The sequence below is a fragment of the Marinobacter sp. EN3 genome, assembly GCF_000475315.1.
Taxonomy (GTDB): domain Bacteria; phylum Pseudomonadota; class Gammaproteobacteria; order Pseudomonadales; family Oleiphilaceae; genus Marinobacter; species Marinobacter nauticus.
The window spans coordinates 173015-230685 of record NZ_AXCC01000063.1 but is presented as its reverse complement, the minus strand read 5'-3'; the positions used below and the strand labels follow the sequence as shown (position 1 = coordinate 230685).

Here is a 57671-nt window from a genome sequence, read left to right as displayed (position 1 = left end):
TCCAGCCGTTCAGCCGGGCGTTCTCACTCTTGATCGCTGGCGGACCGTCCTCCACACGGATATCAGCCACATCCGCCAGCGCAATCCGCTGGCCAGAGGCGGTCACAATCGGTAATTGCTCCAGCTTTTCCGGGGAATCCCGGTAATCCTCGGGGTAACGAAGATTCACGGGGTAACGCTCCAACCCTTCGATAGTCCGGGAAACATTGATACCGCCAATTGCCGATGCCACCACCTGCTGTACGTCGGCAATGTTCAGTCCGTAGCGCGCGGCGCGCTCGCGATCGATATCGACCTTGATGTAGCGGCCCCCGGCGACCCGCTCGGAGTAAACCGACGCTGTGCCAGGTATGTCCACCATGATTTCCTCAAGGCGTTTGCCAATACCCTGAATGGTAGCCAGGTCCGGCCCCGCCACCTTGATGCCGACCGGCGTCTTGATTCCCGTTGCCAGCATGTCGATGCGGGTGATGATCGGCATCACCCAGGCATTGGTCAGGCCGGGGAACCGAATCAGGTTGTTAAGTTCCTGCTTCAGTTTTTCCGTGGTCATGCCTTCCCGCCATTCATCCCTTGGCTTGAGCTGGATAAAGGTCTCGATCATCGTCAACGGCGCCGGATCGGTTGCGGTATCGGCCCGGCCCACTTTACCGAAGACAGTTTCAACCTCGGGTACCGTGGCAATCAGCTTGTCCGTCTGCTGCAGCAGCTCCCGCGCCTTACCGATCGAGATGCCCGGATAGGTGGTGGGCATGTACATCAGATCGCCTTCGTCCAGCGGCGGAATGAATTCACTGCCGATTCTGGTGGCAGGCCAGACACCAACAACCAGAGCCAGAACTGCCGCCAGCACAGTTGTTTTCGGGAAGCGAAGTACCAGCTTCAGAACCGGCATATAGGCACTGACCAGCAAACGGTTCACCGGATTCTTGTGCTCCGGCAGCACTTTGCCCCGGATGAAATATCCCATGAGCACCGGCACCAGGGTCACCGCCAGAGCGGCACTGGCTGCCATGGCATAGGTCTTGGTAAAGGCCAGGGGCGCAAACATCCGGCCTTCCTGTGCTTCCAGTGCGAAAACGGGCACAAAACTGACGGTAATGATCAGCAGGGAGAAAAACAGGGCAGGCCCGACCTCGGAAGCGGATCGGGTTACCACTTCCCACCGGTTTTCCGGCGTTAACGGCGTCCGCTCCATGTGTTTGTGCATGTTCTCGATCATAACAATGGCACCATCGATCATCGCCCCGATCGCAATGGCAATACCGCCCAGTGACATGATGTTGGCATTGATGCCCTGCCAGTGCATGACAATAAAGGCCGCCAGGATGCCCACCGGCAGGCTGAGAATCGCGACCAGCGAAGACCGCACGTGGAACAGGAAGACAATGCACACCAGACCCACCACCAGGAACTCTTCCAGCAGCTTGAAACCCAGGTTATTGACGGCCCGTTCGATCAGACCGGAGCGATCATAGACCGTTACCACCTCAACCCCCTCGGGCAGGCTGGATTTGAGCTCCTTTAGTTTGTCCTTGACGCCATTGATGGTCGCCTGGGCGTTCTCACCGAAGCGCATGACCACCACTCCGCCAACGGTCTCGCCCTCACCGTTCAGCTCAGCAACGCCGCGGCGCATCTGGGGGCCAACCTCAACAGTCGCCACGTCTTTCAGCAAAAGGGGCGTGCCATTGTCGTCCAGCCCCAGAGGGATCGAGAGCAGATCATCACGGGACTGGATGTAGCCTGAGGTGCGCACCATGTATTCCGCTTCAGCCATCTCGATCACGGACGCACCCACTTCCTGATTACCCCGTTTTATGGCGTTCTGGATATGGGCCAGCGGGACCCCCAGGGCGCGGAGTTTTTCCGGGCTGACCTTGACCTGATACTGTTTCACCATGCCGCCCAGGGCGGCCACCTCAGACACACCGGGCACCGTTTGCAGCTCGTATTTGAGGAACCAGTCCTGCAGACTGCGTAGTTCGCTCAGGTCGTGATTTCCGGTGCGATCCACCAGGGCATAGAGATACACCCAGCCCACGCCAGTGGCATCGGGCCCAAGCTGGGGACGAGCCGAGTCCGGCAGGCTGGGCGCCACCTGGGAGAGATACTCCAGCACCCGCGAGCGCGCCCAGTACATGTCGGTGTCTTCATCGAAGATCACGTAGACGTAGGAATCCCCGAAGAACGAGTATCCCCTGACCGTTTTCGCACCTGGTACCGAGAGCATGGCAGTGGTCATCGGGTAGGTCACCTGATCTTCCACCACCTGCGGGGCCTGCCCCGGAAAGCCGGTTTTGATAATAACCTGGACATCCGACAGATCCGGTAAGGCATCCACCGGCGTTTGTTTCAGGGAATACAGGCCGAGCCCCGTAATCAGCAACGTGGCCAGCAACACCAGGAAGCGGTTACCAACCGACCAGCGAATAATGGCTGCAATCATCACTCGCCTCCGCCATGATTCATGGTGCTGTGATCCATGGTGTCTTGCTCCACGCCATCCTGATTCATCGAGCTGTGGTTCATCGCGCCATGATTCATAGCACCGTGATCCATGCCTTCGTGATTCATGCCGCCGTTATCTCGGGTCTGAGGTGCCGACATACGCCGGAAATCAGAGCTTTTGCTGGATTCTGAATCGATCAGGAACTGGGCCGATGTGACGACAGTATCACCAGGCATCAGGCCATCGAGTATTTCCGCATACTTTTCCCCCACGCGCCCAACGCTGACGTTTACCGACTTGAAAGCTCCCTCCTCCAGGGCCAGAACAAGGCGATCACTCTGGCCGGTGCGGATAACCGACTCCCGGGGCACCAGAAACTGCCGTTTACCACGTTCGCCCTGAACCTCCAGCCGGGCAAACATGCCCGGCATCAGTGCACCATCCTCGTTATCGAACCGCATCCGGACCCGGGCCGTCCGGGTTTTGGGGTTCACTTCCGGATAAAGGTAATCCACACGGCCACGCCACTCACGGCCGGGCATATAATCCAGGGTCATCTGCACCCGGTTGCCTGGCTCCACAGCCGAAAGCTGGCTTTCGAACACTTCACCAATCACCCAGACTTCATCGAGCGCGGCGATCGACAAAACCCGGTCTCCGGGCTTGATGAACATACCCTCGCGCACATTCAGGTTTTCGATCACACCCGAGCCGGGCGCGTAGACGGTCATGGTTCTCTGAATGTCACGGCTCTGACGCAACCGCTTGATCAGACTGGCCGGCACATTCAGCGCCGCCAGCCGCTCTGTAGCAGCCTCCACCAGTTTCTGGTTGCCCCGGTTCATCGCCAACAGCAGCTCTTCTTGGGCATTTACCAGGGTGGGTGAATACAACGTGTACAGCGGCTTTCCCTGTTCAACAGGCTCGCCCTCGGCTTTGACAAACAGCGTTTCAATCCAGCCATCAACCCGGGGATGAACGTGAACCATCTGGTCTTCATCGTAGGCCACATAGCCCACAGTGGTGATGCTGTTGGGCAGTCGCCCCTGAATCACCGGCTCCGTGCGAACCCCCAGATTATTGACAACCGTCGGTGAGATACGAACCGCGCCCGCAGCATCGTCTGCCTGTCCTCCGCCCTCATACACCGGAATCAGATCCATACCCATGGGTGATTTTCCGGGTTTGTCACTTTTGAAATTGGGGTCCATGGGAGCGACCCAGTACAGCGGCTTTTTTGAATCGGAGCTGGTCTGTTCTGCAGAAGATAGCGCGTGGGTGTCCGTTGCAAACCAGTAGGTGGCCACCGCACCGGCGAGACCGCCGAGCAACACAAAGCCCAGAGGGCGAACCAAGTTAGCCATGATGATCAGTCCTGATAACGGGTCATTGAAAAGGTAGGGATCTCGGAAGATTCAGCCGTCAGGTAGCGGAAGTTCGCCATATTCCCGGCCCGCTCGGCTTTCATCTGAATCAGTTCCACCTGGGCATTGAGCTCGGCAATTCGCGCGCGCACTGCCTCGGCGAAGTCGCCGTCGTCGTTGTTGTAGGCCGTCAGTGCCGCACTTGCCTGCGCTTCCATTTGTGGCAGAAGGGTCTTTTCATACAGCGCTATGCGCTCATCCAGGCGCTGAATTCTGACAACGGCAGCCCTGGCTTTGGCGCGAAGCCCACGGAGCTGCAGGATACGCTCGGTTTTCGCCGCCTCCAGTCGAGCCACAGACGCGTTGAGTTTTCGGTCCTGACGGTTGCCGGTGAAAAGGGGCAGATCAAAGCCAATTCCCACCGAAAACAGGTCGGCCCGGTCCTCGCCGTTCGGAGCCCGGTCCCGATATCCGTATTGGGCCGATATCGACCATTCCGGTTTGTAGGACTGGCGGGCCAGATCAACGTCAACATTCTGGGCTTCAATCAACTGATCGGTGGCGCGCACGGCAGGATGTCGGGGCAGTGAATCAGTCGCGATTTCAGCCCAGGCAGAAGGGAGTTCTGCCAGCAGTTCGCGGGGGACATGGTCGGTGACGGCCAGCTGTGCCTGATTCAGGCCAATCCACTCGGCCAACGCTTCCCGATTCGATGCCTGTTGCACCTGCAGTGCTGTCAGCCGATCCTCAAGCCTCGTCAGCTCCAGCGAAGCCCGGATAACATCCTGCTGCCTGGACCCCATGGAGGCAGAGGTGTAGCCCGCCTCAGCAACATCTTCCAATTGCTCAAACAAGCCTCTGTTGCTTTCAATCAACCGGATACTCTGCTCGGAGCGCCAGACCTCCAGCCAGAGCTGCGTTACCGTCTGTTCAACCTGTGCCCGACGATTCGCGCGCCGGAACGGCTGAACTGCGGCCATTTCCGCCTTCTTCGCGCTTGCCAGCTGGCGACTGTTCCCGCGCGGAATTCGCTGGGTAACACCGATGGTGGCCTGGGTCATTGCCTCCTGCCCGGTGTCGAAGGTATCCGTGGGCAGATTGGCGGCCCCGATGGTCATTCTCGGATCCGGGAGGGCGCCATCGGCAATCGACTCCTCCAGAAGGGCATCCTGAATCTGGACACTCTGACGAAGCCAGGGATCCTCCTCAGTAGCAACATCAATGGCGTCAGATAACTCAAGCCTGGGCTCGGCGAAACCGGGCAGACCGGTAAGAATCAAAGCACCTAGAACAACGGGCTTTACGAGGTGGGAAAGAAAGGACAACGGGACATCTCCATTAATTGTTTTCCTCCCGCGATCTTATTTTATTTATCTGAAACCAAACTGAATAACTGAAAAAAAACTCAGTACTTGACTTTAATCAATAACGGGCAAATCAATTAAAAAATGTTTATTTAAACAGAATTATTATTTCAGGATAAATTCAGGATTCAATGTTTTCATAAACTCACCAACTAACCGGGAGGTGTATTTATGAAACGCATGATCGCTTTAATCGCAGCATTCACTATTTCCACATCCGTCTTTGCAGGCAACATGTCAAACGAAAAAGACATGAAGAGCGTGCATGGTAAAACCATAAATAATTCATCGCTTGAAGACATACTTAAGAATCAAGACATGCAACGTCTGCACAGAGAAATGACACGCTACTCCATGTCAGAGTCGGGTTTTGAAGCTCGCAAAAAAATGATGAGCAAAGAAGGGCGTGCCTACCACGAGGCGCTGGAAGAAAAGCGAAAAAATACCGCAGGGTGACCCTGCGGCAAAACTTACTAGTGGAGACGCAAACTCTCTCTGGCTCGATTTCCTGAGCCAGCCAACACCGAGCTCAAGAGCAAGTACATCATAGAAAACTGAAACGTAACTGAATCATCAGATAACTTTAAACTACAGGATATTATTATGAATAAATCAGTCTTGGCAGTTTCAATCACCTTATTCTTTTCCACTATAGCGACGGCTAATACTGGCTTGGCAGACAGGATAAATGAAACTCGCAGTTACCCTGATATAACTGGAAGCAGACTTACCCATGACGCATCATCTGGTGGCAATAATCCGGATATGATAGGAGAAAAGATGAAAGGCATGATCAGTCCGGATATGAAAAAGATGATGACGATGATGTCGTCTATGTCCGAGCGTGAGTTGAATATGATGCATGAGGCTCACATACAGATGATCAGGGAACGGGCTAACGCGCGCCACTCCGATCACCACAGCCGGGATCAGTAAGCGGTATTATCAACGGCCTCAGAGATAGCACTCTGAGGCCGATCACCTATTTACTGTTGAGGCCCGAGCTTGATCACCCGCAGCCGCAGCGCATTCACAATCACGCTGACCGAGGACAGGGACATGGCCGCCGCTGCAAAGATCGGCGACAGCAGTATGCCGAAAAATGGATACAGAACACCTGCTGCAATTGGCACGCCTGCAGAGTTGTAGACGAAGGCGAAGAACAGGTTCTGCCGGATGTTGCGCATGGTCGCCAGCGACAAACGGCGAGCTTCCACAATACCCATCAAGTCGCCGCGAAGCAGGGTAATGCCAGCACTTTCAATGGCGACATCGGTGCCAGTGCCCATGGCGACACCCACATCCGCCGTCGCCAGTGCAGGCGCGTCGTTCACGCCGTCACCCGCCATCACGACAACACGGCCTTCGTCCTTCAGGCGTTGAACAATCTTGCCCTTGTCTTCCGGCAGCACTTCCGCTTCCACTTCGTCGATATGCAGCTTGCGGGCAACAGCCTCGGCTGACGTGCGGTTATCGCCGGTCAGCATGACTACCCGTATGCCGTCCTTCTGCAGGGCGGTGATGGCGGCTTCGGTGGTTTCCTTGACCGGATCGGCTATCGCGAGCAAGCCTGCGACGTTGCCGTCGACGGCCGCAAAAATCACCGTAGCGCCGTCTTTCCGGAGCTGGTCGGCCTCGCCGTCATATTTTCCGGTGTCGACATTCTCGGACTCCATCAGGAGTCGATTGCCGAGGAGTACCCGCTTGCCATCGATTCGACCGGTGACCCCTTTTCCGTTAGGCGAATCAAAGTCCTCTGCATCCGGGAGCTCCAGATCCATACCCTTGGCTTTATCGAGGATGGCGTGGGCCAATGGATGCTCGCTGCCCTTTTCCAGACCTCCGGCATAGCGCATCAGATCGTTGTCACTGAATCCGTTTGCCGCGACAAGTCGGGTAACCTGCGGCTTGCCCTCTGTCAGCGTACCGGTTTTATCCACCACCACGGTGTCTACCTTTTCCATGCGCTCCAGCGCTTCGGCATCCCGGATCAGCACACCACTCTGGGCACCGCGTCCAACCCCAACCATGATAGACATGGGTGTTGCCAGCCCGAGTGCGCATGGGCAGGCAATGATCAGAACGCTAACGGCAGCAATCAGGCCGAAGGCCATGGGCGGCGTGGGACCAAAAACAGACCATGCGATGAAGGCGATGATCGCAATCAAGATGACTGCCGGCACGAAGTAAGCGGCAACCTTGTCTGCAAGCCCCTGAATCGGCGCCCGGCTGCGTTGCGCACTGGCCACCATCTGAACGATCTGGGACAGCATGGTATCGCGGCCAACCTTGTCGGCGCGCATGATGAAACTGCCCTGCTGGTTAATACTGCCGCCGATCACCTGGTCGCCGGATTTCTTGCTGACGGCCAGAGGCTCCCCGGTCACCATGGACTCATCCACGTTGGAACTGCCTTCGAGCACTTCGCCGTCCAACGGCACCTTGTCGCCGGGGCGCACCCGCAGACGGTCACCAACCTTGACCTGATCCAGCGACACATCGGATTCGCTGCCATCGTCATCCAACTTCCTGGCTGTGGCAGGCGCCAGATCCAACAAAGCCTTGATGGCGCCGGAGGTTTTCTCCCGGGCCCGCAGTTCCAGCACCTGACCAAGCAATACCAGCACAACGATGACGGCCGCCGCCTCAAAATACACCGCCACCGAGCCGTCTTCCTGCCGAAAGGCACCTGGGAATATCTGTGGCGCTAACGTGGCCACCAGGCTGTAGATCAGCGCCACGCCGGTGCCAATGGCGATAAGAGTAAACATGTTCAGGTTATGGCTAACGACGGATTTCCAGCCCCGGACGAAGAAGGGCCAACCGCACCAGAGCACCACTGGCGTCGCCAGTACTAACTGAATCCAGTTGGACATCTGAGGTGCAACAATATGATCAAGCCCGGTCAGGTGCCCGCCCATTTCCAGGAGAAAGACCGGTAACGTCAGTACCAGGCCAATCCAGAAGCGGCGAGTCATGTCCCTGAGTTCTTCCGAAGGCCCGTCATCCAGGCTTACCTGCTCGGGCTCCAGGGCCATTCCACAGATGGGACAGTCCCCCGGCCCTTGCTGGCGAATCTCCGGATGCATGGGGCAGGTGTACATGGTGCCCGGCGCTACCGGATCTTGCTGCTTCTTTTCGTCACCGAGATACTGCTCCGGATTCTCCTCAAATCTGGTCTTGCAACGTGACGAGCAGAAATACCAGGTGTTGCCCCCGAGCCGGCTACGATGCTCTGCAGTATGCGGATCCACTGCCATACCGCAGACCGGGTCCTTGGCGGTATGCTCGCCAGCTTCTTTAGCAGTGTGATGATCGTGGTGATGGGCGTGATGATGCTCAGCCATTCCGATCTCCTCCTTTATCGGCGGGCCAGTCTGCAAATGCAATGAAATACAGCAGAACCAGATTGACGATAGGGATCAGTATCAGCACACCCATCCAGCCCGGATACCCCGTGCGCTGACAAATACGCCAGGCCGGAATGACGACCACAATGGCGATCACCAGCATCCAGAGCCAGTGGCCCGCCCACATCGTGTTCCCAAACATGTTGTCTTCCATCATGGTAATGGCCTCTCTTCCTGATTCTGGTTAATGGTGGTGATGCGCGTGAGTCTGTTCCTGTTTCGCTTGCGCAGATTCCGGTGATTTTTTCAGGAAGACCTGTTCGGACACTGCAATCACAAGCATTGTGACCACTGCCACACCAATGACGAACGGGTCCGTACTCAGCTTCACCCAGACAAAACCGCCCAGAGCCAAAAGATCCAACAAAATGGCGGTGGCCGGCACCCAGCGGTTGGCCTTGATGTCCTGCCGCAGATAGCGCAACACGCCCCAGTGAATGGCAATGTCCATGATCAGGTAAAACACGATACCCAACGCAGCTATTCGTGACAGATCAAAGAATGCAGTGAGGACCAGACCCAGAACCACGGTATATACCAAGGTGTGTTTCTGGATGCTGCCGGGCATACCAAAATGCCGGTGAGGGACCAGTTTCATTTCTGTCAGCATGGCCAACATGCGGGACACCGCAAAGACGCTGGCCAGAATCCCGCCCGCCGTGGCCATCATGGCAATGGCGACGGTAAACCAGACACCGTACTCGCCCAGGGCCGGGCGTGCGGCTGCAGCGAGCGAGTAATCCTGTGTTTCGATAATCTCGGCAAGAGACAGATTACTGGCTACGGCAAACCCGACCAGCGTATAGATCATCACGCAGGCAGCAATGGAAATAACGATGGCACGCCCCACATTCCTCTTCGGATCGATCACTTCCGAGCCGCTGTTGGTAATTGTAGTGAACCCCTTGAATGCCAGGATCCCCAATGCAGTTGCGCCGAGAAAGTTACCCGGGGTTCCGGCTTCACCGGGCTCTGAAAAATCCACCGAGATTGAGTCGGCAATCCAGACCCCGACCAGACCGAAGATCAGGATGCCACCGATTTTCAGTACGCCGATAAAGGACGCGACACCCTGAATCATCCGATTGCCCATCAGGTTGATCAGAAAAGCCACCAGAATGAGGCCAACGCCAAGAATGGACACCATGCGGCCACTGTCATCGCCACCAAACAATTGCATGGTGTAGGAGCCAAAGGTGCGAGCCAGGAAGCTCTGGGCAATCACCATCGAGAAATACATCAGGAGGGCGTTGAAGGCTGTCGGCAGCCGATTTCCGTAGGCCTTGTGCAAGTACATGCCAATACCGCCGGCGGAGGGGTAGGCATTGGAAATCTTGATGTAGGAATAGGCGCTGAAGCTCACAATCAATGCCGCAGCAAGAAAGGCCAGCGGGAAAAGCACGCCGGTCATCTGCGCCATCTGCCCGGTCAGTGCAAAAATACCGGCACCAATCATGACGCCGGTACCCAGCATGACCGTCCCGGGTAACGTGAGACTGCCTTCCTGATAGCGAGTGGTCCGGTCTTCCTCCCTGCTCATTGAACCTCCTGTTATTTTTTCATGGGTGGAATCTTGGAACAGCAGAACGGCTCATGCTTGGCATTTGCCCGCACGTTATCGTCGGTAAACCGGTACCAGGCCAGCTTGCGCCGGGCCCACCATCCGGATTTCAATCGGCCACCGTAGTCCTGGATGACTTCCAGTAGTTCATCGACGGTCCAGTGGCTTCCGTCGTAGGCCACCTGTAACAGGCCATTTTTCTTACGTTCCGCGAAATCAACACAAGGGTGGTGGTTAAGATCGTGAATGAGCTCCTCCCACCGGGTTTCTTCAAGCCCCTCGATAGCCACTTTCCGGCGCAACAAAAACTGCTCCTGATTGGTTGCTTTGTGTGCTTTGGTCATCAGTGACATCTCCCCTTCAGGTCGTTTCACCTCCCAGCAGAACACGTAAAACTGAACTCTTACTGAAAAAACAGCGGGCTTTAGCAAGATTTAAGTTGCATCAAATACCGCACTAAAAAGGCCGTGAGTTGTCCCATGGCCCATCAACATCAGAAAGCGATCCGGGCGCCGATCACGGCAAACCAGTCTTCCGTGCTTCCAGCAGCGGTCTCAGCCAGATCAGCGGTATCACCGTACTTCCGTTCATGCACCACACCGAAATAGGGTGAGACGGCGCGGTCAATAAAGTCATAGCTCAGCCGCAGGCCTGTTTCCGTAGAAACCAGTCCTTTGCCGATACCGATTTCCTCGTCCTCGCTGAACGCCACGGTTGCATCCAGTGTTGCTGTCAGAATCCAGTGGTTGGTGAACAGCAGTTCGTACTCTGCATCCAGCGCGGCCGAGGTATCACCCTCTTTGCTTACATACAGGCTGGCATCGATCTCGAACCACTGCGGCGCCAGTCCAGTCACACCGAAAACAGCGTAGGTGCGGTCCGGGCCCTCCGGCGTATCGAAACGAACACCCGCTTTGGCATCAAAGAACCTGGAAACGGGGATCTGACCTACCAGCTGATGTTCCAGCGTTTCATAGGCCTGCTCCTCAATCTCGTATTCGCCCGTCGAGAGCAGCCGCACTTTGAAATCATCTGTACCGTAGAAGGCATCGGCGTTCCAGACGCCCAGTCCCTCATCGTCATCACTGTATCGGTATTCAAGTTCTTCAAACTGAATACCCCAGGTTGTCAGCGGTTGCTTGCGGCCAGAGGTATCTGCAATCATTGCCTGTGCCGCGGCCATAGCCGGCAATACAAGGAAGGCAAACAAACTGACGGCCCCAGAGAATCGCACCCCACTCATGCCTCACCTCCATCTTCAGCCATCGCCTCTGTTTTCGCCTGCTGCGAATCTGGGCCCCCCTCGACGATGACTTTTCGGAACATACCGGCAGCTGCGTGATAGGACAGATGGCAGTGGAATGCCCACTGGCCCGGTTCATCAACCTCCGTTTCCATATACACCGTGGTACCCGGGTTCACGTTAATGGTGTGTTTGATCGGGTTCCACTGACCGGCGCCCACGTCAAGAATCGACCACATGCCGTGCAGATGCATGGGGTGCGTCATCATGGTTTCATTGACGAACTTGAACCGGACGCGCTCCCCGTATTGGAGACGAATCGGATCAGCCTCTTCATACTTAACGCCATTAATGCTCCAGCTGTAACGTTCCATATTACCGGTCAGGCGGAGCTCGATTTCCCGGGTCGGTTCACGCTCCTCGTATAACGGATTCTGCGCCCTCAGATCGGCATAGGAGAGGAACTTACCGCCATTGGCCGCGGTCGGCACAAGGCCACTGCCTCTGGCGTAGAACGGATCTTGTTGAGCCTGGTTATCCATCATCATGGAGCCGTGATTCATGCCAGACATGCCGGAGTGATCCATTCCCGACATCGACGAGTGGTCCATGCCGGCCATATCGTCCGAGCTGCCCATATCCATGTTTCCATGATCCATACCATGCATATTCCCCATATCCGCCATGGTCAGGCGGGCAGGTTCTCGCAGTGGCGGCACGGCCGCTTCCATTCCCTCTTCAGGAGCCAGTGTTGCCCGGGCGTATCCGGAACGCCCCATGGATTCGGCGAAGATGGTGTAGGCCTGTTCATCTCTCGGGCGCACGATCACGTCATAGGTTTCCGCGACGCCTATGCGGAATTCGTCCACCGTCACCGGTTGCACGTTATTGCCATCCGCCTGCACCACCGTCATATCCAGGCCCGGAATCCGGACATCGAAATAGGTCATGGCGGAGGAATTGATGAACCGCAGCCGAATGCGTTCACCCGGCTCAAACAACCCCGTCCAGTTCTGCTCCGGGCCTTTGCCGTTAATCAGGCCCGTAAACCCCTGGAGATCCTCTACATCCGCTTTCATCATGCGCATATCACCCCAGGCCAGGCGATCCCGGACGGTGTTCCAGAACCCCTGTTCGGAGCTATCAGAGAAAAACTCACCAACGGTCTGCTGTTTACGGTTGTAGTAGTCCGGCATCATTTTCAGGTTGCGCATGATGCGGTCACCGGAATGCGGATGCTTGTCCGTTAGTTGGACCACGTATTCCCGGTCGTACCGGAAGGGTTCCCGGCCCTCAGGTTCGATCACGATCGCACCGTAGGCCCCATCCGGCTCCTGAAAGCCCGAGTGGCTGTGAAACCAGTAGGTCCCAGCCTGCTGAATGGGAAACTCGTAGGTAAAGGTCTCACCCGGTTTGATACCCGGGAAACTGATACCTGGCACGCCATCCTGTTGATAGGGCAGGATAAGCCCGTGCCAGTGGATGGATGTCATTTCATCAAGGTTATTCGTCACAATGATCCGGACAGTCTCACCTTCCTTGAATCTCAGTACCGGCCCGGGAGACTTGCCGTTGTAGCCGATGCCCTGCTTTACAAAATCACCGGTATCTATCTCTACGCGATCAACCGTCAGGTCGTACTCGCCAGCCAACGCCAGTGCGGGCATCAGCAGGCACAGCACTACTGCACCCAAGCGAATGTTCATGTGTTTTGCTCCAAACGCACTTTATCGGGGCTGACAGGAGGGTGTAGCGTCAGCCCATAACGTCATGGTTAAAGCCATCTACCGGCTTATTCGAAATTCACGTCACCGTACATGCCAGACTGGTAGTGCCCTGGTACGTTACATGCGAATTCGATATTGCCCTGATTGGCAAACGTCCAGACCACTTCCCGGCTCTGGCCCGGCTCCAGCAGGACGCTGTTGGGATCGTCATGTTTCATCGAGTGGCCGTTGCCCATGTCCATGTTCATCATGTCATGATTCAACTTGTTACCCTGGATCACGCCATGCTCGACCATCATTCTCATTTCTTTCTGGTGGGCCTCATGCATACCCGGAGTCCCGATGTTGAACTCGTGCACAAGATTGCCCTTGTTCTGCACCACAAACCGAACGGTTTCGCCCGGCTTCACACGGATTTCTTCGGGTTCGTAGTAGTTGTCGTGCATTTCAACCGTTATGGTCCGGCTGGCTTCTGAGGCTTTTCCCGGTTCGCCAATGGAAGCACCATGGCCGTGACCACCGCCATGGGTGCCAGCCGCAAACGCCGATACCGACATCGAAAAAGCCAGGCCGGCCACAATCAGGTTTGATGCATTCATCCGTTTGTCTCCTGTGGAATAATGGTTTTGAGAACACGGCTGATTCGTACTGAATCTTGAGCAATGTCCAGAATCAGTCGACACTTTCTCTCACCAACCTGAATTCTTTCTGAAAAACGGGCACTTTCTTGCGTTCAGGCACAATTCAGGTTGATCGACGACACTGGCGGCTGAAACAAGCACCGTTAAGGACGGATACATGCGTTTATTGCTCGTTGAAGACGACCGTTTGCTGGCCGAGGGGCTGGTCAGACAGCTGGAAAAAGCGGGGTTTAGCATCGACCACACGTCCAGTGCCCGTGAGGCCCAGATTCTGGGGGAGCAGGAGGATTATCGTGCCGCTGTTCTCGATCTCGGCCTGCCGGATGGCAACGGGCTGGAGGTTTTGAAACGATGGCGATCGAAGCTCGTCGAGTGCCCGGTATTGGTCCTCACCGCCAGAGGCGACTGGCAGGACAAGGTCAATGGACTGAAAGCAGGGGCGGATGACTATCTGGCCAAACCGTTCCAGACAGAAGAACTGATCGCCCGCATCAATGCACTCATACGCCGCAGCGAAGGGCGAGTGCACTCCCAGGTTAAAGCCGGTGGCTTCGAACTGGACGAAAATCGCCAGAGCCTGCGGACAGAAGAAGGAGCAGAACACGCCCTGACGGGTACTGAGTTCCGCCTGCTACGATGCCTGATGAGCCGTCCGGGCCACATCTTTTCCAAGGAACAGCTAATGGAGCAGCTATACAACCTGGATGAGAGCCCCAGCGAAAACGTGATTGAGGCGTATATTCGGCGCTTGAGAAAGCTGGTCGGCAACGAAACGATCACCACACGCCGTGGCCAGGGATACATGTTCAATGCCCAACGTTAAAAGGCCAGCATCCGTCAAAGGCATGCTGCTGGTGTTATTGCTGCCCGCCGGCATCGCTCTGATGGGCGTAGCCTGGTTTGTCCACGGCCTGCTGCTGGATCGAATGTCCCGGGAATTCCTTGAAAGCCGCCTTAAAGACGAAGCTGCCTTTCTGGAGCACCAGATTCGCGAGGTCAGAGGTCAAGTCGAAACCCTGCAGACCGGTGATTACTTCCAGGACGTCTTCCATCATGCCTTCGCCATACGCACGCCCGATCGAACCATCATATCGCCAAAGGCCTGGGAACCCTTGCTGGCACCACTGATCAACCATGAGCAGAATGGCACGCTTCGTCTTGAAGGCCGTCAGGCGCCGGACAGTCCGTCCGATATCCTGGCATACCGTCACTCTTTTCAGGTGAACGGGTCACCGATCGTCGTGGTTGTATCCGAGGATCTGGAGGCCCTGAAACGCAGTCAGGCCGAGCTGCACGCCTGGACAGCCGTGGTGTCGGTGCTGTTGATCGCACTTCTGGTTGCCGTCATCTGGTTTGGCATCACGCTATCGCTGCGGCCGGTGGTGACACTGAAAGCGGCGTTAAAACGATTGCAGGATGGAGAGATTTCCCGGATCAATGCACCATCACCCGAAGAATTTCAACCGCTCGTGATGCAGTTAAACCAGTTGCTTGACTCCCTCGACAAGCGACTGGTGCGTTCCCGGGATGCGCTCGCAAATCTGTCACACAGTGTCAAAACGCCCATCGCAGCCGTCCGGCAGATACTGGAGGATATGGATCGCCCATTGCCTAGTGATCTAAGAATCCAAATGGCCGCCCGTCTCAGTGACATCGACAGACAATTGGAAGCGGAAATGCGCCGCAGCCGCTTTGCCGGGCCCCAGGTCGGGAAAAGCGCTTATCCCGTCAAACAGGCGCGGGATCTTTTGTGGATGCTGGGGCGGCTGTATCCGGAAAAATCCTTCGAACTATCAAGCTCACTGCCGGAAGACACCCGCTGGCCGATAGAGGAGCATGACTTGAATGAAGTGCTAGGCAACCTGCTCGATAATGCCGGCAAATGGTCGTCGCGGTGCGTAGAACTCTCGCTGAAACAAGACAACAACAGCAGACAAATCGTTGTTTCTGATGATGGTCCTGGAGTCAATGGCGACGACTTGTCCAGTCTGGGGCAACGAGGGCTGCGACTTGACGAGCAGACCCCTGGCCACGGTCTGGGCCTCGCGATTGTCCGGGAGATCGTCGCTCGCTATGAGGGCAACATTAGTTTTTCGACGGGGCCCGGTAGCGGCTTGCGCGTAACCATAGAGTTTTAAGGGACACTCGCCTGTGTGCGGGTATTGGTCTGGAGCGGGCGATGGGAATCGAACCCACGTCGTAGGCTTGGGAAGCCTCTGCTCTACCATTGAGCTACGCCCGCCTGCATAATGATTGCCACAGCAATATAAGCCCGGGCCCTGCGTTCGGGCAAGCCCCTTTGGTCTGGAGTCTGATGGATCCCACACTTACCCTGATTGGCGCCTTGATGCTGGTGATCAGCATCGTTCTCAGCCCGCTTTCCAGCCGCGTTGGCATGCCCGTGCTGCTGATCTTCCTGGTCGTGGGCATGATGATGGGGGAAGACGGCCCGGGTGGTATCGAATTCGACAACTTCGAGCTGGCCTTCCTGATCGCCAATCTGGCGCTGGGTGTGATTCTGCTGGATGGCGGCATGCGTACCCGGGTGGAAACGTTCCGGGTGGGGCTGCGGCCGGCACTGGTACTGGCCACCCTTGGCGTTGGCCTGACCGCCGGTGGCGCCGCACTGGTTGCCTGGTGGGTGTTCGACCTGCACTGGCTGATGGCGTTGCTGGTCGGCGCCATTATTTCCTCCACCGATGCCGCCGCCGTCTTCTCGCTGCTCCAGGGCCGGGGCCTGCATCTGAACGAGCGGGTCAGCGCCACGCTGGAAATCGAATCCGGCAGTAACGACCCCATGGCCATTTTCCTGACTCTGCTGCTGGTTACCCTGATTGGCAGTTACGAAGAGGGGGCATTGGCCAAAGGCCTGATGATGCTGGTACAGCAGTTCGGCATCGGCACGGTGGCCGGCCTCCTTGGTGGCTTTGCCGTGGTCCAGCTGGTCAACCGGATACGACTGACCCCGTCGCTTTACCCGCTGCTGGTAGCCGCTGCCGGCATCGCCGTGTTCTCCGCAACCAACGCCATCGGCGGCAGCGGCTTTCTGGCGATTTACCTCACCGGGGTGGTGATTGGTAACCGGCATGTTCGGATGATGCCGATGATTCTTCAGGTGCATGATGGCCTGGCCTGGCTGGCACAGCTTTGCCTGTTCCTGATGCTGGGCCTGCTGGTTAATCCATCGGATCTGGTGCCGCTGGCCGGTGGCGGTCTGATTCTGGCACTGGCGCTGATTTTCGTGATCCGGCCGGCCACCGTGCTACTCACGCTTTGGCCTTTCGCGTTCAATCGGCGGGAGCTGGGATTCATCAGCTGGGTGGGCCTGCGTGGCGCAGTGCCGATCGTGCTCGCCCTGTTTCCGATTATTGCAGACCTTCCGGATGCCCAACTGGTGTTCCATGCCGCCTTCTTTATTGTGCTGGTATCGCTGCTGGTACAGGGCACCACCATGGCACCATTGGCGCGCAAACTGAAACTGGAGGTGCCTGCAGGGGAAGATCCGTACCGCAGGCTACCTCTGGATGTGCCTGCCGCAGGTGATCACGAACTGATGCTTTTCCCGCTGCGCGGCAAGAATTGGGAAAGCCCCCGGGCCCTCGGCCAGCTCAGGCTACCCGACAATACCGCCGTTGCCGGTATCTTCCGGGATCGCAAATGCCTTCAACCGACCCGGGAACTGGAAGTTGCCTCAGGCGATGTGGTGGCCATGTTTGCCACGCCGGCCTTGCTGCCGGATCTTGGCAAGGCCCTCAGCGGCCGACAGGCGCCGAAGCATCTGGCAGAACGGGCATTCTTCGGGGATTTTGTGCTCAATGGCGATGCCCTGCTGGGGGATGTTGAACAGGTGTACGGCATCGAATTTGACGAGCTGCCGCCCGAACTCTCCCTGGCTGAGTGTTTTGCCAGGCGCACCAAGGGCCACCCGGTGGTTGGTGACAAGGTTGTGCTCGGGCCCGTTACCCTGGTCGCCAGGGCCACCGACGCTGACCGGGTGACCAAAGTAGGCATGAAAATGGATTCCTGAATGGGATCCTGGTCAAGAAAAGCCAAACTCTGTAACAGAACCCCTTATCACCCCGTTACCAGGCTATGGTATAAACAGCATGAACAAAGTTTAACCATTTACCAATTTGTGCGAGTTTCATGATTGTTCGAGTTCTACTGACCATCGCCCTGATTGCCTCTCCTCTGCTGGCGTCAGCCTCTGAGCTTCTGGCCCGGGCCGACACCCGCATGATGCCGAGCGCACCGGAACCGGCGTTAATGGAAGGCCTGCTGGAGATTACCCAGGTACTGGTCAACAAAGGAGAACGTCGCCTGTACCTGCTCAGCGGTGATGAACCCGTACGCCAGTACCGCATCTCCCTCGGTGACAATCCCGTCGGCCACAAGCTGTATGAGGGGGATGAACGCACACCCGAGGGTGACTATGTACTGGACTGGCGCAATGCCAGCAGCGACTTCTACAAATCCATCCACATTTCCTACCCCAGCCCCCGCGACCGGGAACTGGCAGAAGCCTGGGGTCTTGATCCCGGCGGCAGCATCATGATTCATGGCCTACCCAACAATGCCGGCGACATGGCCTTTGCCTACACCGGGCTGGACTGGACCAATGGCTGCATTGCAGTGAGCAACGAAGCCATGGATGAAATCTGGCAACTGGTCCAGAACGGAACCCCCATCCGCATCGTTCCGTGATTCTTTCTGCTTGGTGACAACGCCATGAAAGCAGGATTAAGTTGTTGTCATAAGCTAAGAAAATTTACGTATCCTTAGTTAACATTTTGTCTCTGAGTGTTTTACACTGTTTAACGACTCCGGTAGTCACTGCCTATCGGGCCTAGCAGAAGGGAGCTGTCTGACCGGCTTCCGGATCACAGGAAATAAAACGACCAATAAGGGGATTTACAATGCGTAAACTGACGATCGCCGGGTTTGCACTGGCTACTGCTCTGACTGCAGGTTGTGCCACTACTGAACAAGCTGCTATCGACGAAGCAAATGCAACTGCCAGCTCCGCTGAGCAGACTGCCAACAACGCCCTGAACACTGCTAACAGCGCCGCCAGCAGTGCACGCACTGCCCAGCAGACTGCTGAAGAAGCTCTGGCTGCAGCCCGTGCTGCCCAGAAAGCTGCTGACGAAGCAAACGAGCGCGCCAAGCGTATGCTCGAGCGTGCCAGCCAGAAGTAAGGCTGTCAGCTAGCAAAAAAGGCCGGTTAATCCGGCCTTTTTTTATGTCTGCAGAACCCTTTGGTATTAGGGTTTCGGCTCTTCCTGCCCAGCCTTGTCCGGCCTCTGGTTCTGAATGAAGGTCTTGACCAGATCCATCGGCAACGGGAACACAATGGTCGAGGAGTTGTTGTTGCTCATGTCCGCCAGCGTTTGCAGATAACGCAATTGCATGGCACCGGAGTTGACAGACATCACCTCAGCCGCTTCCACCAGTTTCTTCGACGCCTGAAGCTCGCCTTCAGCGTGAATGACCTTGGCCCGGCGCTCCCGCTCGGCTTCCGCCTGACGGGCGATGGCGCGGATCATGGATTCGTTCAGATCCACATGCTTGATTTCCACATTCGCCACCTTGATACCCCACTCTTCGGTCTGGGCATCGATGATCTCCTGAATGTCGGCGTTCAGCTTGTCCCGTTCGGATAACATCTCGTCCAGGTCGTGCTTGCCCAGTACAGATCGCAGTGTTGTCTGGGCCAACTGGCTGGTAGCGGCACCATAATCTTCAACCCGGATGATGGCTTTTTCCGGATCCACCACCCGGAAGTACAGCACCGCATTTACCCGCACGGTAACGTTGTCTTTGGATATCACGTCCTGGCTGGGGACATCCAGGGTGATCACCCGAAGGTCAACTCGCACAATCTGCTGGATACCGGGAATGACGATGATCAGTCCCGGGCCTTTCACGCCCTGGAACCGACCCAGAAAAAAGACCACGCCACGCTCGTATTCCGGCAGGATCTTGATTGCTGACCCCAGGATCAGCAGCAGCACCACCGTCGGTGCAATATAGGGAATAATGTCACCGAGATTCATACGGCCTCCTTGATTTGCCGTTGATGTTTAATCTGTGCGCTCTGCCGGTTCGTCGGTGCCGGGCTCCACTAGCAGGGTCAGGCCGTCCATACCATTTACCCGCACTTGCGATCGGGCTGCAATGGCCTCCTGACTCCGGGCGTTCCAGCGTTCGCCGCTGACCCGTACATGGCCCGCGTAGGCATCATACGTGGGGACAAAATCATCCAGTGCCACACCGTGTTCGTGGACCAGCTGCTCACTACCCGAGACCGGGTGGCGCCGCCGAAGACCGATGAACCGGGTAACCGTCCAGAGAATAAAACCCCCGGCAACCACCGCCGTACCACCAATCGTGGGCAGCGAGATATCCTGATGGCTGCCGTCCATCAGGATCACCGAGCCGGTGACAAACGCCACAATGCCACCGATGCCGAGGATGCCGAAACTGGGCACGAACGCCTCGCCGACAATGAAGGCCAGCCCCAACAGGATCAGCGCCAGGCCCGCGTAATTTACCGACAATACCTGGAAGGCGAACAGGGCCAGAATCAGACTGATTGCGCCAATCACCCCAGGCACTACGGCGCCGGGATTGGCCAGTTCGAAAAGAATGCCGTAAAAGCCGATGATCATCAGGAAATAGGCCACATTCGGGTCAGTAATCACCGACAGCAATTTGGTGCGCCAGTCCGGCTCGGCCCGCACCAATTCCAGTTGCGCGGTTTCCAGCACCCGATCACCGGCGGCCAAGCGCACTGTGCGACCATCAATCTCGCTTAACAACGCCCGGAGGTTTGGCACCACCACGTCCACCACGTTACGCTCCAGGGCTTCGGTAGCCCCGAGATTGACCGCCTCCCGAACCGCCTCTTCCGCCCAGTCGGCATTACGACCGTGGCGCTCTGCCAGGCCGCGGATGTAGCTCACGGCATCTTCCAGTACCTTGCGCTCCATAGCAGTGTTGCCACGACGTTTGTCGGCCGATTCGCTCTGGTCGGTGTCCTCCGAAGATTCTTCAGGGGCAGATTCAGAAGGGGACTCAGGTTCTGTGGAGCCGGGCAGGCCGCCCATTTGCACGGGTGTGGCTGAGCCAAGGTTGGTGGCCGGAGCCATGGCGGCAATGTGGCTGCCGTAGAGGATATAGGTACCGGCACTGGCCGCCCGGGCACCCTGGGGTGAAACGTAGGTCGCCACCGGCACATCGGAAGCGAGAATGGTCTTGATGATTTCCCGCATGGAATCCATCAAACCGCCCGGGGTGTCCATTTCAATCACCACCAGGCCGGCGCTTTCCCGCTCCGCCCGGCGAATACCGCGGGTCACATAATCCATGGTGGCCGGGCCAATCGCACCGTCAACCGAAAGCACCAGGGCCTGACGGGGCGATTCCTGTTGCGCAAAGACTTTCAGGGAAAGACTGAACAGGGCCAGCAAGGCTCCGGCTACAAACACCAGCGCCCAGAGCTTTACTCTGGGGGTGAGTGTCGATGTCCTGAATTGGCTTGCACGCATCTCAACCTCCCACGGGAGTGATCAGAACAGCTTTGCCAGAACCGACTCTGGTAACCGCCTGAGCACAAAACCGATCGGGGCCCAGGGCCAGGCGGGCACAAAATGCTCGGCTTTTCCGGCTTCTATGGCTTTCACCATAGCACGACAGCCGGTTTGTGCGTCGACGATGAACGGTGTGTTTTTAACCTTCTCATTGATTTCAGTGCGAATATAGCCCGGATACAGGGTAGTCACACGGATCGGGGACCGGCGTTTTTTCAACTCGATGCGCAGTCCTTCACAGAGTGCTGCCAACCCGGCCTTGGTGGCGGCATAGGTGGTAACGTTGCCCGGCATTCCACGCACTGCCGTTACCGATGATACGGCCACCAGGTGGCCCCGGTTCTGTTCCCTGAATATTTCCATCGCCGCTTCAATCTGGGCGAGGGCGGCGACAAAGTTGGTTTCTGCGGTCTGCCGGTTAGCGTCAAAGCGCCCGGTTCCGAGTGGCTGGCCCTTACCGATACCGGCATTCACAATAATCCGGTCCAGTGCTCCAAAATGAGCCTGAAACGCCCGGAACACCTCCTGCACCTGAGCATGATCATTCACGTCGAGTGCCATCACCTGAATCCGGATACCCGGATACTGTTTTTCAAGCTCCGCTTTCAGCACCTCGAGCCGCTCAGTTCTTCGGGCGCAGAGCGCCAGGTTATCTCCGCGGGCGGCAAATTCTCGGGCCATGCCCTCGCCAAGGCCAGAACTGGCGCCGGTGATCAGAATGCTCCTGCTCATTGCGGTGTTCCTTTACCAGGGGGACTAGAAATACAGGGTCTGTTCCGGCTTGCCCTGTTTCTCGGATTCTGCGGGTTCAACCGAGTCCTCGGATGCCATCCGGGTCAGCTTCTCGCCGACCATGGTGGGCAGACCATCGGCCTGATCCACCGCCAGCTCAATGGAACGGCGGCGAAGATCCACATCCGGATGCTGCTGGCGGAAGCTCTCTACTTTTTCAAACACCTGAGCCCACAGGCGCTCCCGGTCGCGGGCCGAATAGTCCTCATGGGGCCGATGCACTTCCAGCCACACCTCACCACCGGACATGCCGATCTTGACCGGCTCACGAATCACCTGTACCGGCGTGCCTTTCTCCACCTGATAGACAAACCGTGAAATATCTTCGTTGTACATGCGGAAACAGCCGTGACTGACCGGCATACCAACACCGAACTGTTTGTTGGTGCCGTGAATGAGGTAGCCTTTCTCACTCAGCATCAGGGCATGAGTACCCAGGGGATTGCCCGGGCCGGGCGGGATCATTTTCGGCAGATAGTCTCCCGACGCCTCATATTCCGCACGAATGCTCGCTGGCGGGTACCAGGCCGGGGACTCCAGTGGCATGGTTACTTTGGCATTGGTCAGCGGCGACGGGTTTTCCTCAGTGCCCACACCAACCGGGTACACCTGCACCCCGCCATCAGGTGTAAAGTAATACAGCCGGTATTCAGCCAGATTAATCACGATGCCCTCGCGCTCAACATCCGGCAACACATACATGCGGGGCAGAGTAATCATGGTGCCTTCGCCCGGCAGCCAGGGATCAATACCGGGATTGGCCTTCACCAACTCCAGGTACCCCAGGGCCAACTTGTTACCAATGCCGGCAAAGGTGTCCTCATAGACGGTATTGAACACCTGCAGTTCTCCCGCCAGGTCACCGTCGGGCTGAAAGGTAGGAACCCGCGGGGAGCGGTCCGGCGCCTGTTCTGATGCCTCCGGCCCGTTTGTGTCCCGGGCGGCCTGTACTGAGGAAAACGGCCACAGCAGACTGACACCAAAAACAACAAGCAACCAGCTTTTCCACCGCATAAGATTGGGTTCCCGTAACAACATTTCTCACACTCAATGACCGGCGTCCGGCTCAGGAGTTCATTACCGTGGCCCAGACCGTCACCACGGCCAGGGCCACAAACAGAATACTCGCACTGATTCGCGCCATGGCCAGAGGCAGGCGTTCCATCAGCCAGCGACCCGCCATGATAACCGGCACATTGGCCAACAGCATACCCACCGTTGTACCCATGATAACCCAGAACGTGTCGGTATACCGTGCGGCCAGGACCACCGTGGCAATCTGGGTTTTATCACCAATTTCCGCCAGGAAGAACATGATGGTCGTGGCCATAAAGGCACCCATACCCAGGAATTTCGAGTCCTCCGAATCATCCTTGTCTGGAATTAACAGCCACAGGGCAATGGCAACAAAGCTGACGGCCAGGATCCAGGGCAGCCAGGCCTCCGGAATCCATTGCGCAACCCAGGCGCCCAGCCAGGCGGACAGGGCATGGTTAAGAACGGTAGCAATCAGAATCCCGAGGATGATAGGGGTACGTTTGGCGTATCTGGCAACCAGAAAGAGAGACAACAGCTGGGTTTTATCGCCAATTTCAGCGATGGCAACGGCAAGCGTCGAAGCGAGAAAAGCATCCATTCAGCAGAACCTCAGGGCGGAGACAATTCAGACATGAGACAGCCCACCTTCCGCCCATTGGAGGTGATCTGCCTCAGGTCTTGCCAGTTCCTGTTCAGGAACACGATGGCCATGCAGATTGAGCTGCAAGTATGTTGACCACCGTCTGCCCCGGATCACCGGTGCAGAGGCTACTCCCCCGAAGGTGCGGCCATAGTAATGAATAGCGGCAAACAAGGCAACTCCCGGCCTCAGGCCCGCATTTTCCAGATCGGCACCGCCGCCAGCGCCACGCATACCGCAACCAGCCACCAGGCCGAGGCAAAGGCTGAAACGGTTGGCAGCCCGCCTTCGTGTTCGCCGAACTCGATGGTGAGGGCAACGATATTCACCCCGAGCGCACCACCCAGCTGACGGGCGAAATTGATCGTACTGGAACCTGCACCCAGCTGTTCCGGCGCGAGCGGGTTCAGAGCTCCCGTCGACAGCGCCGGCAACATAAAGCCTATACCGATTCGGCCCACAACTGCCCACAATGCCAGCCAGACAAACCCGACCAGCGCCCCGGTAGCGGCAAACAACACCGCCGAACAGGCAAACATGGCAATGCCAAACAACACCAGCCCACGGGCACTGCGTTTGTCGGCAAGCCGGCCGGCGACGGGGAACACCATGCCCAGTACGACGCCTGCGGGTAACATCAGCAAGCCCGCTTCTGTGGCCGAGAAGCCCAGCGAAGTCTGCACAAATAACGGGATCAGATAGGTAGAGCCGAACAGCGCCAGACCCAGTGCCATGGCGCCCAGGGTTGCGTACAGAAACACCGGCTCTCGCAGTAACGCCAATCGGACAAGCGGATGGGCGGCACGACGTTCACGTACGATAAATCCAATAATCAGAATCGCAGCCAATGCGCCCTGCCAGGCAATACGCACAGAGTCTCCGGGCCAGTCCTGCAGACGGTTAAGCGTTTCCAGGGTGACCGCAACCGCGGCCCCCAGCAGAACCATACCGGACAGATCGAACATGTAGGGAGCCGGACGGGACCGTGGTGACGGCAGAAAGCGCAAGGCCATCCACACACCCAGCAGGGTGACCGGAGCCGGGGCAAACATCACCCAGCGCCAGTGGAACTGATCCACCAGAAAACCACCGAGGACCGGGCCCAGAGCCGGCGCGAGAATCACACCCATGCCATAGATGCCCATGGCGCGGCCGCGCTGGTCCGCCGGAAAAATCCGGAACACCAGATACATGCCCATGGGCTGCATCAACCCGGCCATGGCCCCTTGCCCAATTCGGGCGGCAATCAACAATTCTGGCGTGGGCGCCAAGCCACCGGCGAGGGAAATCAGCGTGAACATGGCCATGGCGGTACTGAGGGTCTTGCGGACACCGAAGCGGTCCAGCAGCCACGCCGAAGCCAGCATGGTGGTGGTCATGGCGGCAATGAAACCGGTCGCCAGCCAGTGAACCTGGCCCTGGCGGATACCGAACTCCACCATGATATCGTGCAGGGCAACGTTGACCACCGTGGCACTGAGCACCGTGGCCATGGTGCCGAGCACCACGGTAAGCACCGCCAGCCAGCGCCAGCGGTCACCATATCGGGCCCGCAGGCCCTCTACGGATTGATCAGCCAAGACTCACTTCTGCTTCTCGGCGTTTTCCATGATCTTGTGGAAAACCTTGAGCGATGCCTCAATGTCTTTGTCGGAAATGCCGTCAAGCATCTCCTCTCGGAGCGTGGCCGCGCGCTCGGACAACTCATCCATGAACTCGACACCGGCCTTGGTCAGGTGAAGGCGACGGGCGCGACGATCGTTGGGGCATGGGCGGCGCTCAATCAGCCCCTGTTGCTCGAGACTGTCCAGCAAACGTACCAGGGTCGGGTTTTCAATGGCCATCAGGCTGGCCAGTTCGCGCTGGGTCAGGCCTTCACCACCTTGCTGCAGATACACCATGGTGCTCCAACGCGCCTGGGTAACACCCAGATCTTTCAGGCGTTCATCGAGCATTTTGCGCCAGCGGCGGGTTACCCGGGCAACAGCAAACGGAAACTGATCTCTCATGGTTCATTACTCCTGATGGTGATCCGGCATGGGACAAGCAAACGCCACCCCGAAAACCGACAAAAGACTTACCTTATTGGAAATTCACCAATAGTAAGCTAACCATTGAAATAAAAACAGATGTGAAGACAAAAATATAATTGGGGAAAACCGAAAGCTGCGTCAACCGGCCTGACGCAGCTCCTCCTGCATTTCTTCCACTTCCGGTGATTCGTGAAACTCGGTGTTCCGGGGATCCATCTCGGTCAGCACCGGTGAGGTTTCCGGCATGGCCGGAACGAAATGCTCCTGCTCTTCCACCGGAACATCTTCGGTGTGGCTGATGCGGTAGCTGGTAATCACCGCCAACACCAGAAGGAACCCCGCATTGCCATAGAACAGGCCAGCCGGACCCAACAGGCTGATCAGCTCCGCCATGGCAATGGGGCCGATGACACTGCCAATACCGTAACTCAGCAGCAAGGTCGCACTGGCCGAGACTATCCGGTTGCTGTCCATACGGTCGTTGGTGATCGCCACGGCAATCGGATAGATAGTGGCCGACAGGCCGGTGAACAGCCCTACCAAAAGCGTGAGTAAGGCCAGGTTGCCGGCGCCAAGCACCGCCACACCGCCCGCGGAAGCCGACGCGGCCACCGCCACCCAGAACATGACCCTGCGCCGGTCAAAACGGTCGCACAGCCGTCCCAGCGGCCAGGCCAGAAGCATGGCCGCCACAATCGCGCTGGCCATAAAGGTAGAGGTGCGCGCCACATCCAGGCCAACCAGCGTGGCGTAAACCGGCCCAAGGGCATAGAAGCCACCGATCATCACCCCACAGATCAGCGCCCCGGCAACGCCCGAAAAAGATTCGCGCGCCAGCTTGAACACCGACATGCGGCTGGCCTGTTCAATAACCGGCGCCTCCATCCGGGTCAAAGACAACGGAATCAATGCCAGCGTCAGCAACATGGCCGCCAGCGAGAACGGCAGGAAGTTGGCCGGGTCACCGACATTGACAATCAACTGGCCGCCGGCGGCCGAAAGATAGAAGACAATCTGATAGACCGCGAAGAGTGCGCCGCGATTCGCGTTGGTGGCCCGACTGGAAAACCAGCTCTCAATGACCACCAGCACCCCGGCAATGCTGAAGCCGGACAGCACCCGCAGCACGGCCCAGAACACCATGGAAATAGCCATCGGATACATCAGGGCGGTGACCGCCGCCATGGCTGCGAACACCGCAAAGGCACGGATGTGACCCACCCGGCCAATAATCTTGTGCACATACAAGGTGCCAAGCACAAACCCGATGGAGTAGCACACCAGCACCCAGCCGATCACATCTGGCGAAACCTCTTCAATACTCAGGCGAATGCCCAACAGAGTCATCAGAAAGGCGTTGCCACTGACCAGAAGGACAATACTGAGTATCAGCGCTGATAAAGACGCAACCATTCGGGTCATCGGAATTCTGCCTGTCGCGATTACAGTGGGTAACAAAAAGAAAAGATAGCAACATTATAGATTGTCTGCTGGCGAGCATTTAACCAACCTCTTTATAGCCGCGCCACTAGGGAGTTGCCGAGACCCCGAGCCCGCACTGGCAGGCCATTTGACAATGTTTTACATTAATGGGTCGTAACAGACCCGATTGGCGGGAGCAGGTAACATATTTGCCATGCAATCTACTGGACCGTGAGCGCCTGGTTATGAAGAAAACGGACTGGCCCATTCGTTGGGATTTACTGCTTCGCTATCGCCTGATCGAGATTATCGCCCTGTGGGAGGGTCGGCTGACCACCAACCATATCTGTCACAGCTTTGGTATCGGTCGACAGCAGGCTTCCAAGGACATCAATACTTATCTTCGTGAACTGGCTCCCGGCAATCTGGTCTACGACCGGCACCTGAAAGGCTATGTCCCCTCTGACAATTTCAAGCCGGTGGTCACCCGGGGCGCCGTATCCGAGTATCAGGATCTTCTGGCCCGCCAGCAGAATCTGAGTGATACCTTCTCCGATCTTGAACTGGGCCTGCCCGGCAACGCCGTCATCCCGGAGGCCGCCCGCCATATAGAACCGGAAGTTATGCGGGCCGTGGTGACCGCTACCCGTTATCATCGCCAGCTGAAGGCGAGCTACGTATCACTGAGTCGCCCGGAAGCCGCCGAAAGTGTGCTGGAACCCCACGCTCTGGTCTGTTCCGGCAACAGCTGGCACGTTCGGGCATGGTGCAGCGCCAACCGGGAATTCCGGGATTTTGCCCTGAGTCGCTTCCACGGCCGTATTGAAGCCCTGCGTCAAAAAGCCCGGCACAACGCCCAGCAGGATGACGACTGGCAGCGGCAGGTGACACTGGAGATCACCCCGGACCAGCGCCTGACCGAAGCCCAGCAGAAGATCATCGCCCGCGACTACGGCATGACCAATGGCCTGCTGCACATCGAAACCCGAGCAGCCCTGGCACCCTATGTGCTGTCCAGACTGGGCATCACCTACGAAAACAGCCACCCAGACCCATTGGTTCAGCAGCTAGAACTGGCCAACCCGGACCAGCTCGGTTTTGGCAGCAAACGCGAACGGGCACTCAAGGCGGTGGCCGGTCTCTGCTAGACTGGCCCCGTGACCAGACCGCTCCAGACCTTTACTGCCCTTTTTTGCCTGGGGCTCGTGGTATCGGCGACGCCACTCCAGGCGCATGCCGATAACCGCTGTGGAGCTTCCGCTACGCCCATCCATCAGGTACAGGGCAGCGGCAACCAATCCCCACTGATCGGCCAAACCGTGACCGTAGAAGGCATTCTTGTACTGGATGCCCGAAAACCTGGCGGCTTTTCCGGGTTCTATCTGCAGCAGGCCGATCACCAGACCGATGACAATCCAGCCACCTCAGAAGCACTGTTTGTCTATACCCGCAAAGCCGGTGGCACCGTGGGTCAGCGGGTGCGGGTTACCGGCACCGTCAAGGAGTTTCACGGCCTGACCGAACTGGCACCGGTGCACAGCCTTTCAGTCTGCGGCCAGGCACCCCTGCCAGCGCCGATCAACGTATCGCTACCCTGGTCGCAACCACCCGAAAGCCTGGAAAACATGCGGGTGCGTTTCGACGAGCCCCTGACGGTCATCGATAATTACAACCTGGCCAGGTACGGCGAGCTGGCATTGGCGGCCAGCGATCAGGTGATTGCCACAGAACAGTTAGCGCCAGGTCCGGCTGCCCGCACACTGGAACAGCAAAACCTGGCGCAACGGATAACCCTGGACGACGGCCTGGGCAAGCAAAACCCGACGCCGGTGCCCTGGCTATCAGAACGCGATACCGTTCGGGCCGGCGATATCGTGTCAGAACTGGAGGGCGTACTGGATTACCGCTTTGGCCAGTGGCGGGTTCAACCGGGCGCTGTACCACGTTTCCAGGCCCGTAACCCCAGGCCACAAGCGCCGACCAAATCAACGGACAGTATCCGGATCATGACCCTGAACCTGCAGAACTACTTCAATGGCGACGGGCAGGGCAAGGGCTTTCCCACGCCACGGGGCGCATCATCGCTCGAGCAGTTTCAGACCCAGAACCGTAAACTCGCCCGAACCATCCAGGACGCGCACCCAGACATCCTTGCCGTGACCGAACTGGAAAATGACGGCTACGGCCCAGACAGTGCGGCGGCTGGCCTGGCCCGGACGCTCGGCGCTGATTGGGCAGTCGTACAGACGCCGGGCCGGGACGGCAACGATGCCATCCGCACTGCTTTGCTCTATCGGGAATCCCGGGTCCGCCCCACTGGCCCGGCTTACAGGCCCGGACCAGGCGAACTTCCAGGCGCGTCCCGCCCGCCACTTGCCCAGGCATTCCGTGCCCGGGGAAGCGAGCTGACGTTCTGGGTGGTGGTACCACATCTGAAATCAAAATCCTGCCGACATGCAGCGGCCCGAGAGCAGGATCAGGGCGACGGGCAGGGCTGCTACAACCGGCAGCGGACCCTCAGCGCCAACGCTATCGTGATCTGGCTCCAGGCGCTGGCCGGAGATCCCGAAACCACACCCGTACTGATTACTGGCGATCTCAACAGCTATGCCCGCGAGGCGCCGGTCGAACGGTTCCAGGAAGCAGGTTTCACCAGCCTGGTACACCAGTATTACCCTTGCCTGCCAATGCAGTGCGAGCACTATACCTACCGGTACCAGGGCCAGAAAGGTACCCTTGATTACGCTCTTGCCAGCCCGGCACTGATGCCTTGGATTGAGCAGGCGCAAATCTGGAACATCAACGCTGATGAGCCCCGGGCGCTGAGCTACCGTCAGACCCCGGATCAGTCGGGCCCGTGGCGATCGTCTGACCACAATCCCGTGCTGACCGATCTGAAACTCACTCCCACCCGCTGACTTGCTGCACCGCCTCCGGAGTCCGGCAGCCGGGCAATAGCGCACGGCCCGCGCCGCGTTAAACTGACAAGGCATTCACAGTAATGAGGTATGCCCGTGGCATCGATCCCTGTACCCGATCTCTGGCCCATGGCCCGAACCGGACAACGCTGGCTGCTCAGAGCCAAACGCCGGGAAGCCGGTGTGGACGGTCATCGCATGATTTTTCTGGAACGCGGCCGGCCCGGCCCGGGGCGTCCGACCCTGGTGCTTATCCATGGCTTTGCCTCCATGAAGGAGAACTGGGCGCTCTGGATGCAGAAGCTGCCTTCGGACTGGCATCTGCTGATTCCGGACCTGCCGGGGCTGGGCGAAAGCCAGTATCAGCCCGCGGCCAGCTATCGCTACGAACGCCAGGCAGAGCGGCTGAGGGACTGGCTGTCTGAATACCCGGGCGACAACCTGCATCTGGCGGGCAGTTCCATGGGCGGTGCCATTGCCGCGATCCTCGCCCATAAGCTGAACCAGCCACCCCGCTCGGTCACACTGCTCAATAGTGCCGGCATTCCGGAACACCCGGATGTGGATATCAACGCGCCCTTCAAGTCTGATCGCGATGCCATTCTTATTCCTGGCGACTGGGCCGGCGTTTACCGCATGTTCAACAGCGTCGGGAATGGCAAGCCCACGGTACCCGGGCTGGCCATGACCGGCCTGCTGGGTCCTGACCTGCTAAAACGGCAAGCATCGCTACGGCATATTTTCAACGATATGCTGGCCGATGCCCTGGCCCCCGCGCGATTTCTTGGCCCGGACACTCCACCACTGCAAGTGCAATGGGGTGATCGCGACGTGATCACACCAACCCGTTGCGTAGACTGGTTTCGTACCGCCACACCCAATGCGGAAGTTCACGTGTTCCCGGGTGTCGGCCACCTGCCCATGCTGGAACGCCCGGGCCAATCCGCCAGGGTGTTGCAGGAGTTTGTTCAACGACAGGCGAGATAAAGCAATTGGCCTCTCTGGCCCATTGACCCGTCAGCGAAGTCATGGGGCTCAACCGTGCAAAGCGCCATAATCGGTTCCAACGAGCTCCCTTACATAACAACAACACACGCTGACGAGGAACATCATGCGCGCCTCTGTTTCCAATTCTCAGGATCTGGGCATGCCGGCCATCTACCTGCATACCCTGGCTGAGCTGCTTCATACCATTGGTGTTGATGAGCGGGATCTGATTCTGAGAGTCGGGCTGGATCCCACCCGGCTCAATTCCACCGAACTTCGGGTCAGCCAGGCCCAGGCCAGCGAGTTTGTGACCCGGGCCATCATTGAAAGTGGTGAACCTGGACTTGGTATCCTGCTGGCAAGGGAACTCAAGCTGCCCCTGCACGGTGCACTGGGTACCGCTGTCATGAGCAGCCGCACGCTGGCCGAGGCTCTGGAGCTGATGACCCGTTATCTCACCTTGCGGGCACCGCATCTGAAGGTAGAGAAGCGAGTCGCAGGCAGCAATGTCTGGTACGCGGTCAAATGCGATATCGAGCTGGGCCCGTTGCAGGGATTCGTTCTGGATGCCGTGCTGTTCGGCTGCGTTTCCATGGGGGCACAACTCACTGGCAGCCCGGTGCCCGGGACACAGGTTTTGCGCCGGGGCCCGGAACCCAATCACTTTCACCGGTTCCGACGCTCCATCGGGGTGCCGGTGGACTACGGCGCCAGTGAAGATGCCCTGGTGATTCCTGCCAGCCAGCTCAATCTGCCTGTGCAGTTCAGTAACGATCAGTTGGCGATCAGTTCGCGGGAACAATGCGAAACGGCACTGAAACAACTAAAAGAAGATGCCGGGTTTGCCTGCCGTGTTCGACGGGTGATCGAAACCAGCCACCCGTTTCCGCCAAAACTGGCCCGGGTGGCCTCTACCCTGTATGTTTCAGAGCGCACCCTCAAACGCCGGCTGCAGGAAGAAGAAGCCAGCTTCCAGGCCCTTGTGGACCAGGTCCGCCTGGAGCGCGCACGGGATCTGCTGGCCAGCACCACCATGAATCTGAGCCAGATTGCCGACAGCCTGGGCTATGCCGACGCCGCCAATTTTACCCGGGCGTTCAAACGCTGGACGGGGCTGAGCCCCAGCCACTTTCGCAACCGGGAACTGCAGACCGCTGAAACCGCCTGACTCAGTCGATACCCAGAATCTTGTGCATCTGCAAGGTTAACCGCCATTGCGGATGCGCCAGGCAGTAGTCCGTGGCTTTGCGGGTATTGCTTTGCTTGATGGCATCCGGCCCACCCTCCGGCACAGACGGTGAGGCCATGGGTGACAGGAAGTAATGCCTCGCCCGGATGTGCAGAAATCGCTCCGGTGGCGCCAGCGGCTGCGGGTAGACCAGCTTCAGCTCATCACACTCAGCAATGACCACCTCGGCATCGGCTTTCGGGCTGACACACAGCCAGTCGATACCTTCGGGCGCAGGCAATGTGCCATTGGTTTCCACCCCAACCTCAAACCCGGCCCGGTGAAAGGCCCTGATCAAAGGCTCATCCAGTTGCAGCAGAGGCTCACCGCCGGTACAGACCACATAGGGCCGGCCAGGAGCATCGGGCCACAGTGACCGGATATGGGCGGCCAGGGCCTCCGGGGTGTCGAAGCGGCCGCCATTCTGGCCATCGGTACCGACAAAATCTGTGTCGCAGAAATTGCACACCGCATTCGCCCGGTCTTTCTCACGCCCCGTCCAGAGATTGCATTTGCTGAACCGGCAGAACACCGCCGCGCGTCCAGCCTGGGCGCCCTCACCCTGGAGAGTGTAAAAGGCTTCCTTGACGCGGTACATCAGGCAAGACGCTCGTAGGCCAGTGGATCGGTGACGCCATTGGCGGCAAAGGCCTCCAGCCGCTCGACGCAGGAACCACAACGCCCGCACGCCTTGTCGCGGCCGTTGTAGCAGGTCCAGGTCTGGCTGTAATCGAGGCCCAGCTTGAGCCCTTCTGCCAGGATCTGGCCCTTGTCCATGGCCATAAAGGGTGCCTCAATGCCTACGGGCTCGTAGTTGGCCACCCGGCACACGGCATCCATCTTTTCAACAAACTCCGGCCGGCAATCCGGGTAAATGGCGTGGTCCCCGCCATGGGCCCCATACCAGACCGCGCCCGCTCCGGTGGTCACCGCATACCCGGTCGCCAGCGATAACAGGATCATGTTGCGGTTGGGCACCACCGTGGCTTTCATGGTGTCTTCTTCATAATGGCCTTCAGGCACCTCGATGTCGGACGTCAGAGACGAGCCGGACATCACCTCACTCATGGCACGGATATCAATCACTTTGTGGGGGATACCTTCAGCCCGGCAAACGTCGGCGGCCACATCCAGTTCCCGCACGTGGCGCTGGCCATAGTTGAAGGACAGGGCATGTACCTTGAGCCCCCTGGCGCGGGCCAGGTGCAACAGTGTGAAAGAATCCATACCACCGGAATAGATAACGACAACGGAGTCAGTCATGAGGGGTCAGCACCAGTTTTTCAGAAGGGTGTGTCATCGGGCTTTTACAAAGCGTGGCCATATTGTAACAGTGACAAACCGAGTTGGGTTCGCGTCCTGGCAAGATCAGGGGTAAACTCGAAAGAAAACGACAAAGCACCAGCACCGATTCAATGAGCTCAGACTTCAGCCCGGCCTTTATTGACTTTGAGGCGTCCAGCCTCGACCTGATCGCCAGCTACCCGATTGAGGTAGGCATCTGCATGCCCGACGGGGCACTGCACAGCTGGCTGATTCAGCCCCATGTGCTCTGGCAGGACTGGTCTGAAAGCGCGGAAACCATTCACGGAATTTCAAGGCAACGGCTGTTGCAGGAAGGCATGCCGGTTAGCGAGGTGGCTCAGCAATTAAACGAGTTGTTGCCGGAGCAGGTATTCTGTGACGCCTGGACCTTTGACAGCTTCTGGCTACACAGGCTGTTCCGGGCCGCCGGTGAGGTTCCGGCGTTTCAACTGGAATCCATTTCCATGCTGCTCGACCCGGACCAGGTACGCCACTGGTCAGGCATCCGCCAGCAGGTGATTGCCGAACTCGGGCTGCCCGTGCACCGGGCAGCCAACGATGCACTCATCCTGCACAAAACCTGGGAACGGGTTATTTGCCGGGGCGAAGCCGCAGTGCAATAACTTCCAGGCCATCTCGGATGGTATGAAGTGTCCAGTAGGTGGCCAGTGCCATCAGCGCGGCACCAGTAACCGTAAAGGACAGGTTCTCACCCACCACTTGCCCCTGCGCCATCACCAGATAAACGGCAACCGCGACAATCAGGGCAATCTCGACAATAAAATCAGAACGGAACTTGTTACGGGCAGGTCCGGGTTCTTCGGGCATTTTCTTCGGTTTCAACCTCTGGATATCAATTGGATAACTGGATGTATTGAGTGATTGAATTATCGCCAAAGCCGCCATAGATGGCTGTACGAAGTAGTGGCTACGAACTTTCCGAGATGGCAAAAAAAACGCAGCCCAACGGGCTGCGTAGAAAGGAGAGATCCATCCGATACCTGCCAGGCAGGTACCGCGGATTGCACAACGTAAAAACACGTGACAAGGCAAAGTATGAGGATTTCCCGCCGGTGCGTCTGTACGGGTTTGCCGAATGAACAGGGCTATTGCAAACCGTCCAATTGCCGATACACTGATGACTGAACCGAATCCACAGAGCCGATATGACCAGGATGATTTCAAAGCACACCGTATACTCAGCCGCCGGTTGCCAGATTGGGCAGGCCGTGCGTGCCATGGTGAAAGACAGCTAACGGCTTTCGGTCAGTCCCGGGAGCCGTTGCGGTAACCGGGGCAGCTTCTCCGCCAGACCCCGGTTGCCTGTGAGGCTCCGGGGTTTTCTGTTTTTGCAGCCGCAAAACGACAAGGAGAACATCATGAGAAGACATCCGACATCACGTGCAGCGAACCAGCCCATGGCCAATCGTCAGGCTCCGATCAAGCGCCCGGAGAAGCTGCCGCTGCTGGATGCAATCTGCAAGAAACTCAATCAGCGAGTCAATCTGGATGACGAGCAGCGGGTGCTGGGTCTGTATGAGCGGGGCTGGATTTTCAAAGGCGTACTCAGCAATCTGGACGGCGCCGAAGCCCGATATGTCCGGGCTCTTGCGACCCGCTACAATTCCTGGATTGCCCGCCAGGTAGCCTGATCAGACGTGCCGCCAAAGCCGCAGGCTGAACCGGTCAATGATGCCGGTTCAGCCCATCCATCATCGACAGATCACCGCCATGGACCATGGCGTAGTTGTTCACCACATCGTAAATCTTTTCCTGGGAGTAGGGCTTCACCACATAGCCATTCGCGCCGGCACTGATGGCACGTTGAATACTCTCAATGGAATCGTCTGCGGTGACCAGCACAATATGCTGGTTCTCCCGAACCTGTTTGAAACGGGTCATCAGTTCGTGACCGTTACCATCCGGCAGTCCCAGATCCAGCAGAATGATCTGGAACTCACTGGCCTCGAACGCCGCCCTGGCAGAGGCAGCATCCGCACATTCAGACACGCTGGTAGCACCGGCTTTGTAAAGCATGTCGACCAGACGCTCCCGCATCACCGGCTCATCTTCGACCACCAGTACTCTGAGATCACTCATTACACTCTCCTGTTCTGTGCCCTGGCTCAGTAGGTATCGTTGCCGGTTCGGCGCGGCAAGTCCAGAGGTGCGGGCCCGGGGCGGACATCAACCGGTTCATCACCGGCGGGCCCGCCATGGTCACCGACGGACGGTGGCGCGGTCACCCGGGTGAGAATATTGGCAATGCTGACTGCCGTTGTATAGAGGGAAATGGAGACAATCAGCAGTACCGGCTGCACAAAGGCCACAAAGCCCGGAATCTCCGAGTTCCCGGTCATACTCAGGATCAGGATGATGGCCGGCCCAAGGACCACGAACAGCGTCAGGGCAATAAAAAACACAATCCGCTCTTTGTAGCGCCCCAGATCGCGATTGGTCACCAACCCCAGCACAAACTTGCCGATAGCCAGGCCGGCCAGAATCGCCGCAGCAATACTCAGGTCGGGCCGCATCAGGGACTGGTACAGGTTGCCATCCCAGAGCCGCTGCATGGCAATGACAAGAAACGGAAACAGTACGAACAGTATGTCGGCGTATGTGCCATACATCATGCTCAGGGAATAATGTTCCTGTTTTTGGTTATCGCTCATTGGCCTGTTCCTTTGTGGTTTTCGACGACCTCTGGTGGCCCTCAAGGGCCCGGTCAATCATGGCGTTCAGGGTGGTCAGTTCCTGTCGAATCATCCCCCTCTCTCCGGGGCTTGAGCGTACACATCGCTCAAGTATCCCTGCCTGTTCTGTCATCAACGGATAGCCCATGGCACCGGCGGTGCCCTTGATCTGATGGCTCTCGGACTGCAATTGCTGCAACTGTCCCTGGGCCAGTGCGGCTTCCATGCGACGCTTTCGCTCAGCCAGGCCATCCAGGAAACGGTTCACCAGCGGACTAATGTCATCGTCAACCGCCTCGCCGACCCATTGTTCCACCGGCAGATAGCGATCCAGCAGGGCCTGCAGGTGGGCATGGTCAATGGGTTTGTTCAGCACCCCGTCGCAACCGGCCTCCAGCAAGGCTTCATTCTCTGCCTGATCACCAGCGGTAAAAGCAATGATCGGCCGCCGGAAGCCCGCCTGGCGCAAAAGCAGGGTGGCCGCAACGCCGTCCATGCCGGGCATGTGGCGATCCATAAGCACCAGTTTCACGGTTTCCGACAGGGCCCGGCGAACCGCCTCTTCCCCATTGGTCACCAGCAAGGGCTCTGCGCCGGTGCGGCGGAGCATCCGCTCCACCAGCCCACGGTTATCATCGTTGTCTTCGGCCACCAGCACCTTACCGCTGTACCGGTGACCCGAACCCACCGCCGTTTCCGCCGACAACGCCAGGTAACGGGCCAATACCTCGTAAAAGCGCTGCTTGTCGATGGGTTTGGCCAGGTGATCATTGCATCCCGCCAGACGATATTCAGCGATATCCTCGGCCATGACATTGGCCGTAAGCGCAACCACCGGGGTGTTAACACCTGCTTCCCGCAACGCCAGGGTGGCATCCCGGCCATTCATCACCGGCATCTGGATGTCCATCAGAATCAGATCGAAGTGCTCGCGGGTGGCGCGCTCCAGGGCTTCCGCGCCATTACTGACATGCACCAGCTCGGCACCGGTGCGCCCCACCAGCAACGACACCAGCCGGCGGTTTACATCGTTATCCTCGGCACAGAGGATGCGGCCCGACAACCGGGGCGCCATGACCATGGCAATGGCCCGGCGCCGCTGGCTGAATTCCGAGGCATCCCGCAGGAAATGAACCTGCGCGAGTTCACCGGTGCTGATGCACACTTCAAATTCACTGCCTTCACCATAGGTGCTGGACACCCGGATATCGCCGCCCAGCAGTTCCGCCAGCCTCCGGGATATACTGAGGCCGAGCCCCGTGCCGCCATACTGGCGGGAAATTGCGGTGCTGCCCTGGGCAAAGGGGTCAAACAGACGGTCCAGCTGTTCAGGCTTCATGCCAATCCCGGTATCCACCACCCGGGCGTAAAGCTTCTCGGCGCCCCGGTCACAGCGAATAATCAGGGAGATAGACCCATTTTCCGTGAACTTCAGGGCATTTCCGCACAAATTAATGATAATTTGTCGGTAACGGGTTGGATCGGTCCGGATCTTCTCGGGCAGGGGATAATCGCAGATGATACTGAAATCCAGGCCCTTTTCCCGGGCCCGGGGGGCGAAGAAGGCGCGGATTTCATCCAGTAACTCCGGCAGATTGACCGGCACCACATCAACATCCAGCTTGTTGGCGTCGATCTTTGAGTGGTCGAGGATATCGTTCACCAGCTCCAGCAGGTGACGCCCGCTGCGAACCACCGTTTCAGCACTGCTGCGTTTCTCGGTTTCGTTCAGATCCGGGTCCAGCAGGGTTTCGCCATAGCCGATGATTGCCGCCAGCGGGGTCCGGATTTCATGACTCATATTGGCCAGGAACTGGCTCTTGGCCTGAGCGGAATTCCGGGCCAGCTCTTTTTCAAGCCGCTCCTGCTCCCGCTCCCGCTCGATCTGCAGGCGCTGATGGCTCTCGGTGGCGTCAATACAGGTGCCTTCGAGATGCATGGGCAGGCCCTCGGCATCATACACCGTGTGCAGGGAAATGGTGGCCCAGCGCTCCTCGCCCTGACGGGTCAGGTAACGGGCCTCAATCCCCTTGACCGTGCCCCGGGCTTCCAGTTGCTCGACCACCAGGCGCCGCAACCGCTCGTCGGCAATGCAGGTTTCCAGCACATCCGGGTTTCGCACCAGCAGCTCACGGCTGCTGCTGTAGCCCAGCAACTCGGCCATGGCCGGGTTGGCGGTTACAAACCGCCGTTCCGGTGACATCTGGAACACGCCCTCAATGGCGTTATCAAACAGTGACTGGTAACGCCTCAGGTTCGCCAGAGCGCGCTGGTTCCAGGCCAGGGCCTCGCCCTGAACCTGCTTGATTCGGTCAGCCAGGGCAAAGGAAAACAGGATGATCTGGGCCGTCAGGCCGAACTGTGGCGAATAGCTGGTAAAGGTATTCAGCGGCAGGTAACCCATCACCGTCAGCGCATAGATACCAAACCCGATCAGGGCCAGGGTCCAGGCAAAGAAATAAGAGCGTGCTGCCGGGTTGTAATAGCGCCAGGACAGATAACTGACCACAATCAGAATGATACTGAGCAGAATCGAGCCGACCACAATCCATTCCATGGCCACCGAATAGGGCATGAAAAACGACAAACCAAAGGTGGTGACGACAGAGGTCAGACATAACCGGAGTACATGATCCAGATCGGGCGAGCGTTGCCGGGTTTCCAGCAGCGAACGGGCCATTAACAGGCCAAAGAACCAGGTCAGAATAATCTGGAAATGGAGGTATTCCTTGTTGAGCAAGGCTGGCCGGCTATCCAGCAACTGAACCCCGTGCACCTGTTCGGTACCGATGAATACCGCCGCACATACCAGGTAGAGCACGTAGTAGATGTTGCTGCGCTCCCGCACCGACACCGCCACAAACAGGTTGTAAGCCAGGATAGCCAGGATGGCACCCAGCAGCAGCCCGCGCACGGCTTCGTCGATGGAAACCTTTTCTATGTAATTGTCCGGGTGCCAGAGGGTAATCGGCAGGCGGAAGGTGTTGGTGTTGGTAATGCGCAGGAAAACCGTGGTGACGGTGTCTGGCGACAATCTGAGCCGAAAGGTCGGGTTTGGCACGGCCAGATCCCGGTCGTCCCAGCTGTCCAGATACCCGGTCTGGCGTTGTTCCACCAGTTGCCCATCCCGAACCAGATACAGCCGAACGTCGTCCACCAGTGGCAGCGCCAGCTCCAGTATCCAGTCCGAGCGGGAGGTTAAACGGCGGGTGCTCAGGTCAAAGCGAGTCCAGTAGGCGGAGCCGGTATAACCGAAGTTGAGTACGCCACCCTGATGACGGGTCAACCTGTCCTCGCCTGCGGCGCGAACCTCGTCAATCGTCAGTGACTGCTCAGGATCTTCCAGGTACCAGAGGCACTCGCCCAGATCCGGAATGCTACCGGTGTTGTGATCCAGCATGATCTGCCCATCCCGGCAGGCATTCTGGGCCTTCGCCACAGATGGCAAAACCAGAACGGCCAGAAACAGGAGAAGAACCACCGTCCGCACCGGGATATGGGCAAACCGTTGCTGCAAAATGTGATCTCCGCGCGGGTAGCTGCGTGCTTTATCGTTTATTGTCAGCACTCGTCACTTTAGCCGTTCACACGCTTTTTCGCACCCCGGGGTCACCTGAAATGAGACATTCCTGCCTTTTTGCTGCTGTTTCACTCACGTTACTGACACTCAGCGGGTGTCGGGTCGACAGTGGCGGCGATTCCTCGTCGACGTTAAATCCGGCCAGTAATGTCGATCTCACCTTCAGCACCTTCGACCTGGCAGATACAGACCGTGCCCCGAATACTCTGAGCAAAACCCGCTTTGCTGACTTCTATCCCGGTATCGAGCCGAACGGCGCGGACCAGACCGTGGAGTACCAGGCAACGGCTGCCGACATCCGTCGCCATATCGACCGGTTTATCGGTGCCGAGCCTACCAGCGACGGAAAAAGCTACCGCAAGGTCCGTAACCCTCTCGATCTGATGAATCAGGTGATCAGCGTAGGGCGCGTTGATAATTTTGATGAAGGGCGGGGCTATATCCGCAGGCGCATTGAAGCCGATGAATCTGGGACCTATAACTCCAGGGCCAACCAGGCCTCCATCCGATTTACCGATCAGGCTGCAACCCTTGAAAACCGACCTCTGAATGCCCGGGAATGGCGTTATCAGACCCTGGACTGGCGTTACCAGGCTGGCAGCGAAACCGGGCATGTTTATCGAACTATCCAGCACGTTGCCCGCAGCGTTGACGCCGAAGACCGGGATAAACAACCACAACTGCTGAGCGTTCTCGCAGGCTCGAGGTTCAGTGCAGCGTCATTCAGCGCCATTGGCTACAACCAGCCGGAATACGCAACAGCAGACTACGTGTCACGGGATTACGGCGGCATCGAACTGCGCCAGGAATTCATCGGAACTACCCAGAAAGATACCTTGTATATTAAAAGCCCGGAGCAGGCGGTCATCGATTTCAGTCGACACGGCTTCAATATGGAGGACGACAGCCCGGACTGTCTCCGCATTGAACTGGATTACGGCATGAGCACGGTCCATCTGTTCGTCTCCAACGACGAACCGGCAAGAATTCCGGATCCGGAGGAAGATCCAGCCGATTACGAGAACGCCGATGACATTCCAACCGTCAGCAATCCGGCAAACTGTGCCAATCAGCCGGAAACGGAATTCCTGATGTCCTGGAATGCAGAATCAACACCTGACCGACAGTAGCAATCGTCTCTGCAGAACCGGGCCGGTTACAGGTCCCAGTTCTGCAGAAAGCCCTTTTTTCGGCAGATCATCCGTTCGTATGTGGAAATCATGATGGCTGCGTGGGGGGCTTTGGTCAGGCGCAGGGTTTCAATACGACGTTCCAGGCGCTGCACCTCATCGCAGATCTGCTGCTGCACGTGGGAACGAACACTGTCGTGCTGATCAAGCTTGACGCTACGCTGCTCAGGCGGGGGAAATTGCGGCTTTTCCATAGTTAACCTCGTCCAATGAGTGTGGAAAACATCCTTATTGACTGTTGCCAAGTGTGCCGAACTGTCAGACAAAGTGCAATTACAATGAACAAGCTTTCACTTTTTTTGACAGATTCTGGCTTCAGGCCTTGAGCGCCAAGGCCTGAAGCCTTAATGAATCACTCAGGCTGCCACCAGTCTCCGCTGGTTTTCCGGCAACACCGGGAACTGTTTGCAGACAGTGTAGACGAAACGGGCCAGGGCCGGTAAGTGATGGCCCACAATCGGAAAACCGGTGTTCAACAAGCTGACGGAAATGTCCCGGGCCGGGTCCGCCCAGCACAGTTTATTGATCAGCCCGACATGGCCAAACGCATAACGGCTTTGCTGGCCCCAAAGGCCAACAGGATTGCTGCCCAGCATCATGCCGGCACTGAATCGCATGGGCACCAGCATGGTCCTGTCCATCTGCAGTGAGCCAAATTGCTGGATGGCACGGCGAACCGTGAGTTCGCTGCAGATGCGCTTGCCATCCCAACTGCCACCATTGAGCATCATCTGGAAGAAGCGCCCCATTTCTTCGGCCGTGCCGCACAGATTTCCGGCGGGGATCACAGCCTCCTGGAAGCGGGGGTCGTTGGTGACTTTCTCCACCGTCCGGATATCACCGCCCAAGGCGCGGTTCACCACCCAGGACACCGGAAACCGGGGTGTCGGCCCGGTCGCATAATTGCTGGCGAGCTCGTGCAGGTGTTCTGGAGCAATGCCATAGGTAAACCATTTCATCCCCATGGGTCGGCGCAGGTAGCGATCCAGGTAGCTTTCGATAGTGTCGCCGGTTACCTTTTCCAGAACACGCTGCAACACAAAGCCACCGGTAATGGCATGGTAGGCCACCTTGGCCCCGTCCACTTCGACTGGCTTGGCGGCGCACAGGAGCCGCCAGATTTCGTCGCGGTCCCAAAGCACGTCGATCGGGGTTTCCCGGGGTATCGCGGGGATACCGCCCCGGTGGGAGAGAATCTGGTGCACGGTAATCGTGCGCTTGCCGTTACGCGCGAATTCCGGGCAATAGTAGGACACCGGGTCCATCAGGTTGACCAGCCCCTGCTCGGACAACATATGCATCAGTAACGCGGTGACTGCTTTGGAGGCGGAAAAGAAACAGATCGGGGTGTCGGTGGTCATGGGAATGCGCGGCAACGAGGCCGGATCGTGAGGACCATTACCCCGGGCGTGCCCGATCGACCGGTGCAATACCTGCTCCCCCCGATAACGCAGTGACAACTGAATACCGGGATGCACACCCGTTCTGTAAAGGGCCTCAACACTGCGCCAGACGGCTTCGGCGGCATTGCTGTCGAGCCCGACCCGATCCGGATGTTCACCGGCGGTGTCGCAAAATGTCACCGGGTTCAGGTCCCGAGGCACATTACAGGTATGCAGGGCACGGCGGGCGAGTGAATGCATGATAAACGCCTTATCAGTCTTGTTATTGGTTGGTGCGCCAGAGGTTTTTCGAACGGGGCCGGAAAACGTGACTATCTGAAACCATTATGGACTGGCTGAACCGCCTGTGCCATGGCGATACAGTTCCGACCCTGTTTTTTGGCCCGATACATCGCCTTGTCGGCGGCAGCGCAAAGTGCATCCAGGGTATCGCCATGGTCGGGAAAGACCGCCACGCCAATACTGATGGTCAATCGAATGTTGTGGTCGGATTCCAGGGCCACCGGCTGATTACAGACACGCTGGCGCAACCGCTCAGCCGTTTCCTCAGCTTCGGCAACGTCCATTTCTGGCAGAATAAGGACAAATTCCTCGCCCCCGAAACGGCCCAGGGTATCAACGCTGCGAACGCTGTCCTCGAGCAGACTGCTGATGGAACAGAGCACGGAATCCCCTGCAGCGTGGCCCCAGGTATCGTTGATTTCCTTGAAGTGGTCAAAGTCGATCCACAATAACGCGAGGGGACGGTTGTACCGGCGCGCCCGCTCCAGCTCTTCGATCAGCACCCGTGAGCACTCCCGGCGGTTGAGCACGCCGGTCAGTGAGTCCCGCGTCGCCAGTGCTTCGAGCTCATTTTCCAGCTGCTTGCGGTCGGAAATATCCAGAATAATGCCCTCAAGCACCATGGTGCCGTCATCATCCAGCACTCCGCAGCCCCGCTTCCAGACCCATATCTTCCGTCCGTCCTTGCGGGTAATGGCGTACTCGACGGAAAAAGACTCATCTTTACGGACCGCCGCTTCCACTTCCTGCGCGACCTGTCCGGCGTCTTCCTCATCCATCAGGGCCGCGTAGCTGGTGATTCGATTACGAATCAACTCCTCAGGTTGATACCCCGTGAGATCGGCACACCCGGCCGATACGAACAACATGGTCCAGTCTTCGTCGGGCAGACAGCGGTAGGCCATACCCGGCAGGTTATCCATCAGCACTGTCAGCTGTCGTTCACGCCGACGGAGCGCCCGGCGCTGATCAGATTGCAAGGACAGCAGCACGCGGTCCTTGTTGAGCTGGCGCAGAATCACCGTGAACAGCACCAGGCCGGTCACCACCACAAACAGGACCCCTTTCCAGGTCTGTACCAACGACAACATGCGGGCATCTGGAAACCAGAGCTCGACGATACGATCCGAGAAAGTAATCCAGATAAACCCGGCCACCAGATACACCAGTGTTGTCCAAAGCGCACGTCTTCGCGGACTGTGGCTTTCCTTCAGTCGGGTCAGCCCCGAATAATCCGGCCGTTCTGGCTGCATGCCAATTTCCTTGTCGCCTCAAGCTTCCTATACAAAAAATAGACAGTTACGACTCATGAGTCGAGAAGGATTTGCAGTTTCAGTCGGGATCGATGACACTAAACGTGACACATAATCGCGTTATGGATGACAAGGATGAGATTGCACCAGCATCTGACTCAGGCCGTTGTGGCCACTATTACCATCGGCCTGGCTGCCTGTAATGGCGGTCACAGCCCATCCGCTGCCATTCAGGCCCATGCCGCCAACAGCATCCCGGCGAGTCCGGAACTGGCCGCGGTCTACCAGCGGTCCTGCCAGGCCTGCCACGCCCGAGGCACCTCGGATGCCCCCTTGACCGGCCATGGCGAGGCCTGGCAGCCAAGGCTGGACAAAGGCATGAATGTTCTCGTGGATAACGTGGTCTCTGGCATGGGCGGGATGCCACCCTACGGGCTCTGTATGGACTGCAACGCCGAGCAGTTCCGCCAGCTGATCCGCTTTATGGCCACGCCTGCCGAAGCGGAGGGCCAGTGACAATGGAACGGCGCCATTTTCTGCAGTTACTGGTCAGCACTGCCATCGCCAGCCATCTGACCGGTGCCAACGCCAGGGAGAGCGCCTTACCGGCTGCGGGCGAGCTATCACAAAGTCCTTTGCCGTGGCGAAACTGGTCCGGCTCCCAGACCTGCCTGCCCAAAAACCGGGTTGCTCCGGCCAACATTGACGAGCTCCGGCATCTGCTGCAGAACTCTGAACATGCGGGGACTACCATAAGGCCCGTGGGGTCCGGGCACTCATTCTCGGCCCTGGTACCCACCGACGGCATTCTGGTCTCATTGGCGCGCATGACCGGTGTTCTGAGCCACGATGATCAGCAGTGCCAGGCCCGCATCGCTGCCGGAACCCTGCTGGGGCAGGTGGGCCGGCCGCTGGAGGCCATCAACCAGGCATTGTTCAACATGCCGGACATTGATCAACAGGCCCTGGGCGGACTGTTGGCCACTGCAACCCACGGCACCGGCGCCGGGTTGATGAGCCTGTCCGGCTATGTCGAGGCTCTCACCCTGATGACCGCCGGGGGCGAGCTGCTGGAATGCAGCCGGCGCCAGCACCCGGAGATTTTCCACGCCGCCCGGGTTGGCCTCGGCTGCCTGGGCATTGTGACCGACGTGACCCTGCAGAACACCCGACCTTACCGGTTGCGCAAGACCACCGAGTGGCTGCCACTGGACGACATTCTGGATGCTGCCGATGCCCGCGCCGACCAGCATCGCAACTACGAGTTCTATTACATTCCATTCTCCGGCATGGGGTTTACCAGCCAGCATGATCTGACCGACGAACCGGTATCGGCCACCGCCCAGCTGGACCAGAATGACGGTGCCCGGGATCTGCAGCGGGCGCGAGACTACCTGGCCTGGTCACCCCGATTGCGCCGGCTGATCCTGGGCGGCTATATCCGCACCCTGGATAAAGAAGTGAAAGTGGCCGCGTCCTGGCAGAACTACACCAGCGACCGCAATGTCCGTTTCAATGAAATGGAATACCACTTGCCGCGGGAAAACTGGCAGGCGGCCTTCCGGGAGATCGTGTCTGTGGTGGAAGCACAGTTTCCCGAGGTGTTCTTTCCCTTCGAGGTTCGCTTTGTGAAGGCCGACGATGCCTGGCTCAGCCCGTTTTACCAGCGCGATTCCGTCTCCATTGCGGTACACCGGTTCTTCGAGGAAGACTATCAACCCATGTTCGCGGCGCTGGAGCCGATTTTGCTGCGGCACGGCGGCCGGCCCCACTGGGGCAAGCTCAACACCCTCAAGTCCGGCGATTTCCGGGCCCTGTATCCCAGGTGGCAGGATTTTCTGGACGTGCGGCGCAGCCTGGACCCGGGCGGGCGGTTTCTCAATCCTTACCTGGCCGGCCTGTTCGAGACGGCCGGAGGGAGAGCGTAACCATGGCCCACAGCGATGCCTTTGTTCGACAACGCCGCCGGCTTCTGCTCGGCGCCACCGCCCTGGGTGCCGCCGGCGCCCTGGCCTGGTTGCGACCAGAAGCCCGCCGGGACGGACATAACCCCTATTTCCGGGCCCTGGACGCGGCCCTTTCCGAAGCCGGCCTGGCAACCCCCACGCTGGTGCTGGATCAGGGCGGGCTGGATTACAACCTGTCGGCCCTGAACAGCCATCTGAACGGCGAATACCATTACCGCATTGTGGTCAAATCACTGCCGTCACTACCACTTCTGCAACGGATCATGGCGGCCACCGGCAGTAACCGGCTGATGGTTTTCCACCAACCCTTTCTCAACACCGTGGCCGAGGCCCTGCCTCAGGCGGATGTGCTGATGGGCAAGCCGCTTCCGGTGGCCGCCGTTGACCGTTTCTACCGGCAGCTGACATCCAGCACCAGCGGTTTCCGGCCAGAACAGCAACTGCAATGGCTGGTGGATTCCCGGCAGCGGCTTGAGGCCTATGAAGGTTTTGCCCGGTCACAGCAACGCCGGCTGCGTATCAATCTCGAGATCGATATTGGCCTGCATCGTGGCGGGTTTACCGACACCGGTGACCTGGCTCGGGTCCTGACCATGATTGAACGCTCGCCCTGGCTCAGTTTCAGCGGGTTCATGGGCTACGAACCTCATATCATGAAAGCACCGGGGCCAGCGGCCTGGCTGCGGGACCGGGCCATGGCGCGGTATCAGGATTACGTGTCCACCGCCGAGCAACACCTGGGACGCTCACTGACAGACCTGACACTTAACACCGGGGGGTCCACCACCTATCAGCTCTATCGCAGGCTGTCCGGCGAGCTGCCCGTGAATGAGCTCTCCGCCGGTTCCGGCCTGGTAATGCCCACGGATTTCGACCTGCCAACACTGGCTGACCACCGGCCCGCGGCGTTCATTGCCACGCCGGTCCTGAAGCTGCTGGAAACCACCCGAATTCCCGGTGCACCCGGGCTGGGCCGTCTGCAGGCGCTGTGGAACCCGAACCGGGCCCGCACGGCTTTCATCTACGGCGGCAACTGGCCGGCAACGCCGGTGTCACCGGCAGGATTAACCGATAATCCGGTCTACGGCCGATCCAGTAATCAGGAAATGCTGAATTTCGCCGATGGGCTCGATCTGGCAGAGGGCGACCGGGTGTTCCTGCGGCCACACCAGAGCGAATCGGTCTTCCTGCAGTTTGGCGATCTGGCCGTCTTCGATCCGGCCAGGGGAGCCATCACCGACCGCTGGCCGGTGTTCCGGGAAGGATGAACTCGTTGGCGGCACATGCTTTAATCGGTGCTACGTTCGATCCAACCAACAGGAACCGTCATGACCCCCGCAATCAACGCCGCCAAACAGGCCCGGGTGAATTTCATCATCCACGAGTATGAGCACGATCCGGCTGCGGAAAGCTATGGCGAGGAAGCGGCGGAAAAAACCGGTGCAAACCCGGCCCAGGTGTTCAAGACCCTGGTGGTCAGCCTCGATGGTAAGAATCTGGCGGTGGGCATCGTACCAGTCACCGCCATGCTCGGATTGAAACAGATTGCCAAGGCCGCCGGCGCCAAGAAGGCCGTCATGGCCGACAAACAGCTGGTGCAGCGCACCACCGGCTATGTCCTGGGTGGGGTCAGTCCCCTGGGCCAGAAAAAACCTCTGAAAACCTTCATCGACCAGTCTGCCGAGGGCTTCGAAACGATCTTTGTCAGTGCCGGCAAACGGGGCCTGGAAATCGAACTGGCACCCGCCGATCTGGCCCGACTTACCCAGGCCCGGTTCGCTCCGCTGCAACAGGAGTAAGGGGGTGAATCACGCCAGCGACCTGATCCTTATCGGTAGCACCCTGCTGCTGGCACTCGCTGCGCACGCCGTGGGCCAGAAGGTACACGTGCCCCGGGTGACCCTGCTGCTGTTGCTGGGCGCCCTGGCTGGACCGGATCTGCTTGACCTGCTGCCGGATAACGCAGACCAGAGCTTCAGCCTGATTACCCAGTTAACCCTGGCGATGGTGGGTTTTCTGCTGGGTGAACGGATGTCGGCACGGGATCTCAGGCAGGGAAAAGAAGCGCTGATTGTCAGCCTGGCCGTCACGTTGCTGACCGCCATGGCCGTCATCCTGGCGGTCTGGGCCGTCACCGGCAACCTGCCGGCAGCTCTGCTGCTGGGCGGCATCGCCACCGCCACGGCACCGGCAGCGACCCTGGATGTCCTGCGCGAAGCGGGCGCCAACGGCCCGCTCACCCGGCTGGTGTTTCAGGTGGTCGCCATCGACGATGCCTGGGGCGCCATTCTGTTCAGTGTTCTGTTGGTGGCGGCCGGTCTGTTGCTGGGCAACGGCGACCTGAGCGGCCCCACGGCCATGTTGCACGGGCTCTGGGAAGTGGCAGGCTCGGTGCTGCTGGGTATGGTACTGGGGTTTCCCATGGCCTGGCTGACCGGGCGGCTACGGCCGGGTGAACCCATGCTGCTGGAATCCGCCGGGTTTGTCTTTGTCGCGGCGGGTCTGGCCAACTGGTTTGGCCTGTCGTACCTGCTGACCTGCATGACCCTGGGCATTGTGGTGGCGAACCGAGCCCGACATCACGTTCGGCCGTTCCGTTCCATCGAAGGCATTTCCGAGCCCTTCCTGGCACTGTTTTTCTTCATGGCCGGCTACCAGCTCGACTGGCTGGCGCTACCCACCCTCGGTGCGCTTGGCCTGGCCTATGTACTGGCCCGCATTGGCGGCCGTCTGGCCGGGGGATATCTGGGTGGCCTGCTCGCCGGCTCTGCTCCGGAAACCCGGCAGCGTATCGGCGCCTGCCTGATGCCCCAGGCCGGCGTTGCCCTGGGCCTCGCCCTGGTGGCCACCGAACGGCTGCCGGAGCTTGGCTACATTCTGCCGCTGGTGATTGGCGCTACGGTGGTATTCGAGTTGATCGGCCCGCCGATGACGCTGCTTCAGCTACGTAAGGCCGGTGAAACCGGACAGGGCTACCAGGAAGAGCCAGACGAATAAAAAACCCGGTGAGCCTCAAGCGCACCGGGTTTCGGGGATTCATGCCGGGCCCATGGCCCGGCTGAAACACTGGCCTTACTTCACGGAATCCCGTGCCTCGGCCAGGATCTTGTTGAACGTGGCGCTCGGCTGCATGACCTCGCACACCTTCTCCATGGGCGGGTGGTAGTAACCACCGATATCGGCCGGATGGCCCTGCACCACGGTCATTTCTTCCAGGATCTTGTCCTTGTTCTCCTCCAACTGGGCAGACAGCTTGGTGAAGAATTCTTTCAGTTCCTTGTCTTCATCCTGTTTGGAGAGCTCTTCCGCCCAGTAGCGGGCCAGGTGGAAGTGGGAACCACGGTTGTCCAGCTCGCCGGTTACCCGCGACGGAGACTGGTTGTTTTCCAGCAGTCGCTCGGTGGCCTTGTCCATGGTCTGGCCCAGCAGGCGGGCACGCTCGTTGTTCTGCTTCTCGCCCAGCTCGTCCAGCGACACCGCGGTGGCCAGGAACTCACCCAGGGAATCCCAGCGCAGGTGGTTTTCCTGAATCAGCTGCTGTACGTGCTTGGGTGCGGAACCGCCGGCACCGGTCTCATACAGACCGCCGCCGTTCAGCAGCGGCACGATGGACAGCATCTTGGCACTGGTGCCCAGCTCCAGGATCGGGAACAGGTCGGTGAGGTAATCACGCAGCACGTTGCCGGTCACGGAGATGGTGTCCTGGCCACGGATCAGGCGCTCCATGGTGCAACGGATCGCCTTCACCGGCGGCATGATCTTGATGTCCAGACCGTCGGTGTCGTGCTCCTTCAGGTACATCTCGACCTTCTTGATCAGCTGGGCGTCGTGGGGACGCTCGTGATCCAGCCAGAAGATCGCCGGCATGCCGCTGGAGCGGGCCCGGGTCACCGCCAGCTTGACCCAGTCGCGGATCGGCAGGTCCTTGGTCTGGCAGGCCCGCCAGATGTCGCCCTGTTCCACCTGATGCTCGGTCAGGACCGTGCCGTCTTCGGCTACGATACGAACGACACCGTCTTCCTTGATCTCGAAGGTCTTGTCGTGGGAGCCGTATTCCTCGGCCTTCTGGGCCATCAGGCCGACGTTGGGCACGGTCCCCATGGTGGTCGGGTCGAAGGCGCCGTGGGTCTTACAGAAGTTGATCACTTCCTGATAGATGGTGGCGTAGGTGGACTCCGGCATGACCGCCTTGGTGTCCTTCAGCTTGCCGTCGCGGGCCCACATCTTGCCGGAGTTGCGGATCATGGCCGGCATGGAGGCGTCGACGATCACGTCGCTGGGCACGTGCAGGTTGGTGATGCCCTTGACCGAATCGACCATGGCGATTTCCGGACGATGCTCGTAGCAGGCGTGCAGGGCTTCCTGGATTTCCTCCTGCTTGGACTCCGGCAGCTGCTTGATCTTCTCGATGACCGAGGACAGGCCGTTGTTCGGATTGACGCCGATCTCATCGAACAGATCGCCGTACTTGTCGAACAGCTCCCGGAAGTAGACCTTCACCGCGTGACCGAACACGATCGGGTGAGAAATCTTCATCATGGTCGCCTTCACGTGCAGGGAGAACATGACGCCGGTTTTTTCGCAGTCCTCAATGCAGTCCTCGAAGAATTTCACGAGCTTTTTCTTGCTCATGAACATGGCGTCCAGCACTTCGCCTTCCTGCAGCGGCAGTTCGGACTTCAGGACAGTCTGCTCGCCCTTCTTGTTCTCGAACACGATGCGAGCATTGGTGGCCTTGTCCAGGGTGACGGACTGCTCGCTGGAGTAGAAGTCACCGCCGCGCATGTGCGCCACGTGGGTCCGGGAAGCCGGGCTCCACTCACCCATGCTGTGGGGGTGCTTGCGGGCATAGGCCTTGACCGCCGCCGGCGCGCGACGGTCGGAGTTGCCTTCCCGCAGCACCGGGTTGACGGCGCTGCCCAGCACCTTGGCGTAACGGGCGTGGATCTCCTTCTCCTCGTCGGTCTTCGGGTGCTCCTTGAACTCGGGCACCTTGAAGCCTTGCTCGTTCAGCTCGCGAATGGCGGCCTGCAGCTGGGGAATGGAGGCGGAGATGTTCGGCAGCTTGATGATGTTGGCGTCCGGATCCTTGGTGTACTCACCCAATTCAGCCAGGGCATCCGGAACCCGCTGGTCTTCCTCCAGGTAGTCCGGAAACGCCGCCAGAATACGTGCCGCCAGGGAGATATCGCTGGTTTCGAACTCGATACCGGCCGGCTTGGCGAAGGTTTCCAGGATGGGAAGCAGTGACCGGGTGGCGAGGGCGGGAGCCTCGTCGGTCAACGTGTAGACAATCTTGGCTTTGGATGATGTCATTTTCGTCCTCAGGCTATTGGGTGGGTTCAGGACGGTCATGGCGCGGTCGGGCGTCTTGTGAACGTCCGGTCGGGCCAGTGACTGATTCGGAACTTTTGATAGACCTACTAAGATAGCATTTTTTACAAAATTTTGGTTACGATCTTAGTATAAGAACGGACTTAAAATGCCTGATCTTCCGTGACAGGACGATGAAATGGCAGGAATTTACGAAACTTTCTAACATTTATCAGGTAAGGGGTAAGCGTGAGGGGGGGAGAGCTTTCCAAAACACGCTGTGAATACCTCCCTGTACGCTCTGCTCCGCCATCCATGGCTCCGCAAGGTTTTGGAAAGCTCTCCCCCTGCCACGCCCAAACGATGTACGGGTAGTCCAATTTCATCGTCGCAGAGTTCGCAAATATGGGCTGTTTTGTCGACAAAACAGCCCATATCGGCACACTTCACATTCCCCTTTATCCAGAATCAGTCGGGCAACAACCCTGCTTGCGCCAAACGTTCCCGAATCCGGTCCAGCGCTTCCGGGTTGCCCAGTGCATCCCGGTTGTCGGCTTTCCTGGAGCCGTTGATCAGCCGGGCCACCGCGAGTTCCACTTTTTTGCCGCTACGGGTGTAGGGAATGTCCGGCACCTCGACAATGTGTTTGGGCACATGTCGGGGGCTGGCACCTTCTCGGATTCGGGTTTTCAGGGTTTTGACCAGGTCGTCGGTGACATTCTGGCCTTCCGCCGGAACCACAAACAGCACCACTTCCACGTCGCCGTCGATCTGGCGTCCGACCACGAGGCTGTCTTTAACCGCGTCAACGGTTTCCACCTGACGGTAGATTTCGGCGGTGCCGATGCGCACGCCGCCAGGGTTGAGGGTGGCGTCGGAGCGGCCGTAGATAATGGCGCCGCCGTGTTCGGTGAATTCAATGAAGTCGCCGTGGGCCCAGACTCCGGGGAAGCTGTTGAAGTAGGCATCGCGGTAGCGTTCACCGTCCGGGTCCTGCCAGAAGCTGACGGGCATCGAGGGCAGCGGCTGGCGGCAGACCAGTTCGCCGCGGCCTTCGCTGACCGGTTGGCCGTCGTCGCCGTAGGCCACGGCGTCCACGCCCAGGAAGCGGCACTGGATTTCACCTCTTCGCACTGGCAGCAGGGGTGTTGATCCCACAAAGCAGCCGCAGATGTCGGTGCCGCCGGCGATGGAGCCCAGCAACACGTTGGGGGCACCGTCGGTGTAGATCCAGTCGTAGTCTTCCGGCAACAGCGGGGAGCCGGTGGAGAAGACCACGCGCAGGTGGCTCTGGTCCAGGGTTTTCGCTGGTTGCAGTTCGGCTTTGCGACAGCCGGCGATGAAGCGGGCGCTGGTGCCGTAGTGGGTGACCCGTTCTTTCGCTACGGTTTCCCACAGGAAGTTCAGGTTCGGGTAACCCGGGGAGCCGTCGACGGTGATCACGGCGGCGCCGGTCATCAGGGCAGAGGCCTGCCAGTTCCACATCATCCAGCCGCAGGTGGTGAAGTAGAGGAAGCGGTCTTCCGGACCCACGTCGCCATGGAGCATCAACTCCTTGGCGTGGTTGACCAACAAGCCGGCAGTGCCGTGCACGATGCACTTGGGTTTGCCGGTGGTGCCGGAGGAATAGAGGATGTACACCGGGTGATCCGGATCGACCGGGGTGAAGGAAGGCGCCTGGCCTTCGCCGGCCTCCAGGGCATCCTCCCAGGTGGTAACCAGTTCGCCGGGGATCGGTGCCTCATCGGGCAGTTGGGCAATGCTGACCACCACCTTCAGGGAGGGCAGGCCAGCGATCAGCTCGGCGAAGTCGTCCTGGCGCGCGAACACTTTGCCGCCATAACCGTAGCCGTTGACCACAATCAGGGCTGAGGGCTCGATCTGGCCAAAGCGGTCGTTGATGGCGCCGATGCCGAAGTCCGGTGATGCGGAGCTCCAGATCGCGCCCAGGCTGGTAGCCGCCAGCATACCCACCAGGGCTTCGTAGCCATTGGTGACCACACCCGCCACGCGGTCACCCTTGGCAATGCCCTTGCTGCGCAGAAAGGCTTCCAGGGCACCGGCGTCGGCTTTCAGTTCGGCGTAGGTCTTGCGCAGTACCGGGCGGGTTTCGCAGTAGGCCACCAAGGCTTCTTTATCAGCATGGTCGCCGTCCGCCAGCCGCAGCAGGTTGGCGGCAAAATTCAGCTTCATGCCCGGGAACCATTCCGCCCCGGGCATTTCCCGGTTGCCAAGTACCTGTTTGGCCGGTGTCTCGCAGACCAGGCCGCAGTAGTCCCAAACCTTCTGCCAGAAGGTGTCCAGTTCGGTAATCGACCACTGGTGCAGGGCGTGATAATCGTCAAAGGGGCCAAAGCCCTGTTGCTCCAGCCAGGCCTTGAACTGGCCCATGCGGGAACGGGTGAGGGTGTCCTGGTCCGGGGTCCAGACAACCGGTGATTGTTCTGTGTTGCTCATCCGTCTCTCCAGAAAATTACTGCATATGCCAGCCGTGGCTGACCACGATCGACTGACCGGTCAGGGCAGCGGAGGGGAAGGCTGCCAGATGCACCGCCAGTTCCGATACGTCTTCCAGGGTGGTGAACTTCCCGTCCACGGTGTTCTTGAGCATGACCTTGCTGATCACTTCTTCTTCGGAAATGCCCAGCTCTTTGGCCTGCTCCGGTATCTGCTTGTCCACCAGCGGTGTCCGTACAAAGCCGGGGCAGATAATGTTGCTGCGTACCCCGTGCTCGGCACCTTCTTTCGCCACCGCCCGGCACAGGCCCAGCATGCCGTGCTTGGCGGCGACGTAGGGCGCTTTCAGGGGCGACGCTTCCACCGAGTGTACCGATCCCATATAGAGCATAGTACCCCCACCTTGGGCGTACATCTGGCGCAGGGCCGCCCGGGTCACCAGGAAGGCACCGTCCAGGTGCACGTTCATCACCTTGCTCCAGTCGGCGTAGGCCAGCTTGTGCACCGGGTCGATGTGCTGGATACCGGCATTGGCCAGGGCGACATCGAGCCTGCCCCAGTGTTCAACGATGGTGGCCACACCCTGGTCAACCGCCTGTTCGTCGGTGACATCCATGGCCAGGGCCAGGGCCGTGCCGCCGGCCTGTTCAATGGCCGCTACGGTGTCGGCGGCGCGTTCAAGGGTCAGGTCCGCCACTGCCACCCGGGCCCCTTCGCGGGCGTAATGTTCAGCAATGGCGCGGCCAATGCCCCGGCCGGCGCCGGTAATCAGGGCAACTTGATTGTGAAGACGCATGGTCACAGTCTCCTTTCAGGATTGGAATTGTTATTGGAATCCGGAGAGAGGGCCGGTCAGCCCCCTCCGTATACCTCGTTGGGCAGCCAGGTAGCCAGCGGCTCAAACCAGAACACCAGGGCCAGCGCCAGCAACTGCAGGGCAATAAACGGAAGCACGCCCAGATAGATATGCCGTGTGGTGATGCCCGGCGGGCACACGCCCTTGATGTAGAACAGTGAGAAACCCACCGGTGGCGTCAGGAACGAGGTCTGCAGGCAGATGGCGAACATGATGGCAAACCACACCGGCTCCACGCCCATCTTGAACAGCACCGGCGCCACCAGCGGCAGGATGATCAAAGTGATTTCAACCCAGTCCAGGAAGAAACCGAGCAGGAAGGTGATGAACAGCACCGTCAGCAGGACCCCGGTGGTACCGAAAGGCAGCCCGGTAATGGCGCTTTCAATCACCTCGTCACCACCCAGGCCACGCAGCACCGACGCAAACACCGTGGCACCGATAAAGATGCCGAAGATGAAGGCCGAGGTGCGGCTGGTCTGGTACAGGGATTCTTTCAGGGTGGCCATGTCCAGGCGCTTGCTGACAAAGGCCATCAACATGGCGCCACCGGCACCCACCGCCGAGGCCTCTGTGGTAGTGGCAATGCCGAAGAAGATCGAGCCCAGTACGGCAATGATCAGGGCCATCGGCGGCAGGACCGCTTTCAGCACATCCAGCCAGGCCCGGGCATCCAGCGGCTCCCGGTCCTTCGGCGCAGGCGCCAGGTCTTTTTTCAGGAACGATGCTATCAGAATGTACAGAATGTACATGGCCCCGAGCATGATGCCCGGAATCAGCGCCCCCATGAACAGCTTGCCGACCGATGCATCTGACGTGCCCAGGCGGTCCGCCATCAGCACCAGCATGATGCTGGGGGGCACCAGGATACCCAGGGTGCCCACGGAACAGGCGGTACCCACGGCCAGGGATTTGTTGTAGTTGGCCTGCATCATCGGCCCCAGGGACAACATGCCCAGCAAGACCACGGAGGCCCCGACAATACCGGTGGAGGCGGCCAGCAGCACGCCGACAATCACCACGGTGATGGCATAACCGCCACGCAGCGGGCCAAGCACCCGTACCAGGCTGTGCATCAGTTTCTCGGCAATGCCGGAGCGGTCCAGCATGATGCCCATGAAAATGAACATCGGCAGCGCCACCATCAATTCATTGGCGACAATGCCGTAGATTCTGGCATCCAGCACCCCCATGGTGCCTTGCCAGGTAAACCAGAGCGGGGAGTCGAAATACTCCACCATCACGTGTCCGACAATGGCGAACACAAGACCAATACCCGCCAGTGACCAGGCTACCGGGAACCCCAGCAGCAGGAGCACCATGAAGCTGGCGAACATGGCGATAACAAGAATCGCTTCTACACCCATGACGTCTGCCTCGTGATTCAGGGATTGGGATAGCCGGTAGACCGGCGATCGTCTTCAGGGGGCGTTACGGCCCGGGGGAACCCGAACAGGAACGTGGCGCAACGCAGGAACCGGGAGAACAGCGCGATCATCACGAAGATCAGCCCCAGCGGCAGCATGCTTTTGAAAATGAACCGGTACGGCAGACCACTCGGGGCCTGGGAACGCTCGCTGTAGGTCCAGGCTTTCCAGGCGTAGGGCACCAGCACCTCCACCATCAGGTAGATCACCGGCAGCGCAAGCAGGGCAATGCCCAGCAATTCAATGACGGCCTGGGCCCGGGGCGGGAACTTTTCTTTCAGCACGTCGACCCGCACGTGGTCGTCACGCACTACGGCGTAGCCCAGGGTCAGCATGGTGGCGGTGCCAAACAGGTGCCAGGACAGCTCTTCCAGTGCAATGGAGCCCTGGGACAGTACGTACCGTGAAAACACGTTGATAAGCACCACCACCAGTACGCCGATCCACAGCCAGGAAGCAAAACGGCCGACCGCCACCACCAGGCGATCCAGGCGCCAGGCCAGGGCGTTGGTGGGCAGAAAATCCTCGCCCGGTGCCGGGGACTGCTCACCCCCGGAGACATTGGTATCAGTCACAACAACCTCGAATAGTCCGGATGCAGAGAGGGAATGCAGGCGGCATCAACGCCGCCTGCCATGATCATCATCCGCTGATCAGTCGTACTGGTAGAAATCCCGGGGCAGGTAGCCCTTGGAGTGCCAGATGGAGTGGTGTTCCATGAACTCACGCTGGCTGGTGAGAACGCGCTTGAACATTTCGTCCTTGGCGGCGATTTCATCCAGCACCTCGTTGGTGACCTTCTGCAGTTCCCGCAGGACAGGCTCCGGCAGGGTCTGGGCGGTTACGCCTTCTTTCTCATAGTCACGCAGGGCGGTTGGCTGGGCCCACTCGCTCTCGGCGAAACCCTTGAGCGTGGCCGACTCACAGCCCATTTCGATGAGGGCACGGGTTTGTGGCTCCAGCTTGTCCCAGGTGTCTTTGTTGACCAGCAGGTGCGAGGTGGTCAGGGTCTGGTGCCAGCCAGGCATGATGTAGTTCTTGATGATCTGATCCAGGCCCAGCATCTTGTCGATGGCCGGCTGGGAGAACTCGGTGGCATCAATGGTCTTGCGCTCCAGGGCTTGGTAGATCTCGCCACCCGGCACCATGGTTACCGATGCGCCCAGCTTCTCCAGAACCTTGCCGCCAATGCCGGCAAAGCGGATCTTCAGGCCGTCAAAGTCGTCCATGCCCTCGATGGGCTGCGCGAACCAGCCAGCGCCTTCCGGGCCGATGATGGAGCACAGCATCGGGTGGATGTTGCGTTCCGCGTAGATTTCTTCCAGCAGCTCGCGACCATCGCCCTCGTAGTACCAGGCCAGATAGGCCGGTGGCTCCATGTTGAAGGGTGCGCCGGAATACAGCGGCAACGAAGCAATGGTGCCCTGGTCATAGCCGACCCAGGTGTAACCGGCGGGGTATTTGCCACTGCCAACGGCGTCCATGATTTCGAACGGCGGCACCAGTTCGCCCGGCTCGTAATAACGCAGCTGG

Annotated in this window: 52 protein-coding genes and 1 tRNA gene (2 of these 53 running past the window's edge); 19 read left to right on the top strand and 34 right to left on the bottom strand. The window is 58.7% G+C overall.

Annotated features, from left to right (window positions below; genetic code table 11):
• The 3 genes in view from Q675_RS34880 to Q675_RS34870 are tightly spaced (at most 5 nt apart) and all read right to left on the bottom strand, a layout consistent with a single transcriptional unit that may run on beyond the window.
• Window positions 1-2449, bottom strand: partial view of an efflux RND transporter permease subunit gene (locus Q675_RS34880; protein ID WP_011783716.1) — the 5' portion only. Its footprint begins 674 nt before the window's first position; only the first 2449 of its 3123 coding nucleotides appear in the window; its start codon is at window positions 2447-2449; its stop codon lies off the left edge, out of view.
• The gene (locus tag Q675_RS34875) at window positions 2449-3816 is read right to left on the bottom strand and encodes an efflux RND transporter periplasmic adaptor subunit (protein ID WP_023011977.1); all 1368 of its coding nucleotides are present in this window, start codon (window positions 3814-3816) and stop codon (window positions 2449-2451) included. The genes Q675_RS34880 and Q675_RS34875 overlap by 1 nt, the downstream gene beginning before the upstream one ends.
• A 5-nt stretch (window positions 3817-3821) precedes the next feature.
• Entirely contained in the window at window positions 3822-5141 is a 1320-nt protein-coding gene (locus Q675_RS34870; protein ID WP_023011976.1) for a TolC family protein, read from the bottom strand.
• Between the two features lie 210 nt (window positions 5142-5351).
• Between Q675_RS34870 and Q675_RS34865 the strand changes: the two genes are divergently transcribed.
• Complete coding sequence (locus Q675_RS34865) at window positions 5352-5636, top strand: hypothetical protein (protein WP_011783713.1); 285 nt, start codon at window positions 5352-5354, stop codon at window positions 5634-5636.
• 147 nt (window positions 5637-5783) lie between these two features.
• The gene (locus Q675_RS34860) at window positions 5784-6116 is read left to right on the top strand and encodes a hypothetical protein (RefSeq protein ID WP_011783712.1); all 333 of its coding nucleotides are present in this window, start codon (window positions 5784-5786) and stop codon (window positions 6114-6116) included.
• Window positions 6117-6166: 50 nt separating this feature from the next.
• On the opposite strand, the gene Q675_RS34855 is transcribed toward Q675_RS34860, so the two are convergent.
• The 7 genes from Q675_RS34855 to Q675_RS34825 all read right to left on the bottom strand — a co-directional run bounded on the left by Q675_RS34855 (window position 6167) and on the right by Q675_RS34825 (window position 13720).
• Window positions 6167-8527 (bottom strand): heavy metal translocating P-type ATPase, encoded by a 2361-nt coding sequence (locus tag Q675_RS34855; protein ID WP_011783711.1) that lies wholly within the window; start codon window positions 8525-8527, stop codon window positions 6167-6169.
• Window positions 8520-8747 (bottom strand): hypothetical protein, encoded by a 228-nt coding sequence (locus Q675_RS34850; protein WP_011783710.1) that lies wholly within the window; start codon window positions 8745-8747, stop codon window positions 8520-8522. The genes Q675_RS34855 and Q675_RS34850 overlap by 8 nt, the downstream gene beginning before the upstream one ends.
• Window positions 8748-8774: 27 nt before the next feature.
• The gene (locus tag Q675_RS34845) at window positions 8775-10130 is read right to left on the bottom strand and encodes an APC family permease (protein WP_011783709.1); all 1356 of its coding nucleotides are present in this window, start codon (window positions 10128-10130) and stop codon (window positions 8775-8777) included.
• Window positions 10131-10141: 11 nt separating this feature from the next.
• On the bottom strand, window positions 10142-10495 hold the full coding sequence (locus tag Q675_RS34840; RefSeq protein WP_011783708.1) for a hypothetical protein: 354 nt from the start codon (window positions 10493-10495) through the stop codon (window positions 10142-10144).
• A gap of 149 nt (window positions 10496-10644) precedes the next feature.
• Window positions 10645-11394, bottom strand: a complete 750-nt coding sequence (locus Q675_RS34835) for a copper resistance protein B (protein ID WP_023011974.1) — start codon at window positions 11392-11394, stop codon at window positions 10645-10647.
• Window positions 11391-13100, bottom strand: a complete 1710-nt coding sequence (locus tag Q675_RS34830; protein WP_023011973.1) for a copper resistance system multicopper oxidase — start codon at window positions 13098-13100, stop codon at window positions 11391-11393. Before Q675_RS34830 ends, Q675_RS34835 begins: the two co-directional genes overlap by 4 nt.
• A gap of 86 nt (window positions 13101-13186) precedes the next feature.
• Complete coding sequence (locus Q675_RS34825) at window positions 13187-13720, bottom strand: cupredoxin domain-containing protein (protein WP_011783705.1); 534 nt, start codon at window positions 13718-13720, stop codon at window positions 13187-13189.
• A 199-nt stretch (window positions 13721-13919) separates the two neighbouring features.
• On the opposite strand from Q675_RS34825, the gene Q675_RS34820 reads away from it, so the two are divergent.
• Both Q675_RS34820 and Q675_RS34815 read left to right on the top strand, forming a co-directional pair.
• Window positions 13920-14585 (top strand): response regulator transcription factor, encoded by a 666-nt coding sequence (locus Q675_RS34820; protein ID WP_011783704.1) that lies wholly within the window; start codon window positions 13920-13922, stop codon window positions 14583-14585.
• Window positions 14572-15900, top strand: a complete 1329-nt coding sequence (locus Q675_RS34815; protein ID WP_011783703.1) for an ATP-binding protein — start codon at window positions 14572-14574, stop codon at window positions 15898-15900. The genes Q675_RS34820 and Q675_RS34815 overlap by 14 nt, the downstream gene beginning before the upstream one ends.
• A 30-nt stretch (window positions 15901-15930) precedes the next feature.
• On the opposite strand, the gene Q675_RS34810 is transcribed toward Q675_RS34815, so the two are convergent.
• Window positions 15931-16004, bottom strand: a tRNA-Gly gene (locus Q675_RS34810).
• Between the two features lie 72 nt (window positions 16005-16076).
• Between Q675_RS34810 and Q675_RS34805 the strand changes: the two genes are divergently transcribed.
• The 3 genes from Q675_RS34805 to Q675_RS34795 all read left to right on the top strand — a co-directional run bounded on the left by Q675_RS34805 (window position 16077) and on the right by Q675_RS34795 (window position 18960).
• Window positions 16077-17789, top strand: a complete 1713-nt coding sequence (locus tag Q675_RS34805; protein ID WP_011783702.1) for a potassium/proton antiporter — start codon at window positions 16077-16079, stop codon at window positions 17787-17789.
• 119 nt (window positions 17790-17908) lie between these two features.
• On the top strand, window positions 17909-18466 hold the full coding sequence (locus Q675_RS34800) for a L,D-transpeptidase family protein (RefSeq protein WP_011783701.1): 558 nt from the start codon (window positions 17909-17911) through the stop codon (window positions 18464-18466).
• 212 nt (window positions 18467-18678) lie between these two features.
• Window positions 18679-18960, top strand: coding sequence for an Lpp/OprI family alanine-zipper lipoprotein (locus Q675_RS34795; protein WP_011783700.1), 282 nt, complete (start codon window positions 18679-18681; stop codon window positions 18958-18960).
• Between the two features lie 66 nt (window positions 18961-19026).
• Here the strand turns inward: Q675_RS34795 and Q675_RS34790 are convergent, their stop codons facing one another.
• From Q675_RS34790 to Q675_RS34755, 8 genes are all read right to left on the bottom strand, one after another.
• Window positions 19027-19818 (bottom strand): slipin family protein, encoded by a 792-nt coding sequence (locus tag Q675_RS34790; protein ID WP_011783699.1) that lies wholly within the window; start codon window positions 19816-19818, stop codon window positions 19027-19029.
• Between the two features lie 27 nt (window positions 19819-19845).
• Window positions 19846-21312, bottom strand: a complete 1467-nt coding sequence (locus tag Q675_RS34785) for an NfeD family protein (protein ID WP_011783698.1) — start codon at window positions 21310-21312, stop codon at window positions 19846-19848.
• A gap of 21 nt (window positions 21313-21333) precedes the next feature.
• Window positions 21334-22086 carry an SDR family oxidoreductase gene (locus tag Q675_RS34780; protein WP_011783697.1) on the bottom strand — a complete coding sequence of 251 codons (753 nt, stop codon included), beginning with the start codon at window positions 22084-22086 and terminating at the stop codon, window positions 21334-21336.
• Window positions 22087-22110: 24 nt separating this feature from the next.
• Window positions 22111-23160: a L,D-transpeptidase family protein gene (locus Q675_RS34775; protein ID WP_011783696.1), complete on the bottom strand. Its 1050-nt coding sequence runs from the start codon at window positions 23158-23160 to the stop codon at window positions 22111-22113.
• A 52-nt stretch (window positions 23161-23212) separates the two neighbouring features.
• Window positions 23213-23782 (bottom strand): TMEM165/GDT1 family protein, encoded by a 570-nt coding sequence (locus Q675_RS34770; RefSeq protein WP_011783695.1) that lies wholly within the window; start codon window positions 23780-23782, stop codon window positions 23213-23215.
• Between the two features lie 230 nt (window positions 23783-24012).
• Window positions 24013-25404, bottom strand: a complete 1392-nt coding sequence (locus tag Q675_RS34765) for a DHA2 family efflux MFS transporter permease subunit (protein WP_011783694.1) — start codon at window positions 25402-25404, stop codon at window positions 24013-24015.
• Between the two features lie 3 nt (window positions 25405-25407).
• Window positions 25408-25833, bottom strand: coding sequence for a MarR family transcriptional regulator (locus Q675_RS34760; RefSeq protein ID WP_011783693.1), 426 nt, complete (start codon window positions 25831-25833; stop codon window positions 25408-25410).
• Between the two features lie 162 nt (window positions 25834-25995).
• Window positions 25996-27279 (bottom strand): MFS transporter, encoded by a 1284-nt coding sequence (locus tag Q675_RS34755; protein ID WP_022991835.1) that lies wholly within the window; start codon window positions 27277-27279, stop codon window positions 25996-25998.
• Window positions 27280-27524: 245 nt separating this feature from the next.
• Here Q675_RS34755 and Q675_RS34750 point away from each other — a divergent pair, with 245 nt between their 5' ends.
• From Q675_RS34750 to Q675_RS34735, 4 genes are all read left to right on the top strand, one after another.
• Window positions 27525-28427, top strand: a complete 903-nt coding sequence (locus tag Q675_RS34750; RefSeq protein WP_014420089.1) for a helix-turn-helix transcriptional regulator — start codon at window positions 27525-27527, stop codon at window positions 28425-28427.
• 9 nt (window positions 28428-28436) lie between these two features.
• Window positions 28437-30197, top strand: coding sequence for an ExeM/NucH family extracellular endonuclease (locus tag Q675_RS34745; protein WP_023011970.1), 1761 nt, complete (start codon window positions 28437-28439; stop codon window positions 30195-30197).
• A gap of 96 nt (window positions 30198-30293) precedes the next feature.
• Complete coding sequence (locus Q675_RS34740) at window positions 30294-31184, top strand: alpha/beta fold hydrolase (RefSeq protein WP_011783689.1); 891 nt, start codon at window positions 30294-30296, stop codon at window positions 31182-31184.
• Between the two features lie 124 nt (window positions 31185-31308).
• Window positions 31309-32352, top strand: a complete 1044-nt coding sequence (locus Q675_RS34735; protein WP_011783688.1) for an AraC family transcriptional regulator — start codon at window positions 31309-31311, stop codon at window positions 32350-32352.
• Between the two features lies 1 nt (window position 32353).
• Here Q675_RS34735 and queE read toward each other — a convergent pair whose 3' ends face one another.
• Complete coding sequence (queE, locus tag Q675_RS34730) at window positions 32354-33010, bottom strand: 7-carboxy-7-deazaguanine synthase (RefSeq protein ID WP_011783687.1); 657 nt, start codon at window positions 33008-33010, stop codon at window positions 32354-32356.
• Window positions 33010-33675, bottom strand: a complete 666-nt coding sequence (queC, locus tag Q675_RS34725; RefSeq protein ID WP_011783686.1) for a 7-cyano-7-deazaguanine synthase QueC — start codon at window positions 33673-33675, stop codon at window positions 33010-33012. The genes queE and queC overlap by 1 nt, the downstream gene beginning before the upstream one ends.
• A 152-nt stretch (window positions 33676-33827) precedes the next feature.
• Between queC and Q675_RS34720 the strand changes: the two genes are divergently transcribed.
• Window positions 33828-34340 carry a hypothetical protein gene (locus Q675_RS34720; protein ID WP_011783685.1) on the top strand — a complete coding sequence of 171 codons (513 nt, stop codon included), beginning with the start codon at window positions 33828-33830 and terminating at the stop codon, window positions 34338-34340.
• Here Q675_RS34720 and Q675_RS34715 read toward each other — a convergent pair.
• Window positions 34309-34545, bottom strand: a complete 237-nt coding sequence (locus Q675_RS34715) for a hypothetical protein (RefSeq protein ID WP_014420082.1) — start codon at window positions 34543-34545, stop codon at window positions 34309-34311. The two genes, Q675_RS34720 and Q675_RS34715, sit on opposite strands and share 32 nt — an antisense overlap.
• Window positions 34546-35096: 551 nt before the next feature.
• On the opposite strand from Q675_RS34715, the gene Q675_RS34710 reads away from it, so the two are divergent.
• Window positions 35097-35369 carry a hypothetical protein gene (locus tag Q675_RS34710; protein WP_031209774.1) on the top strand — a complete coding sequence of 91 codons (273 nt, stop codon included), beginning with the start codon at window positions 35097-35099 and terminating at the stop codon, window positions 35367-35369.
• A gap of 34 nt (window positions 35370-35403) precedes the next feature.
• Here the strand turns inward: Q675_RS34710 and Q675_RS34705 are convergent, their stop codons facing one another.
• The 3 genes from Q675_RS34705 to Q675_RS34695 are packed head-to-tail and all read right to left on the bottom strand — an operon-like array spanning window position 35404 to window position 39927.
• The gene (locus tag Q675_RS34705) at window positions 35404-35817 is read right to left on the bottom strand and encodes a response regulator (RefSeq protein ID WP_011783682.1); all 414 of its coding nucleotides are present in this window, start codon (window positions 35815-35817) and stop codon (window positions 35404-35406) included.
• Between the two features lie 26 nt (window positions 35818-35843).
• Window positions 35844-36389 carry a hypothetical protein gene (locus tag Q675_RS34700; protein WP_022991825.1) on the bottom strand — a complete coding sequence of 182 codons (546 nt, stop codon included), beginning with the start codon at window positions 36387-36389 and terminating at the stop codon, window positions 35844-35846.
• Window positions 36379-39927 carry a 7TM diverse intracellular signaling domain-containing protein gene (locus Q675_RS34695; RefSeq protein ID WP_023011968.1) on the bottom strand — a complete coding sequence of 1183 codons (3549 nt, stop codon included), beginning with the start codon at window positions 39925-39927 and terminating at the stop codon, window positions 36379-36381. Before Q675_RS34695 ends, Q675_RS34700 begins: the two co-directional genes overlap by 11 nt.
• A 101-nt stretch (window positions 39928-40028) precedes the next feature.
• Between Q675_RS34695 and Q675_RS34690 the strand changes: the two genes are divergently transcribed.
• Window positions 40029-41120 carry a hypothetical protein gene (locus tag Q675_RS34690; RefSeq protein ID WP_023011967.1) on the top strand — a complete coding sequence of 364 codons (1092 nt, stop codon included), beginning with the start codon at window positions 40029-40031 and terminating at the stop codon, window positions 41118-41120.
• Window positions 41121-41146: 26 nt separating this feature from the next.
• Here Q675_RS34690 and Q675_RS34685 read toward each other — a convergent pair whose 3' ends face one another.
• The 3 genes from Q675_RS34685 to Q675_RS34675 all read right to left on the bottom strand — a co-directional run bounded on the left by Q675_RS34685 (window position 41147) and on the right by Q675_RS34675 (window position 44118).
• Entirely contained in the window at window positions 41147-41374 is a 228-nt protein-coding gene (locus tag Q675_RS34685) for a hypothetical protein (RefSeq protein WP_022991822.1), read from the bottom strand.
• Window positions 41375-41536: 162 nt separating this feature from the next.
• Window positions 41537-42823: an EstA family serine hydrolase gene (locus Q675_RS34680; RefSeq protein ID WP_011783677.1), complete on the bottom strand. Its 1287-nt coding sequence runs from the start codon at window positions 42821-42823 to the stop codon at window positions 41537-41539.
• A gap of 71 nt (window positions 42824-42894) precedes the next feature.
• Window positions 42895-44118 (bottom strand): sensor domain-containing diguanylate cyclase, encoded by a 1224-nt coding sequence (locus Q675_RS34675; protein WP_023011966.1) that lies wholly within the window; start codon window positions 44116-44118, stop codon window positions 42895-42897.
• 135 nt (window positions 44119-44253) lie between these two features.
• Between Q675_RS34675 and Q675_RS34670 the strand changes: the two genes are divergently transcribed.
• Genes Q675_RS34670 through Q675_RS34650 form a run of 5 tightly spaced genes read left to right on the top strand, consistent with a single transcriptional unit; the run spans window position 44254 to window position 49082 of the window.
• Window positions 44254-44634: a c-type cytochrome gene (locus Q675_RS34670; protein WP_023011965.1), complete on the top strand. Its 381-nt coding sequence runs from the start codon at window positions 44254-44256 to the stop codon at window positions 44632-44634.
• A 2-nt stretch (window positions 44635-44636) separates the two neighbouring features.
• Window positions 44637-46046, top strand: a complete 1410-nt coding sequence (locus tag Q675_RS34665) for a D-arabinono-1,4-lactone oxidase (protein WP_011783674.1) — start codon at window positions 44637-44639, stop codon at window positions 46044-46046.
• 2 nt (window positions 46047-46048) lie between these two features.
• A complete protein-coding gene (locus tag Q675_RS34660) occupies window positions 46049-47353 on the top strand; it encodes a DSD1 family PLP-dependent enzyme (RefSeq protein WP_023011964.1) in 1305 nt (434 codons plus the stop codon).
• Window positions 47354-47413: 60 nt separating this feature from the next.
• Window positions 47414-47884, top strand: a complete 471-nt coding sequence (gene ybaK, locus Q675_RS34655) for a Cys-tRNA(Pro) deacylase (protein WP_023011963.1) — start codon at window positions 47414-47416, stop codon at window positions 47882-47884.
• Window positions 47885-47888: 4 nt separating this feature from the next.
• Complete coding sequence (locus Q675_RS34650; protein ID WP_023011962.1) at window positions 47889-49082, top strand: cation:proton antiporter; 1194 nt, start codon at window positions 47889-47891, stop codon at window positions 49080-49082.
• Window positions 49083-49157: 75 nt separating this feature from the next.
• Here the strand turns inward: Q675_RS34650 and Q675_RS34645 are convergent, their stop codons facing one another.
• The 6 genes from Q675_RS34645 to Q675_RS34620 all read right to left on the bottom strand — a co-directional run.
• On the bottom strand, window positions 49158-51401 hold the full coding sequence (locus Q675_RS34645) for an NADP-dependent isocitrate dehydrogenase (protein WP_023011961.1): 2244 nt from the start codon (window positions 51399-51401) through the stop codon (window positions 49158-49160).
• A 465-nt stretch (window positions 51402-51866) separates the two neighbouring features.
• A complete protein-coding gene (locus Q675_RS34640; RefSeq protein ID WP_023011960.1) occupies window positions 51867-53855 on the bottom strand; it encodes an acetoacetate--CoA ligase in 1989 nt (662 codons plus the stop codon).
• Between the two features lie 16 nt (window positions 53856-53871).
• The gene (locus tag Q675_RS34635; protein WP_023011959.1) at window positions 53872-54651 is read right to left on the bottom strand and encodes a 3-hydroxybutyrate dehydrogenase; all 780 of its coding nucleotides are present in this window, start codon (window positions 54649-54651) and stop codon (window positions 53872-53874) included.
• A gap of 56 nt (window positions 54652-54707) precedes the next feature.
• Entirely contained in the window at window positions 54708-56078 is a 1371-nt protein-coding gene (locus tag Q675_RS34630) for a TRAP transporter large permease (RefSeq protein ID WP_023011958.1), read from the bottom strand.
• A 17-nt stretch (window positions 56079-56095) separates the two neighbouring features.
• A complete protein-coding gene (locus Q675_RS34625; RefSeq protein WP_023011957.1) occupies window positions 56096-56713 on the bottom strand; it encodes a TRAP transporter small permease subunit in 618 nt (205 codons plus the stop codon).
• A 78-nt stretch (window positions 56714-56791) separates the two neighbouring features.
• On the bottom strand, window positions 56792-57671 hold the 3' portion of the coding sequence (locus Q675_RS34620; protein WP_014420063.1) for a TRAP transporter substrate-binding protein. It continues 206 nt past the right edge of the window; only the last 880 of its 1086 coding nucleotides appear in the window; the start codon falls outside the window, past its right edge; it ends in the stop codon at window positions 56792-56794.

Excerpts from the sequence above, each read along its gene's own strand:
- Q675_RS34855 (WP_011783711.1), bottom strand. The coding sequence starts at position 8,527 with ATGGCTGAGCATCATCACGCCCATCACCACGATCATCACACTGCTAAA.
- Q675_RS34825 (WP_011783705.1), bottom strand. The coding sequence starts at position 13,720 with ATGAATGCATCAAACCTGATTGTGGCCGGCCTGGCTTTTTCGATGTCG.
- Q675_RS34820 (WP_011783704.1), top strand. The coding sequence starts at position 13,920 with ATGCGTTTATTGCTCGTTGAAGACGACCGTTTGCTGGCCGAGGGGCTG.
- Q675_RS34735 (WP_011783688.1), top strand. The coding sequence starts at position 31,309 with ATGCGCGCCTCTGTTTCCAATTCTCAGGATCTGGGCATGCCGGCCATC.
- Q675_RS34815 (WP_011783703.1), top strand. The coding sequence starts at position 14,572 with ATGCCCAACGTTAAAAGGCCAGCATCCGTCAAAGGCATGCTGCTGGTG.
- Q675_RS34750 (WP_014420089.1), top strand. The coding sequence starts at position 27,525 with ATGAAGAAAACGGACTGGCCCATTCGTTGGGATTTACTGCTTCGCTAT.
- Q675_RS34685 (WP_022991822.1), bottom strand. The coding sequence starts at position 41,374 with ATGGAAAAGCCGCAATTTCCCCCGCCTGAGCAGCGTAGCGTCAAGCTT.
- Q675_RS34845 (WP_011783709.1), bottom strand. The coding sequence starts at position 10,130 with ATGAGCAGGGAGGAAGACCGGACCACTCGCTATCAGGAAGGCAGTCTC.
- Q675_RS34830 (WP_023011973.1), bottom strand. The coding sequence starts at position 13,100 with ATGAACATTCGCTTGGGTGCAGTAGTGCTGTGCCTGCTGATGCCCGCA.
- Q675_RS34720 (WP_011783685.1), top strand. The coding sequence starts at position 33,828 with ATGAGCTCAGACTTCAGCCCGGCCTTTATTGACTTTGAGGCGTCCAGC.
- Q675_RS34675 (WP_023011966.1), bottom strand. The coding sequence starts at position 44,118 with ATGCAGCCAGAACGGCCGGATTATTCGGGGCTGACCCGACTGAAGGAA.
- Q675_RS34770 (WP_011783695.1), bottom strand. The coding sequence starts at position 23,782 with ATGGATGCTTTTCTCGCTTCGACGCTTGCCGTTGCCATCGCTGAAATT.
- Q675_RS34760 (WP_011783693.1), bottom strand. The coding sequence starts at position 25,833 with ATGAGAGATCAGTTTCCGTTTGCTGTTGCCCGGGTAACCCGCCGCTGG.
- Q675_RS34690 (WP_023011967.1), top strand. The coding sequence starts at position 40,029 with ATGAGACATTCCTGCCTTTTTGCTGCTGTTTCACTCACGTTACTGACA.
- Q675_RS34645 (WP_023011961.1), bottom strand. The coding sequence starts at position 51,401 with ATGACATCATCCAAAGCCAAGATTGTCTACACGTTGACCGACGAGGCT.
- Q675_RS34635 (WP_023011959.1), bottom strand. The coding sequence starts at position 54,651 with ATGCGTCTTCACAATCAAGTTGCCCTGATTACCGGCGCCGGCCGGGGC.
- ybaK (WP_023011963.1), top strand. The coding sequence starts at position 47,414 with ATGACCCCCGCAATCAACGCCGCCAAACAGGCCCGGGTGAATTTCATC.
- Q675_RS34805 (WP_011783702.1), top strand. The coding sequence starts at position 16,077 with ATGGATCCCACACTTACCCTGATTGGCGCCTTGATGCTGGTGATCAGC.
- Q675_RS34785 (WP_011783698.1), bottom strand. The coding sequence starts at position 21,312 with ATGCGTGCAAGCCAATTCAGGACATCGACACTCACCCCCAGAGTAAAG.
- Q675_RS34795 (WP_011783700.1), top strand. The coding sequence starts at position 18,679 with ATGCGTAAACTGACGATCGCCGGGTTTGCACTGGCTACTGCTCTGACT.
- Q675_RS34780 (WP_011783697.1), bottom strand. The coding sequence starts at position 22,086 with ATGAGCAGGAGCATTCTGATCACCGGCGCCAGTTCTGGCCTTGGCGAG.
- Q675_RS34715 (WP_014420082.1), bottom strand. The coding sequence starts at position 34,545 with ATGCCCGAAGAACCCGGACCTGCCCGTAACAAGTTCCGTTCTGATTTT.
- Q675_RS34755 (WP_022991835.1), bottom strand. The coding sequence starts at position 27,279 with ATGACCCGAATGGTTGCGTCTTTATCAGCGCTGATACTCAGTATTGTC.
- Q675_RS34860 (WP_011783712.1), top strand. The coding sequence starts at position 5,784 with ATGAATAAATCAGTCTTGGCAGTTTCAATCACCTTATTCTTTTCCACT.
- Q675_RS34865 (WP_011783713.1), top strand. The coding sequence starts at position 5,352 with ATGAAACGCATGATCGCTTTAATCGCAGCATTCACTATTTCCACATCC.
- Q675_RS34710 (WP_031209774.1), top strand. The coding sequence starts at position 35,097 with ATGAGAAGACATCCGACATCACGTGCAGCGAACCAGCCCATGGCCAAT.
- Q675_RS34660 (WP_023011964.1), top strand. The coding sequence starts at position 46,049 with ATGGCCCACAGCGATGCCTTTGTTCGACAACGCCGCCGGCTTCTGCTC.
- Q675_RS34835 (WP_023011974.1), bottom strand. The coding sequence starts at position 11,394 with ATGAGTGGGGTGCGATTCTCTGGGGCCGTCAGTTTGTTTGCCTTCCTT.
- Q675_RS34705 (WP_011783682.1), bottom strand. The coding sequence starts at position 35,817 with ATGAGTGATCTCAGAGTACTGGTGGTCGAAGATGAGCCGGTGATGCGG.
- queC (WP_011783686.1), bottom strand. The coding sequence starts at position 33,675 with ATGACTGACTCCGTTGTCGTTATCTATTCCGGTGGTATGGATTCTTTC.
- queE (WP_011783687.1), bottom strand. The coding sequence starts at position 33,010 with ATGTACCGCGTCAAGGAAGCCTTTTACACTCTCCAGGGTGAGGGCGCC.
- Q675_RS34670 (WP_023011965.1), top strand. The coding sequence starts at position 44,254 with ATGAGATTGCACCAGCATCTGACTCAGGCCGTTGTGGCCACTATTACC.
- Q675_RS34800 (WP_011783701.1), top strand. The coding sequence starts at position 17,909 with ATGATTGTTCGAGTTCTACTGACCATCGCCCTGATTGCCTCTCCTCTG.
- Q675_RS34790 (WP_011783699.1), bottom strand. The coding sequence starts at position 19,818 with ATGAATCTCGGTGACATTATTCCCTATATTGCACCGACGGTGGTGCTG.
- Q675_RS34700 (WP_022991825.1), bottom strand. The coding sequence starts at position 36,389 with ATGAGCGATAACCAAAAACAGGAACATTATTCCCTGAGCATGATGTAT.
- Q675_RS34680 (WP_011783677.1), bottom strand. The coding sequence starts at position 42,823 with ATGCATTCACTCGCCCGCCGTGCCCTGCATACCTGTAATGTGCCTCGG.
- Q675_RS34630 (WP_023011958.1), bottom strand. The coding sequence starts at position 56,078 with ATGGGTGTAGAAGCGATTCTTGTTATCGCCATGTTCGCCAGCTTCATG.
- Q675_RS34775 (WP_011783696.1), bottom strand. The coding sequence starts at position 23,160 with ATGCGGTGGAAAAGCTGGTTGCTTGTTGTTTTTGGTGTCAGTCTGCTG.
- Q675_RS34665 (WP_011783674.1), top strand. The coding sequence starts at position 44,637 with ATGGAACGGCGCCATTTTCTGCAGTTACTGGTCAGCACTGCCATCGCC.
- Q675_RS34640 (WP_023011960.1), bottom strand. The coding sequence starts at position 53,855 with ATGAGCAACACAGAACAATCACCGGTTGTCTGGACCCCGGACCAGGAC.
- Q675_RS34875 (WP_023011977.1), bottom strand. The coding sequence starts at position 3,816 with ATGGCTAACTTGGTTCGCCCTCTGGGCTTTGTGTTGCTCGGCGGTCTC.
- Q675_RS34850 (WP_011783710.1), bottom strand. The coding sequence starts at position 8,747 with ATGATGGAAGACAACATGTTTGGGAACACGATGTGGGCGGGCCACTGG.
- Q675_RS34840 (WP_011783708.1), bottom strand. The coding sequence starts at position 10,495 with ATGACCAAAGCACACAAAGCAACCAATCAGGAGCAGTTTTTGTTGCGC.